The organism is Hominiventricola aquisgranensis, assembly GCF_040096225.1.
Classification (GTDB): Bacteria; Bacillota; Clostridia; order Lachnospirales; family Lachnospiraceae; genus Hominiventricola; species Hominiventricola aquisgranensis.
In genome coordinates this window covers 1-44,426 of the sequence record NZ_JBBMFC010000025.1, presented here as the reverse complement: position 1 = coordinate 44,426, position 44,426 = coordinate 1, and the positions used below count along the sequence as shown (strand labels likewise).

The 44,426-nt window shown below is 46.9% G+C and carries 42 protein-coding genes, 2 riboswitches and 1 other annotated feature; of the genes, 4 read left to right on the top strand and 38 right to left on the bottom strand.

Annotated elements, in window-relative coordinates:
* Positions 1–101 precede the first annotated feature (101 nt).
* The 8 genes from WMO62_RS12910 to WMO62_RS12875 form a co-directional block, all read right to left on the bottom strand.
* The gene (locus WMO62_RS12910; protein WP_349144890.1) at positions 102–1,829 is read right to left on the bottom strand and encodes a carbon starvation CstA family protein; all 1,728 of its coding nucleotides are present in this window, start codon (positions 1,827–1,829) and stop codon (positions 102–104) included.
* Between the two features lies 1 nt (position 1,830).
* Entirely contained in the window at positions 1,831–2,358 is a 528-nt protein-coding gene (locus tag WMO62_RS12905) for a DUF8052 family protein (RefSeq protein WP_117499622.1), read from the bottom strand.
* 90 nt (positions 2,359–2,448) lie between these two features.
* Positions 2,449–3,567, bottom strand: a complete 1,119-nt coding sequence (locus WMO62_RS12900) for an ABC transporter ATP-binding protein (RefSeq protein WP_349144889.1) — start codon at positions 3,565–3,567, stop codon at positions 2,449–2,451.
* A 3-nt stretch (positions 3,568–3,570) separates the two neighbouring features.
* A complete protein-coding gene (locus tag WMO62_RS12895; RefSeq protein WP_117499624.1) occupies positions 3,571–4,620 on the bottom strand; it encodes a FecCD family ABC transporter permease in 1,050 nt (349 codons plus the stop codon).
* 65 nt (positions 4,621–4,685) lie between these two features.
* Positions 4,686–5,828 carry an ABC transporter substrate-binding protein gene (locus WMO62_RS12890; protein ID WP_349144888.1) on the bottom strand — a complete coding sequence of 381 codons (1,143 nt, stop codon included), beginning with the start codon at positions 5,826–5,828 and terminating at the stop codon, positions 4,686–4,688.
* Positions 5,825–6,421, bottom strand: coding sequence for a hypothetical protein (locus WMO62_RS12885; RefSeq protein WP_349144887.1), 597 nt, complete (start codon positions 6,419–6,421; stop codon positions 5,825–5,827). Before WMO62_RS12885 ends, WMO62_RS12890 begins: the two co-directional genes overlap by 4 nt.
* Before the next feature lie 79 nt (positions 6,422–6,500).
* Positions 6,501–7,091: a hypothetical protein gene (locus tag WMO62_RS12880; RefSeq protein ID WP_349144885.1), complete on the bottom strand. Its 591-nt coding sequence runs from the start codon at positions 7,089–7,091 to the stop codon at positions 6,501–6,503.
* A 15-nt stretch (positions 7,092–7,106) separates the two neighbouring features.
* Complete coding sequence (locus WMO62_RS12875) at positions 7,107–8,345, bottom strand: sirohydrochlorin cobaltochelatase (protein WP_349144884.1); 1,239 nt, start codon at positions 8,343–8,345, stop codon at positions 7,107–7,109.
* A 152-nt stretch (positions 8,346–8,497) separates the two neighbouring features.
* Positions 8,498–8,679, bottom strand: a riboswitch (cobalamin riboswitch).
* A gap of 168 nt (positions 8,680–8,847) precedes the next feature.
* Between WMO62_RS12875 and WMO62_RS12870 the strand changes: the two genes are divergently transcribed.
* The gene (locus WMO62_RS12870; protein ID WP_349144883.1) at positions 8,848–10,722 is read left to right on the top strand and encodes an ABC-F family ATP-binding cassette domain-containing protein; all 1,875 of its coding nucleotides are present in this window, start codon (positions 8,848–8,850) and stop codon (positions 10,720–10,722) included.
* On the opposite strand, the gene WMO62_RS12865 is transcribed toward WMO62_RS12870, so the two are convergent.
* The 13 genes from WMO62_RS12865 to WMO62_RS12805 form a co-directional block, all read right to left on the bottom strand.
* Entirely contained in the window at positions 10,723–11,145 is a 423-nt protein-coding gene (locus WMO62_RS12865; RefSeq protein ID WP_118510765.1) for a stage V sporulation protein AB, read from the bottom strand.
* A complete protein-coding gene (locus WMO62_RS12860) occupies positions 11,135–11,761 on the bottom strand; it encodes a stage V sporulation protein AA (protein ID WP_349144882.1) in 627 nt (208 codons plus the stop codon). Before WMO62_RS12860 ends, WMO62_RS12865 begins: the two co-directional genes overlap by 11 nt.
* Positions 11,762–11,881: 120 nt before the next feature.
* Positions 11,882–12,631 carry a SigB/SigF/SigG family RNA polymerase sigma factor gene (locus tag WMO62_RS12855; RefSeq protein WP_117499631.1) on the bottom strand — a complete coding sequence of 250 codons (750 nt, stop codon included), beginning with the start codon at positions 12,629–12,631 and terminating at the stop codon, positions 11,882–11,884.
* 9 nt (positions 12,632–12,640) lie between these two features.
* Positions 12,641–13,069, bottom strand: a complete 429-nt coding sequence (gene spoIIAB, locus WMO62_RS12850) for an anti-sigma F factor (RefSeq protein WP_117499632.1) — start codon at positions 13,067–13,069, stop codon at positions 12,641–12,643.
* Positions 13,066–13,383 (bottom strand): anti-sigma factor antagonist, encoded by a 318-nt coding sequence (locus WMO62_RS12845; RefSeq protein ID WP_178757248.1) that lies wholly within the window; start codon positions 13,381–13,383, stop codon positions 13,066–13,068. Before WMO62_RS12845 ends, spoIIAB begins: the two co-directional genes overlap by 4 nt.
* A gap of 118 nt (positions 13,384–13,501) precedes the next feature.
* The gene (locus tag WMO62_RS12840; RefSeq protein WP_117499634.1) at positions 13,502–14,866 is read right to left on the bottom strand and encodes a tetratricopeptide repeat protein; all 1,365 of its coding nucleotides are present in this window, start codon (positions 14,864–14,866) and stop codon (positions 13,502–13,504) included.
* A gap of 13 nt (positions 14,867–14,879) precedes the next feature.
* The gene (locus tag WMO62_RS12835; RefSeq protein WP_178757251.1) at positions 14,880–15,023 is read right to left on the bottom strand and encodes a hypothetical protein; all 144 of its coding nucleotides are present in this window, start codon (positions 15,021–15,023) and stop codon (positions 14,880–14,882) included.
* On the bottom strand, positions 15,016–16,317 hold the full coding sequence (locus WMO62_RS12830) for a bifunctional folylpolyglutamate synthase/dihydrofolate synthase (RefSeq protein WP_349144881.1): 1,302 nt from the start codon (positions 16,315–16,317) through the stop codon (positions 15,016–15,018). Before WMO62_RS12830 ends, WMO62_RS12835 begins: the two co-directional genes overlap by 8 nt.
* 12 nt (positions 16,318–16,329) lie before the next feature.
* A complete protein-coding gene (locus tag WMO62_RS12825; protein WP_349144880.1) occupies positions 16,330–18,969 on the bottom strand; it encodes a valine--tRNA ligase in 2,640 nt (879 codons plus the stop codon).
* Positions 18,970–18,991: 22 nt separating this feature from the next.
* Positions 18,992–20,755, bottom strand: coding sequence for a CotH kinase family protein (locus WMO62_RS12820; RefSeq protein ID WP_349144879.1), 1,764 nt, complete (start codon positions 20,753–20,755; stop codon positions 18,992–18,994).
* Between the two features lie 53 nt (positions 20,756–20,808).
* Positions 20,809–21,039 (bottom strand) — a binding site (T-box leader).
* Between the two features lie 114 nt (positions 21,040–21,153).
* Positions 21,154–22,488, bottom strand: a complete 1,335-nt coding sequence (gene gdhA, locus WMO62_RS12815) for an NADP-specific glutamate dehydrogenase (RefSeq protein ID WP_349144878.1) — start codon at positions 22,486–22,488, stop codon at positions 21,154–21,156.
* A 125-nt stretch (positions 22,489–22,613) separates the two neighbouring features.
* The gene (locus WMO62_RS12810) at positions 22,614–24,038 is read right to left on the bottom strand and encodes a GH25 family lysozyme (RefSeq protein ID WP_349144877.1); all 1,425 of its coding nucleotides are present in this window, start codon (positions 24,036–24,038) and stop codon (positions 22,614–22,616) included.
* Between the two features lie 7 nt (positions 24,039–24,045).
* Positions 24,046–25,128, bottom strand: coding sequence for a PucR family transcriptional regulator (locus tag WMO62_RS12805; RefSeq protein WP_117499645.1), 1,083 nt, complete (start codon positions 25,126–25,128; stop codon positions 24,046–24,048).
* A gap of 150 nt (positions 25,129–25,278) precedes the next feature.
* Between WMO62_RS12805 and WMO62_RS12800 the strand changes: the two genes are divergently transcribed.
* Together WMO62_RS12800 and WMO62_RS12795 are read left to right on the top strand one after the other, a co-directional pair.
* Complete coding sequence (locus tag WMO62_RS12800) at positions 25,279–26,436, top strand: DUF4317 domain-containing protein (RefSeq protein ID WP_349144876.1); 1,158 nt, start codon at positions 25,279–25,281, stop codon at positions 26,434–26,436.
* Between the two features lie 163 nt (positions 26,437–26,599).
* Positions 26,600–27,589: a 2-hydroxyacid dehydrogenase gene (locus WMO62_RS12795; protein WP_118438535.1), complete on the top strand. Its 990-nt coding sequence runs from the start codon at positions 26,600–26,602 to the stop codon at positions 27,587–27,589.
* Positions 27,590–27,695: 106 nt separating this feature from the next.
* Here the strand turns inward: WMO62_RS12795 and WMO62_RS12790 are convergent, their stop codons facing one another.
* On the bottom strand, positions 27,696–28,565 hold the full coding sequence (locus tag WMO62_RS12790) for an EamA family transporter (protein ID WP_349144875.1): 870 nt from the start codon (positions 28,563–28,565) through the stop codon (positions 27,696–27,698).
* A gap of 1 nt (position 28,566) precedes the next feature.
* Positions 28,567–28,935 carry a RidA family protein gene (locus tag WMO62_RS12785; protein ID WP_117499648.1) on the bottom strand — a complete coding sequence of 123 codons (369 nt, stop codon included), beginning with the start codon at positions 28,933–28,935 and terminating at the stop codon, positions 28,567–28,569.
* A gap of 141 nt (positions 28,936–29,076) precedes the next feature.
* Between WMO62_RS12785 and WMO62_RS12780 the strand changes: the two genes are divergently transcribed.
* Positions 29,077–29,991, top strand: coding sequence for a ketopantoate reductase family protein (locus WMO62_RS12780; RefSeq protein ID WP_349144874.1), 915 nt, complete (start codon positions 29,077–29,079; stop codon positions 29,989–29,991).
* 4 nt (positions 29,992–29,995) lie between these two features.
* On the opposite strand, the gene WMO62_RS12775 is transcribed toward WMO62_RS12780, so the two are convergent.
* From WMO62_RS12775 to WMO62_RS12705, 15 genes are all read right to left on the bottom strand, one after another.
* Positions 29,996–30,271: an acylphosphatase gene (locus WMO62_RS12775; protein WP_117499650.1), complete on the bottom strand. Its 276-nt coding sequence runs from the start codon at positions 30,269–30,271 to the stop codon at positions 29,996–29,998.
* The gene (locus WMO62_RS12770) at positions 30,268–32,229 is read right to left on the bottom strand and encodes an SUV3 family DEAD/DEAH box RNA helicase (RefSeq protein WP_349144873.1); all 1,962 of its coding nucleotides are present in this window, start codon (positions 32,227–32,229) and stop codon (positions 30,268–30,270) included. Before WMO62_RS12770 ends, WMO62_RS12775 begins: the two co-directional genes overlap by 4 nt.
* Positions 32,230–32,244: 15 nt before the next feature.
* Positions 32,245–33,069, bottom strand: coding sequence for a TrmH family RNA methyltransferase (locus WMO62_RS12765; RefSeq protein WP_118510799.1), 825 nt, complete (start codon positions 33,067–33,069; stop codon positions 32,245–32,247).
* Between the two features lie 115 nt (positions 33,070–33,184).
* Positions 33,185–34,093 carry a cation diffusion facilitator family transporter gene (locus WMO62_RS12760; protein ID WP_117499652.1) on the bottom strand — a complete coding sequence of 303 codons (909 nt, stop codon included), beginning with the start codon at positions 34,091–34,093 and terminating at the stop codon, positions 33,185–33,187.
* Between the two features lie 155 nt (positions 34,094–34,248).
* A riboswitch (NiCo riboswitch) is annotated at positions 34,249–34,377 on the bottom strand.
* 109 nt (positions 34,378–34,486) lie between these two features.
* Positions 34,487–36,166, bottom strand: a complete 1,680-nt coding sequence (locus tag WMO62_RS12755) for an ABC transporter ATP-binding protein (protein WP_349144872.1) — start codon at positions 36,164–36,166, stop codon at positions 34,487–34,489.
* Between the two features lie 19 nt (positions 36,167–36,185).
* The gene (locus WMO62_RS12750; protein ID WP_349144871.1) at positions 36,186–36,953 is read right to left on the bottom strand and encodes an energy-coupling factor transporter transmembrane component T family protein; all 768 of its coding nucleotides are present in this window, start codon (positions 36,951–36,953) and stop codon (positions 36,186–36,188) included.
* A 26-nt stretch (positions 36,954–36,979) separates the two neighbouring features.
* Positions 36,980–37,582 (bottom strand): ECF transporter S component, encoded by a 603-nt coding sequence (locus tag WMO62_RS12745; protein ID WP_118438550.1) that lies wholly within the window; start codon positions 37,580–37,582, stop codon positions 36,980–36,982.
* Positions 37,583–37,611: 29 nt separating this feature from the next.
* Positions 37,612–38,355, bottom strand: coding sequence for a nucleoside phosphorylase (locus WMO62_RS12740; protein ID WP_435390499.1), 744 nt, complete (start codon positions 38,353–38,355; stop codon positions 37,612–37,614).
* 74 nt (positions 38,356–38,429) lie between these two features.
* Complete coding sequence (locus tag WMO62_RS12735; protein ID WP_118717181.1) at positions 38,430–38,945, bottom strand: GNAT family N-acetyltransferase; 516 nt, start codon at positions 38,943–38,945, stop codon at positions 38,430–38,432.
* Between the two features lie 19 nt (positions 38,946–38,964).
* Positions 38,965–39,498 (bottom strand): histidine phosphatase family protein, encoded by a 534-nt coding sequence (locus WMO62_RS12730; protein ID WP_349144869.1) that lies wholly within the window; start codon positions 39,496–39,498, stop codon positions 38,965–38,967.
* A gap of 177 nt (positions 39,499–39,675) precedes the next feature.
* The gene (gene hpf / locus WMO62_RS12725; protein WP_117499659.1) at positions 39,676–40,200 is read right to left on the bottom strand and encodes a ribosome hibernation-promoting factor, HPF/YfiA family; all 525 of its coding nucleotides are present in this window, start codon (positions 40,198–40,200) and stop codon (positions 39,676–39,678) included.
* A gap of 49 nt (positions 40,201–40,249) precedes the next feature.
* Complete coding sequence (gene hisA / locus WMO62_RS12720) at positions 40,250–41,026, bottom strand: phosphoribosylformimino-5-aminoimidazole carboxamide ribotide isomerase (protein ID WP_349144868.1); 777 nt, start codon at positions 41,024–41,026, stop codon at positions 40,250–40,252.
* A gap of 17 nt (positions 41,027–41,043) precedes the next feature.
* Positions 41,044–41,778: a FadR/GntR family transcriptional regulator gene (locus WMO62_RS12715; protein WP_349144867.1), complete on the bottom strand. Its 735-nt coding sequence runs from the start codon at positions 41,776–41,778 to the stop codon at positions 41,044–41,046.
* A gap of 78 nt (positions 41,779–41,856) precedes the next feature.
* Positions 41,857–43,407 carry an L-serine ammonia-lyase, iron-sulfur-dependent, subunit alpha gene (gene sdaAA / locus WMO62_RS12710; RefSeq protein WP_349144866.1) on the bottom strand — a complete coding sequence of 517 codons (1,551 nt, stop codon included), beginning with the start codon at positions 43,405–43,407 and terminating at the stop codon, positions 41,857–41,859.
* Positions 43,404–44,294 carry a DMT family transporter gene (locus WMO62_RS12705; protein ID WP_349144865.1) on the bottom strand — a complete coding sequence of 297 codons (891 nt, stop codon included), beginning with the start codon at positions 44,292–44,294 and terminating at the stop codon, positions 43,404–43,406. The genes sdaAA and WMO62_RS12705 overlap by 4 nt, the downstream gene beginning before the upstream one ends.
* Between the last annotated feature and the right edge of the window lie 132 nt (positions 44,295–44,426).

Below are 44,426 nucleotides of genomic sequence, written 5' to 3'. Positions count from 1 at the left end.
GTTAATACAAAGAAACGCCAAAACCGACATTTGCCGGAATTGGCGTTTCTTATATTAGGGACTTATTTTACAGCCCCTTTTTATTATCTTTTATGTAGTACTTATGCAGTTGCTTTTTTCGGGTTCTTCAAAGTCTGAACACCTTCAATAACAAGCACGATAGCAAGAACGATCAGCAGAACTCCAAGGATCGTCTGTGCCCACGGACCCCAGTCTGCACCGCCAGCCATGATCATACCAACCTGATTCTTAACGGTCAGTGCCAAAGAGCAGATAGTTACAACGATCATGAATCCCATAGGGAGCAGGAACATCTTGTTGTTCTTTCCGAGGTTACCAAGCCAGGTAGCTACAGCCAGAAGACCGATACCTGCCAGCAGCTGGTTTGCTGCTCCGAACAGACCCCAGATCTTGCCGTATCCGTTCATACCAAGGAGAATACCAAGTACAACTGTCAGGATGGTTGCAAAGTACGGATTAACCATAACTTTCTTCCAGCCCTCTTTTACATCTGCTGCAGTTTCACCAGGCTCCAGCCAGAACTCCTGGAACATGAAACGTGCAAGACGAGTTGCAGTGTCCAGTGATGTCAGACAGAATGCAGAGTAGGTCAATACCAGCAGAGAGTTCAGGATGGTGTAGCTTCCCGGAATGATATCGTCGATCATATGAGCAATACCACCACCGAAGATAGCGGTTGCTCCAACCAGAGCGCTGTCCGGGTTAGCTGCGTTCCATTTGTAAGCATATCCAATTGCGCACAGAGTCAGCACTGCAAGTACACACTCCAGAAGCATTCCGCCGTAAGCGATCGGTCTTGCATCCTTTTCTTTGTCAAGCTGTTTGGACGTGGTACCAGAGGAAACCAGTGAATGGAATCCGGAGATCGCACCACAGGCAACTGTTGTAAACAGTACCGGGAACAGATACTGCATTCCGTTTCCGTTGTCAACCGCAAATCCAGCGAATGCCGGGAAGCTGCTGTCAAAGGTCGGATGAGCTACGATAACACCAAAAGCTGCTACTGCCAGCATCGCGTACAGCAGGAAGGAGCTTAAATAGTCACGCGGCTGAAGAAGGATCCATACCGGTGTCACAGATGCAACTGCAATATAGATACCTACGATCCACATCCAAGTCTTGGTGGACAAATAAATCGGATGGAAATTCATACCAACTGCCATAATAAGAATGATGGCAAGTACTCCAACAACAGAAGCAATGCCCATTGGCATATTACGACGATATACGCAGAAACCAAATACGATAGCGATCAGAATAAACAGCAAGGAAATCATTGCCACCGTAGCTGGAGTTGCGGATTTAGCCATATCAAGTGCGCCGCTTTCATCATATACTGCTCCAAATGTAGAAGCTACGATAGAAGCAAATGCTGCTACTACCAGGATCAGAGTCAGGTAAGAGAAGATGATAAACAGCTGTTTTGCACGTTTGCTCATGTTAGCGGAGATGATCTCTCCGATAGACTGTCCTTTGTTACGAACAGAAGCGAACAGTGCACCAAAATCGTGAACGCCGCCGAAGAAGATTCCTCCGACCAGGATCCACAGAGTTACAGGCAGCCAGCCGAACATAGCTGCGCCGATCGGTCCGGTAATCGGGCCTGCGCCTGCGATAGATGAGAAATGATGTCCCATCAGAACCGGTGCTTTTGCCGGTACATAGTCCACGCCATCTTCCATGGTGTGAGCCGGTGTCTCAGTTTTGCTTTCACCTACGCCCCACTGCTTGCAGAGCCATCCGCCGTAGCAGATATATCCAGCTGCAAGAATAGCAACACAGATGATGAGAAGTACTAATGAATTCATGTTAACTTTCTCCCTTCAATGTTTGCGAATATAGTACCTTTTTCAAAATTTTCGCGGTATGGCGTCCCCCAAGGTTTCCGTCGATCTGTCCTGTCGACAGTTCCACCAGTGCGGTATGGTGATCCATCCAGCCATGCAGTGAAAAATGAAAACTTTTGTAAATGCGGCATTTTTTTAATGCCTTTCTTGCCGCTTCATCACAGGTATCGCAGATGAAGATCGGTGTAATATAAGAAGCCATATGTCCTGGTCCCACATGGATGCGCTCCATGGCTTCCGCCTGCACATGATCTCTCCACTGCTCGTAAAGCTCCAGTGTCAGATGCGGAATACTTAAAACATATAGAAATTCTTCATTGTCTGCCGACCACAGTTCTGCTTTTTTCGATATGACATACTGCCCCGAATGTTCAAAAAAATCACAGCGGGCTGTGATTGGGGTCTGGTCATCCTCGACCAATTGAATATTATAGCAGGAACTGAAGCTTCGCAGCAGCCGCTCGATAGCTGCTTCTCTTGTATAATGCATTTCCAGTATCCATTCCAAAAATTAAATTTTTATAAAGTTTCTAAAAACTTTTTTCATTATAATACTCAATTGGTATTTTCGCAATACTTTTTAGGTTGTTTGCAATACTTTTTTGATATTAATTTTCATCTTTGCATATTCATACAGTATTCTCAATGATTCTGCCTGCGCTCCCACTTCTGTCAAATCTACCGTACACAGCACCTCTTCACACTGATCGACCAGTGCTTTTGCCCGGTTCAGGGATGCTTCATCCATCTCGCAGAACGCTTTCACACTGACTACTTCGGATGCCAATGCTTTCGCTGCCGGATAATCCAGGTCATTTTCCCATAGAATACCTGCAGCAAAGGGAATTCCATCTCTCTGAAGCTTCCGAAATACGGCTGTGCCGGTTCCGTTTCCAGCCAGCACAAATACTTTCGGATCACCTTCTACCTTCGGCAGTTCCAGATCACCCGTGCGTTCTTCATAAGACCCAACTGTCATACCATAGAGCTTCGGTATGTAGCCGTCTGTAAAAATCTCCTCCGGTGTGCCAAAACGATCCACCCGGTCTCCATGAACACATGCGATCTTGTCAGAAATCCTTCCTGCCAGATCCAGCTCATGCAGAGACATGATAACAGACAGATGTCTAGTACGGGACATGTTCTGGATGATCGATAAAAATTCCAGCTTATAGCGAATATCCAGAAAAGACGTAGGCTCATCCAGCACAATGATATCCGGCTGCTGACATAGAGCTCTCGCCAGCATGACCCGCTGCTTCTGTCCGTCACTGGTCTTGGAGAAATCCCGCTCCGCCAGTTCTTCGATATGCACCAGTTCCATGGATTCCTGTACGATAGCCCAGTCTTTTTCAGACAGGATGCCAAATTTTCCCGTATAAGGATAACGTCCTGTTGCCACTACATCCTTGCAGGTCATCATCTCCGGGCGCACCCGTTCCGTCAGCACCACTGACAGCTTCTGTGACAGTTCCTTGCCAGTCAGCTTTTCCATGGAGGATCCATCCAGGCAGGCCACGCCGCCCAGTGGTTTTAACTGGCGGATAATGCTTTTTAAAATCGTCGTCTTTCCTGCCCCATTAGGTCCGATCAAGGTCATGATCTCACCTTTTTTCAGACAGAGCTCAATATCTTTGATCAGCGGAACGCCATGGTATCCAACTGTCAGTCCCTTGGTATAAAAATAAAACTCTTCCATGATTTATTCCGCCTTTTCTTTCTTCCGATGGATCATAATATAGATAACAACCGGAGCGCCAAATACTGCAGTTACAGTACTGATGGATAATTCCGTCGGTGCAAACAAGGTTCTTGCCAACAGGTCGCAGAACAGACAGAAGGATGCTCCTCCCAGAAAACAGGCTGGAATCATCAGGATCGGCTTTGCTGTCTGGAACAGGCTCTTTACCAGATGCGGCACTGCAATTCCCACGAAGGAAACCGGTCCTGCAAATGCGGTAACACATGCGGACAGCACACTGGAAAGCATAACAAGAACTACACGGAACATCTGCACATTAAGTCCCATATTTTTCGCATAGGATTCTCCCATCTGATAAGCACTGATGGGCTTGGACAGAAGAAAGATTCCTACGGTGGTGATACCAGTTACAATGGTCATCAACACCACATTTTCCCATGTGATACCGGAAAAGCTTCCCTTTGACCAGTTATGTAAATTCACGATATTGGCATCATCTGCAAAAGTCACTACAAAATCAGTAATTGCTGAACAGATATATCCGATCATAACACCACTGACGATCAGCATGGACATATTATCCATAACTCTGGACATAAGAATCACGAATCCCATACAGATCATAGCTCCCACAAATGCCGCCAGAATCATAACCCAGGAGCTTACACTCCAGGTGTAACCTAAGGATGCTACCATAATCAGCGCTACCACCAGCTTGGCTCCGGAAGAAATTCCAAGAGTAAATGGACTGGCAATCGGGTTGTGGAAAAAGGTCTGAAGCAGATAGCCAGACAGAGCCAGTGCTCCTCCCAGAATTGCTGCTGCCAGCGCACGTGGAAAACGGATTCCCATAACAATGTCTGAAAATGTCTCATCTGCTCCATGGCCGCTTAAGATCTTCGGAATCTCTGCCACCGGAATATTCACCGTTCCGATACATACATTCATGGCCAGAAAGATCACCAGCAGGATCAGCAGGATCAAAAATGCCACTCCATATCTGATATTTTCTCTTCCAGCATGTGCTGTTTTCTTTTGCCCGTTTGGCATCTTTATCTCCTGCCTTTCCTGTTTTATGCTCTAAGATGATCCAAAAATATTCGCATGTTACTGAATCAGTTCAACTTGTATAAATAGGTCAGTCCGCTCTCATCACCGGTCAGCATACCATGAATATCTGATGTGATCGTTCCCAGTTCCATGGTAGACTGATAGAGGTTTTTCGTGGTGCAATACACATTTCCATCCTGTACAGCCTTGAATTTTTCCAACAGCGGACTCTTGGCGATCAGGTCATCCACAGATGCCAGTTCACCATCAATGGTGCTGTTGTAGATGATGTAATCCGCATCTTTGGCTCCTGCATAGAACTCTTCCATCTGCATACTCAGAGTGGAAGCCGCATCATCCTCGTCGCCCAGATCCTTGAAAATGTAAGTACCTCCCGCCAGTTCGATCATCTTAGGCAGATAATCGGCACTCTTACGAACATTGGCTTCCCCGGTACTGGTAATATAGAAAAATGCCACTGTCTTTCCCGTCGGTTCTTCCTGGCTCACCGCCTCGAAGGCACCTGCCTCCGCTTCAAATGCCTGCTCTGCCTCTTCTTCATGACCGGTCAGCAGTCCATACAGCTTGACCCACTCGGTTCTTCCCAGCGGATTCTTCTCATAGCTGGAATAATCCACCATCACCGGAATGTTGAATTTCTCCAATTGCTCCTTGACTTCCGGTGTGTGATAGATCATGGTATTTTCAATAGCAAGTCCACAACCTTCTGACAGGATCTGCTCATAGTCCGGTGCAGAATATTTACCAGCATAGATGATATTTCCTGCTTCCATCTCCTGTTTTGCTGCTTCTATATACCATCCGTCTTCCTTCTGAGAGCTGAAACGAATGGAGTCCAATGCATCAATAGATACAAACATATCCATCACTGCCGATGCCACCAGATAAATGTTGGTCAGCGGCTGCTTGAGCACTGTAATATCCTTTGCCAGATCATCCGGTGCTTCTTTTCCTTCCGGAACGATCAGGTAACGACCATCATCTGCAACGGTGGCCAATGCATATCCATCATTATAATAGTCCACAGAAAACTCTTCTGCATATGTTAATTCCATACTGTGATCGTAGGTCAGCTCCGAACTGATATTGGTATCTTTCTCTTTTCCTGCACCTGATCCGCTTCCGCAGGCTGTCAGGGAAACTGCCATTACGACACTCAGCAGCATAGCTGTTATTTTCTTCTTCATACTTCTTTACTCTTTTTCTTCTTTGTAAGGATCACGACTACCACACCTGCTGCAACTACCACTGCAAGATATATGATCTGCTGTCCTGGTGCTGCCTGTCTTCCACTGGTAATGGAGTCGGATGCAAATGTCAGGGTATATTCAATCTCATGAGGAACACTCATGGCGGTAGTGTCTGCGATCACATCCATCGGCTTATCCATAACAGTGACCGGAAGTTCAAATACAGAATTTCCATCTGTATTAATGGGGTCATAAGTAGTCTCTCCCACTTTCATATAGTCATAATGAGAACTACTCCATTCGATCTGTGCATATGCACATCCCTCTTTTACGACCAGAGTTGCCGGAGATGTGATGGTTGCACGACCACTTCCTCCTCCAAGAACTACATCAATCTTGTAAGTTCCATCGCTCATGTCCACTTTCATGGGCTGAGCTTCTGCAGCTCCTGCCAGATCCACGCTGACCAGGTCAGTCTGTTCTTCTGTACTCTCTGCCGCATAGCTTGTCATGGAAATACCTGTCACTCCTGTTACAAGCAGTGCTGCTGTCAGAATTCCTGTCAATTTCATCCAGATTTTTCTTTTCATCTTTGTCCTCTCTTTCCATAGCACAACGACCCGGGCAAATTGCCCGGGCCGTCCATGCGACAGATCTTTCATCACTGGCTTATTCTGCCTTCACCGGATTGGTCACGCTGACTTTGTGATCATACCAGGTTCCTTTTTCACCGATCAGTGCCACATCAAACTCTTTGTCCAGAGCCGGTACCGGAATATCAAATCCGTATACTTCCTCAGATTCTCCGTCACTATAGGTAACGGTATCTGTAGTCGGCTCCAGAAGTTCTGCTCCATCCTTCTGTGCATCTTCTGCAAGACCCGGATAGAGGTTCACGATCTTCTTGGAGGCAAGTGACACATGAATGGTCATCTTGCCGTTCTCTACTGTCAGGACACCTTTTCCATCGTTTGCTTCATTTACATGAAACATTCCGCTGTCAGTGTCAAACTCTGCAGTGTAGACACCATCTTCCAGCGGTGCTGCAGTCTCTTCTGCTTCCTCAGTTGTCGCTTCTGCTTCTTCTGTGTCAGCTTCCTTAGTCTCCTCTGCAACATCAGCCTTCGTAGTATCTGCTTCAGCAGTCTCTTCTGTCTCCTGTGCAGGCGCCTCGGTCTGTGCGTCTTTGCTTCCACATCCTGTCATGATGGCACAGCTCAATGCTGCCACCCCCAGCAATGTAACGATCTTTCTTTTCATGTTCTGTCTCTTCCTTTACTTTCCGATGACAGCTGCGGTGTGTGCTACATAGAGATCCTGAACAGCCGGGATCTCACCAAGACCAGCGATCTGAGTATCTACGCTGTCAAAGCTTCCAGAAGCCTTGAACTGGCTTAACCAGGAATCAGCATCCTCACCTGCCATGTCGTTATTTGCATGATCTCCAGCCACTACCATCAGCGGACGAAGAACAACTTTCTTGTAACCTGCATCAGCAACTGCTTTGATCACGTTCTCACATGCAGTCTCTTCCGGCTCGCCCTCTACGGTTCCGATGAATACGTTCTTGTATCCAAGCTCGTCCATCTGTGCCTGCATCTGGCTGTAGGAAACTTTTGCGGTATGGGAAGTACCATGTCCCATGAATACAAATGCGGTTCCGTCCTCTGCTGCAGCATCTGTACTGTCATATCCAGCAGTCTTAACTGCCTCAGCGGTGATTGCTTCTGCAACTGCCTTCTTATCCTCATTTACAGCAGAAGCGTCTGCTCCAACCTCACCAAGCAGCGGCTCAGCGATCTTAACAGACTCAAATTTATCCTCGTAGTTTGCAACTGCCTCACAAAGCTCATCGTACTCAGCACCATGCATCAGATGGGTCGGCTGTACAACCAGGTTCTTAACACCATTATCTACAGCTCTCTCAAGTGCCTGATCCATGTTGTCAATGTGCTCATCATCACGAGCCTGGATATGGTTGATAATGATCTGTGCGGTAAATGCACGTCTTACAGACCAGTCCGGATTAGCCTCTGCAAGAGCATCCTCGATGCCTTTGATATCAGCTACACGGCTGTCGTTGAAAGAAGTACCAAAGCTTACTACCAGAAGCTCGTTCTCTCCGATCTCATCCTGGTTACGCGGATCATCCTTGGAAGCATCTCCGGTGTCGCGTCCGAAGTAATCCGGATCAGCTTCTTCACCTTCAACCAGCTCTTTCTGAGCATCAGTCAGAGCATCCCATGCCTCTTTTGCTGCTTTACAATCCTCATCGGTAGTCTCAGTTCTTTCCTGAACGTAGATCTTATCGATCAGAGCTGCAACCTCGTCTGCTGCTGCCTGGTCAGCATCTGCATCTTCTGCTGCATCCTCAGCCGGAGCTTCTGTTGTCTCCTCAGTGGTCTCTTCGGTAGTCTCTGCCGGAGCTTCTGTTGTTGTCTTACTTCCGCAGCCTGCAACTAATGTTGCGGTCATAGCTGCTGCACAAAGAACTGCTACAACTTTCTTCTTCATGTTTTTTCTCTCCCTTAAAGAAATATTTTGCAATGATACTGAAGCCGCTAAATAAAAGGGATGCGAAAAAGACAAAAACCAACATGCGTGCGCAGTCGGTTTATCGAAATCTATCTTTCGGTACAACCAAACCTCGTGATCTGGAATATGTATTTCCCGTACCACAGCTGGCAGGTCTCCTGACTCGCAGTTCCACATAGTCTGTCTGCCTTCCCAAGTCTCCTCAGTGGCATCATCGACAACTACTCGCTGCATACAGTGACGAGATCGCACAGGCCTCTCACCTGTTTCCCTATTCTCCGCAAAATGCGGCACCAACTGTTTCTTATTTAGTTTTCAGAACTCATTACGTGTGTAAGTATAACACTGTCTGCTCCATAGGGCAAGTGTTAAAAGAAATATTATGAAACTTTCCAGGGAGCATTTACCCTTTTCTGCTGCCTTGCAATGTGCTTTGATCTTTGATATAGTTAGGAATCATATTTTACCGTGAGGAGCACCCATGTTATTACAGATTCAGGACGGCACGCTCAGCATTGGAGCACAGACTGTCCTTGCACATTTTGATTTTGAGATCCGTGGAAATGAGAAGATTGCCATCGTGGGCAGAAATGGCTGTGGAAAGACAACACTCCTTCGACTTCTGGCGGGAGAACTCTCCCTTGACCGTGATGATCATTCCAAGGCACAGGGAATCCTTACTTCTCGATCCCTGACCACCGGCCTGCTCTGTCAGCAGGCTTTTTCTGACACCACCATTACCGTGGAGGAAGAACTTCTCAAATCCTGTCCATGTCCTGACAAATGGGATCGGGAACGTTTCACCTGGGAACAGGAATATGACCGTCTCTTCACTGGTTTCGGATTTTCCAAAGAAGATAAAAGGAAAAGGCTGTCGCAGTTCTCTGGCGGCGAGCAGACGAAGATTGCCCTGATCCGTCTTCTTCTTGCCCATCCTGATATTCTGCTGCTGGATGAACCTACCAACCATCTGGACATGGAAACAACCGAATGGTTAGAAGAGTATCTGCGTCAATATGCCGGTGCCGTGGTCATGGTCTCTCATGACCGGTTCTTTCTGGACCGGACGGCTGATACGGTCTGTGAATTCCGGCAGCAGAAACTGATCCGCTATGCCGGCAACTATACTTCTTATAAAGAACAAAAATCCAGAGACCTGGCAATTCAGGAACGGTCTTACCGTCACCAGCAGGAAGAGATCGAACGGCTGGAGGAACTGATCGAACGATTCAAGAACAAGCCTAAAAAAGCGGCATTTGCCAGATCCAGAAAAAAGATCCTGGAGCGAATGCCAAAGATAGAAAAACCTCCAGTGGAAGATTATCACATATTCACCGGCGCACTGGAACCATCCGTGCGCAGTGCCAAGTGGGTATTGGAGGCAGAACATTTACAGATTGGTTATGACAAGACACTGCTGGAACTGTCTCTTCGGATCCGCCGAGGTCAGAAGCTCGGTATCATCGGTCCCAACGGAGCCGGAAAATCCACGTTTCTGAAGACCGCAGCAGGACTGATCCCACCTGTCAAGGGAACTCTGACCCTTGGCCAACAGGTGCTGATGGGCTATTTTGACCAGCAGACCGCAGCTCTGCAGTCAGATCTGACCGTGGTGGAACATTTTCATGAACAGTTCCCGTCCCTGACAGACAAGGAAGTACGCCAGACTCTTGGCGCCTTCTTATTCACAGGGAAGGATACAGCGAAGAAGGTCTCTTCCTTGTCCGGCGGTGAAAAATCCCGTCTGGTCCTGGCAGAGCTCTTCAAAAGCTGTCCCAACTTCTTTGTGCTGGATGAGCCCACCAACCACATGGACATTCCTGCCAAAGAGACGCTGGAGTCTGCATTTCGTGCTTACACAGGCACCTTATTGTTCGTCTCCCATGACCGGTATTTTATCCGTCAGGTGGCAGAATCCCTGCTGATCTTTGATGACCAGTCCGTATTCTATTATCCGTTTGGATATGAACATTATCTGGCTCATCGAAACCAGGGTTCAGGCGAAGAGCTGGCAGCCAGTCTCCGGGCAGAAGAACAGGCATTGTTAAGCGGACTTCAAAGTGTCCCCATGCCGGAGCGCCATCGCCTCAGAGAGTACAGTACTGAGCAGTCATACGAAGACTGGCAGCTCAGACTTCTGACAGAACCCATGGAGCAGACCCGTATGGAACTGGAGCAGTTCTGGAATGCCAGAGATGAGATCCAAGAATGGACAGATCCCGCTTATGCTGAAGATTGCCTCCTCAAAGAGACAACCCTTACCGATGCTTATACAAAGTGCTGTCTTGCCTGGTACGACAAGTGGGCAGAATTTCATCCCGAGCCGGACAAAGAGACCTGGCTGCTCCCATCTTAACTACCATCCATAACCGAAATACGCATGCATCCATGCCCCGGCTGCTCTTCCAAGTGCCATGCTCAAGATCAGCCAGGGCATACCTGTCTTCAGGCGGATCCTTCTGCTGAACACCGGCACTGCATCCACGATCTCCGTCAGTGCCATGGCCCAGGTTCCTGTAAACACACCCGAAAACAGACCAAACGCGATCACTCCCGGAAGTCCGATGGGTAACCTAAACTGATAGACACTGAACAGATTTCCGAGGATACCGCCTAAAGCCGCCGCATTTTCATAATGGATCACATAGGCGGCTGTGTGGGTCTTGCCTGCAAATCTGGAGATCACTCCCAGAGCGATCAGCAGGGCAAACATTCCTCCTGCCACCGCCAGTCCGCTGGCAAAACCCAGAAGGCCTGCAAATAATTCTCTAATCCACATCAATACTCGTCTCCTTCCGGTTGCAGCCCTCCACCAGCGTGGTGTTGACGTCATCCTCATAGAGACGCATCTGTACTTCGATGGGTGTCGGATCTTTTGTGATCCGTTTTCCACCGAAATGATTATAAAAGACGATGATACCCACAGCGATCCCCACAGAATACATGATCTCCATCACCGTAAATCCATTGCTCTCTTGCCCTGTGACCAGTTCATAGGTTCGGGCAAATACCTCATGCACCCCCACATCATTATTAAATACCATTATTGAAAATGCGGAACCAAAGAAGATCAGCACACAGAGAATACTGACCTTTAGCCATGCCAGCCGGTCATGCGAATACTCCGACGATTCATATTCAATAATAAAATCGGTCTCTCCCAGGTTCTGGATCTCTAGATCCGGATAGATCTGATGGATCAGCTCCACCACTTTCATGATAGAAAAAATGTACCGGTCACTTTTCTCTGCCTGTATTTTCAACAGCTTCAGGGTTTTCAGCCGGTTTTTCTTGTTAAGATCCGTGCATTCCAGTTTTGCAACATCTCCCAGTCTCACATCCACATGATCTACCTGATGATTCCGGTCAATCTTCAAATACAGGATCTCACTCATGGTTTTCACACCTCCACTTTCCGACTTTCTGTGTCATCTCCATGTATCTCCTTCTCTGTGATCCATGTTTCCCACAGTATGCCCGGAATTATACGGGATTATCCACAGGAGCCAGCTGGATTACCCACCTTCCAGCCGCTCCCTCATTGTTTTCAGGATCCGTTTCTCCATGCGGCTCACCTGTACCTGAGAGATTCCCATACGTTCAGCCACTTTCGTCTGTGTCTGTTCCTGCAGATACCTCCAGATGATCAGCTTTCGTTCTGACTCCGGCAATTCCTCCAACAGCTGTTCCAATACTACCCTGTTAAGAAGAGCCTCTTTTTCCCGATCTCCGGCAGATACACGCTCCCCGGCATTTCGACTGTCGATCCGATCCAGCAATGAGATCTCGCTTCCGTCTTCCTGACTGTAAGTCCGGTCAATAGACTCCACCTCCAGCCCTGCATCCAGCGATTCCACGATCTCTTCTCTGGACAGTGCAGTAGCTTCTGCCAGTTCCTCCAAGGTAGGCTCCCTCCCCCACCGATTCCTATAGTTCTCGGTCTCCCGCCGGATCTTCCATCCATTTTCCTTTAATGTACGACTGACCTTCACCAGACCATCGTCCCTCAGAAAACGCTTGATCTCCCCCATGATCATAGGCACGGCATAGGTAGAGAATCGCACCTCAAAGGAACAGTCAAATTTATCGATTGCTTTCATAAGCCCGATGGCTCCGATCTGGAACAGATCCTCGTTCTCTGTACCTCTGCCGGAGAAGCGGCGGACGATGCTCCACACCAGTCCCATATTCTGCTCAACAAGCTGTGCTCTCGCTCTCTCATCCCCATGGTGTGCTCTGTCGATCAGACCCATCACATCATCCATAGAGACTACCTACTCTTCTGCATTTCCAAGAGTTTTCCGCATGGTCACTGTAGTTCCCAGCCCCGGCTCTGACTCCACCTGTACTTCATCCATGAAGGCTTCCATAAACATAAATCCCATACCAGAACGCTCCTGCTTGGGACGGCTGGTATAGAGAGGTTCCATAGCCTGATGAATATCGGCGATCCCCACGCCTTCATCAATGACCTGCACCTGTACGGTCTGATCTTCTGTCCGGCAGCGGACGATCACGGTATGTATCCCATCGGGATAACCATGGATAATGGCATTGGTCACCGCCTCTGATACTGCGGTCTTAATATCCGCCACCTCCTCCAGTGTAGGGTTCAACTGCGTCACAAAGGCCGCCACCGCCACCCTTGCAAATGCTTCATTCTCTGAAATACTGTCAAATGCCAGCGTCATTTCATTTTTCATCTGTCTTCCTCCTTGTCCAGCGAAATATACTGTTCAATGCCGGACAGTTCCAGCACCCTCTGGATCCGGCGGCTCATATGACTTATGATCACTTTTCCGCCCAGTGCCTCCATCATCTGACTTCTGCCGATCAGAAGCCCGATCCCTGCACTGTCCATAAACATCGTTCTTGAAAAATCAAACTCCACTTCCGTGACTGGTTCTTTCCGGATCATCTGGTCCACCTGGATCCGTATCGACTCTGTCTTATGGTGATCCACCTCCTGGGGAAGCCGCACCACCAGACGCGCACCCTCTCTTATTAAAAATCCCATAACCGTTCTCCTTTCTTGCCCACCAGCATCCCATGCAAATATTCCCCGGCTTTTTTCACATAAAAAGGGACGTTGTATTTCTACAACGTCCCTCACTTCAGGGTTCTTCTTTTGTATATTACAGATTATCCAAGAGACCTTGAGCATCTGTTGCTTTTCTCGTATTCGGGAATTCATCCACAACTTTCTGATAGTAGATCTTTGCATTCTCTGTATCGCCGGATTTCTGATAAGATCTGGCAAGGAAATACAGAGCATCTCCCTGGCTGTTATCCAGTTCATAGCATTTCTTCAGATCCGTGATCGCTGTGGCATAGTCACCACTCTCATAAGCTGCATATCCGGTTCTGTAAAGAGACTGTACCGCACTGGTTCCCACCTCTTTGAATACAGCATCATAGAGAACTCTTGCATCAGCGGACAGGCTTTCCTGATCTACTGACTGGAGCTGCTCCAGCGCTCCGGCTGCATCTCCATCTGCATGGGCTTTATATGCTGCCAGCAGTGCTTCCTGACTCTTCAGCTTATTTTCTGCATCTTTTGCAGTCTCCTCAGCCGCCTGCGTCTTCTCCTGGAGAGTTGTCATCTCTGCCTGGAGACTTTCCAGCGCTGCAGTCTTGGACTCTACCTGATCGCTGTACTCAGCCACTGCCTTGTTGAGCCCGTCATTATTTAACCGGTGCTGTGCAGGCAGGATCAGAAACCACATAACCGCAACACCGATCACCAGTCCGATCACCATATTAAGCACTGCATGGAAATTGCTGTTGTCCTTCACACCTACTGGCTGAATGATGGTCTCATTCCCGCTGGTGTACGCAATAGAATCTTTTTTATGGGCAATGACCGCTTCCTTTTCTGCCTGTTTTCCACCAGCCGCATCCACTTCCTTCATATACCGGAGGGCACGGGTATTGGTCCGGTCAATGGCCAGCACTCTGCGCAGCTCATTTCTGGCACGTCCATAATTATCCGCATGTATATAGAGCAATGCCAGCAGCAGATGACCTTTCAGAAGATTCATATTCGTTGAAAGGATCTTCTTCAGCTGAATGATTGCCAGATCATAGCTCTGCTGTTCACAGTATACCAGTGACTGGTTGTATTTCCGGATCGTCGTATTGATCATCTCCAGCTTGGCCGGATTGCTCTGAATAGACTCAATATAATCATCCGCCAGGTTCTTCTCCGGCTGGAAGCTGCGGCTGATGATCCACTGTGACAGGGCATCCACCACTTCTCCCATCTCAAAATATACCAGTCCCAGAAGGTTTCTCGCATCCGTGTTCTTCTTGTTGAACTTCAGGCTCTGACGCAGAGACATGACCGCACCGGTCAGGTCACGCACCTTCGCCTTTGCAAGACCTTCATTGTAATAAGCATTGGACAACTGGAGCATTCTTCTGTAAAGCTTCACATCTGCCCCACAGTGGCTGCAGTAGTCTGTTGTTTTCAGAACTGCTCCGCAGTTAAAACACTTCATATATCCACCTTTTCTACTGACGGTTCTTAATCTCTTTGAGCATCTCGTCCAGCAGATCCGTCACATCTGCCAGATTATTTTTGTACACGTTATCCTCCACCTGATCGATCTCAGGGCTTGGACGGAATTTTTTCAGTTCCTCTTCAAAATCAAGCATTCTTTCTGCTCCTTATCAGACTTTTCAGGCTTCCTACCAGATACAGGGATCCCACGCAGAAGAGCACACCGTCTCCCTTTCTCTTCATCGCCTCATCAAATGCATCATCAATGAAAGATATCTCTTCCACCGGACGAGTCGTATATTTGCGGAAGATCTGAGCCAGCTCCTCTGACGGAACCTGCCGGTAAGAATCAATCTGTGTCACCACGACACTTTCAAAATCCAGACTCTCACAGATGGTTCGGATCATCCCATCATAATCCTTTTCCTTTACGCAGGAAAATAACAGCGTCAGCTTCGTGTCCTTCTGGAATTTGCGGGCAGTCTTTACAAACTCTTCCACACCGGAGTCATTGTGGGCTCCATCCAGGATCACACCGGGAAGGACCGTTTCCATTCTTCCCTGCCAGTGCATGCGCTCCATGCCCCGATGAATGTCTTCCTCGGTCAGCCCGATATCCATCACCTCTGCAGCAGTCACAGCTTCCATAGCATTCATGATCTGATATTCTGCCACGCTGTCGATTGACACGTCCATAGGTCCATAATACCCAGTATCCATGGAAAAATCAATCGTTTTATGGGTGTTCATCAAAATTTTATACATCTCCGGGCGTATCGCATAAGCCCTGGAATGCATCTGGGCGGCATAGGCCTCGATCACCTCAGAGACATCCTCTCTGGTGCCATCATAGACCACCGGACAGCCCTCTTTGATGATACCCGCTTTTTCTCCTGCAATCTTGGCACAGGTGTCACCCAGATACTCGGTGTGCTCCAGACTGATGGAAGTGATCACCGAGATCAACGGATGCTCGATTACATTGGTGGCATCAAACCGTCCGCCAAGCCCGGTCTCCAGTACCACATATTCCATATTCGCTTTGTCGAAAATGTAGATACCCATAAGGAACAAAAGTTCAAAAAAGGTCGGGTGTGCAAAGGTATCCGGCTGTTCCTTCAGAAGAGTATGGACCATATCCATCACTGCCTCAAAGGCTTCCAGGAACAGTTCATTGGATACATTTTCCTGATTAATCTGGAACCGCTCATTGATATCCACCAGATGCGGGGATGTAAACAGCCCCGTCTGCTTTCCTGCCGTTGTCAGAATGGATGACAGATAGGCGCAGACAGAGCCTTTGCCGTTGGAGCCGGCCACATGGATCAGCTTCATGCGGCGCTCCGGATGTCCCATTTTCTCCAGTACGGCTTTTGTATTTTCCAATGTATTTTTTGTTGTGAATCTGGGCGTATCATTGATATACGCCTCTGCTTCTTGGTAAGTCATCTTACGCTCCACTTATTCTCCCAGCTGTGCCAGACGCTCTTTTACCTGGTTCATCATCTGGGTGTATTTTTCCCTCTTGTCACGTTCTTCCTGAATCTTTGCTTCCGGTGCACGGCTGACGAATTTCTCATTGTTCAACATACCATTTACACGGGCAAGCTCGCCTTCCAGACGTTTAACCTCTTTCTGAAGACGCTCTCTCTCCTTCTCGATATCTACCAGTTCTGCCAGCGGCATGTAGATAGCTGCTTCTGGAAGAAGGGCAGATACAGCATCCTCTGCAATACCGGTCTTGTCTGCCTGCACGAGCACTTCACTTGCAAATCCAAGGGCTGCAAAGAATACCTTTCCATGCTCAAAGATATTGCGGATCTCTGCATTATCAGATACCACATAAACCGTTGCTTTCTTACTGTTCGGTACGTTCATGCTGGTACGAACAGTACGGATACCACGGACAGCCTCTTTAATAGTTTCGATGGCCTTCTCCTCTGCTGCGAAGTTCCACTCTTCTTTATACTCTGGCCAGGAGGAGATCATGATAGATTCCTCATCAGACAGGTTACAGAAGATCTCCTCTGTGATAAATGGCATATACGGATGCAGCATCTTCAGTGCATTGATCAGTACATGCTTCAGAGTCCACAGGGCAGCTCCCTTGGTTGCATCGTCATCATTCCACAGACGTGGTTTTACCATCTCAATATACCAGTCACAGAATTCTTCCCAGATAAAGTCATAGATCTTCTGAACTGCAATACCAAGATCGAAGTTATCCATGTTGGCAGTGACTTCTTTTGCAAGGCTGTTAACCTTGGACAGGATCCAGCGGTCAGCATCCGTCAGAGTATTCAGATCGATCTGCTCCGGAATCTCAGCCTTCTCCATATTCATCATAATGAAACGGGAAGCGTTCCATACTTTATTTGCAAAGTTTCTGCTGGCTTCTACACGCTCCATATAGAAACGCATATCATTTCCCGGTGCATTGCCTGTTACCAGAGTCAGGCGCAGAGCGTCAGCACCATATTTATCAATGATCTCCAGCGGATCAATACCATTTCCAAGAGATTTACTCATCTTACGTCCCAGAGAGTCACGTACCAGACCGTGGATCAGTACATGATGGAACGGGCATTTTCCAGTCTGCTCATAGCCGGAGAATACCATACGGATTACCCAGAAGAAGATAATATCATATCCGGTTACCAGTACATCAGTCGGATAGAAATACTCCAGATCCTCTGTGTTCTTCGGCCAGCCCAGGGTCGAGAACGGCCACAGTGCAGAGGAGAACCAGGTGTCCAGCGTATCCGGATCCTGCGTCAGATGCTTGCATCCGCATTTCGGGCAAACCTCCGGTGCTGTCTTGGATACAACGATCTCACCGCAGTCATCACAGTAGTAAGCCGGTATCCGATGTCCCCACCAGAGCTGTCTGGAAATACACCAGTCACGGATATTCTCCAGCCAGTGCAGGTAAATCTTGTCAAAACGCTCCGGAACAAAGGTCAGATCACCATTTTTGATCGCTTCGATCGCCGGCTTTGCCATCTCTTCCATCTTCACGAACCACTGCTGTTTGATCATCGGCTCTACGGTAGTGCCGCAGCGGTCATGGGTTCCTACATTATGAACATGGTCTACCACTTTTACCAGCAATCCTTGTGCATCAAGATCAGCTACCATAGCTTTTCTTGCCTCATAACGATCCATGCCGTCATATTTGCTGCCCGGGCAGTTGATGGTGGCATCATCATGCATGATATTGATCTCAGCCAGATTATGACGTCTTCCTACCTCGAAATCGTTCGGGTCATGAGCCGGCGTGATCTTTACGCAGCCGGTTCCGAACTCTTTGTCCACATACGGATCAGCGATCACCGGGATTTCTCTGTCTGTCAATGGAAGCTTCAGAGTCTTTCCAATGAGGTGTTTGTATCTGTCATCATCCGGATTGACTGCCACTGCCGTATCACCAAGCAGAGTCTCCGGACGGGTGGTTGCGATCTCCACATAACCACTTCCGTCAGCGATCGGATAATTGATGTGCCAGAAATGTCCAGCCTGCTCCTCATGCTCTACCTCTGCATCAGAGATGGACGTATGACATACCGGACACCAGTTAATGATTCTGGAACCTTTGTAGATGTATCCTTTCTCATAGAGACGGGTAAATACTTCCAGAACTGCCTCAGAGCATCCTTCATCCATGGTGAAACGCTCTCTGTCCCAGTCACAGGAGGAACCAATCTTCTTTAACTGCTCTACGATGGTGCGGCCATACTCTTCACGCCACTCCCAGGTTCTCTTCAGGAACCCTTCACGGCCCAGTTCATTCTTGTCGATACCTTCTTCTTTCAGCTTGTTGATCACCTTTACCTCAGTGGAAATGCTGGCATGGTCAGTTCCCGGAACCCACAGTGCTGCATAACCCTGCATTCTCTTGTAACGGATCAGAATATCCTGAAGAGTATTGTCCAGTGCATGTCCCATGTGCAGCTTACCGGTAATATTTGGCGGCGGCATCACGATAGTAAACGGTTTTTTGCTTCTGTCTACTTCTGTGTGAAAATATTTTCTTCCCATCCATTTGGCATAGGTCCGATCCTCAATGCTGGACGGATCATAAGTCTTTGCAAGTTCTTTCATAATCTTTCTCCTTGTTTCCTTTCTATTCTATAACCAGCTGTATATCCAGCGTATCCTCTGTATAGCTGTCATTCAGCAAAAGTTCTTCTGTGTCTACCCGGGTGCCATTCACCAACCAGTAGTACTGTTCCGGCACTTTTCCATCGTCCCCCGGCTGTACCGTAAGAGTCAGCGGATAATTGTGATAGTACATGCCACTGTAGCTCTGACCAACATCCAGTCGGATCCGGCTGAATGCGATCTGCCCCTGTTCCGGTGCTTCCACCGTCAGCTCGTAAGGATCGGCTGCCCCCAGATGCTGCTGCAGACCTGCATGGACTTCCACACAGCTCTCCGCTGCGGCTTCCTTCATCTCTTCCACAGCTGCCTGTTGTCTGGTACGATTCGCATCACTATAATAGATCTCCATGGAATGAGCAATCTTCGCATTTTCCTCATCGATCACTTCCAGTACATTGTCAGCTGCAAAAACCGTACCGGTCAGATCGCAGACCATGTTGACAAATTCTGTCCGATATTTATCTGACTGCATCAAGAGCGTCAGTGTATCCGTCATATCTTCAATAGGCTCATCCATGAGGTAATCAAATATGTTCTTTGTCTCCAGATCTGTTGTGTCCTGATAGACTGCATCCAGATCATAGAGGAAAAACCGCACTCTTCCATCCCCATAAGCACTGCTGCTGGTCTCTGCACATTTCCATGACAGAAAATTATGGAATGGCCAGTCTACATTATTCATAATAATATTAACTGCATAATGCCGCAGCATATCCGGCATATCCACCGATTCTTCCAGCTTCGCCTGCCGTTCGGGATCATTAAGATCCGCATGTAGTCGATTGTAATATTCTCCAAACCGGGAACTATTCACTTCGTTAGGCTCATATTTTTCAATGTCACTCTTCTGTGCTCCAATGGCAGATGCCACGTTGTACCGGGTGTATTTTTCCTGAAGCTGAATAATTCCGTAATACTCTCCGTTCAGGAACAGAATCCCTGGTCTTGCTCCTGCACAGATGATGCCTGCTTCCTTCGCCAGTCGGCTGACCACATTCCACTTTATCATGGTTCCTTCATGATCGGAGCCACCATTTCTGAGAACCAGACGATTGTAAGTCTGCCCTGTGGCATTTCCAGCCATATCAGTTTCAAAGAAATCATAATCAAATGTCGGATGCTCACTGTCATACTGTGAAGAAGAGGTCAGTTTAATACTCTTCTGATCATAGCTTCTGGAACCATGCCCGGATACTGTGATCCCGGTTCCCTGTTTCAGCATCAGTGCCCCGTCTGAATCATAAAATTCAATATAGGCCGGTCTGGTCCATTCTCCGTTCTCTCCAACCTCTTCATAATTAGAAAGAATTCCAGTCTCCGGATCGTAGAGTGCCGACTGATCCGTACTTAAGGATACCAGCATCACATCAAACAGATTTTCCACATCAGCACCTACAAAATAGGTCTGTGTGTAAGTCTTCCCAAGCCCGCCGCCTTCCAGCACAGCCGCCCTCACAACCGTCACCTTTTCCGGCAGTCCCTCTTCCACATGGATCGGTTCAGTATAGACATCCGAATCCAGCGTGGGCTCATCGCCATTCAATGTGTAATAGATCTTCGTCCCCGGAATTCTGGTGGACAGCTTCAGATCAAAGGCTTCTGTCTGAAATGCGTCCTTTTCTGAAAACCGCACTTCCGGCTGCTCTACCCACAATCGAAGGACACCTATTGACACCGTGATCAGCAACAACAAAATCAGGATTGCGCCTGCATATTTTTTTTTCATATTTTGTTCCTTTTCCTGTGGTAAGAATAAAAAAGCCCTCTGCACAGATCTGTGCAAAGGGCGAATCATCGCGGTACCACCTTTGTTCGTATGTGTTCACATACCTCATTTCCCATAACGCAGGGCCAGGCGGAAATGACTACATTCTGGAATCTCTTCCGGCTTTCTCATCATCTCAGCTCCGAAGCTACCTTCTGCCTGTCCGTTACCAAGCCATCTTCCAGCCTGTGGATGACTCTCTCTGAGGTCGGTGTCAGCATACTCCTCTTCTTCCTCGCTTTTCCCATATACGGTACTAAGTTTAGATGGAAACAAAGGCTTTGTCAAGGGGATATTTTCTGTTCATTTCTCATAAAGAAAGCCCGGAAGCACAGTACTTCCGGGCTAATATCTGCTTTTTAGCAAACTCCCTGAGCAAGCATAGCATTTGCAACTTTCTCAAATCCTGCAATATTCGCTCCGGCAACATAGTTTCCTTCCATGCCATAACGTTTTGCAGCATCATCGATGTTGTGATAAATGTTGATCATGATCTGCTCAAGTTTCTCATTTACCTCATCGAAGGTCCAGCTCAGACGCTCGCTGTTCTGGGTCATCTCCAGTGCAGAAGTAGCTACACCACCTGCATTGGATGCTTTACCGCATACAAACAGTACACCGTTATCCTGCAGATATTTGGTAGCTTCCAGGGTAGTAGGCATATTAGCGCCCTCACAAACAGCGGTAACACCGTTAGCAACCAGTGCTTTTGCATCATCGATCAGTAGCTCGTTCTGTGTTGCACACGGAAGAGCGATATCACATTTGATCTGCCATACGCCACGACCCTCATGATACTGAGCACTCGGTCTTGCAGCTGCATACTCGGTCAGACGAGCACGTTTTACTTCTTTTACTTCTTTTAGGAGTGCTACATCAATTCCTTCCGGATCATAGATCCAGCCAGTGGAATCAGATACGGTAACAACTTTTGCACCCATCTGCTGTGCTTTCTCTACTGCATAAATTGCTACGTTACCAGATCCGGATACGCAGCAGATCTTATCTTTCATATCCATGCCGTGGCATTTCATCAGCTCACGGGTCAGATACAGAAGTCCGTAACCAGTTGCCTCAGTTCTTGCAAGAGATCCGCCGTAGGTCAGGCCCTTTCCAGTCAGAACACCTTCATACAGTCCGGTGAGTCTCTTGTACTGTCCGTACATATAACCGATCTCACGTGCGCCGGTTCCGATATCTCCAGCCGGAACATCAACGTCTGCTCCAATATATTTGTAAAGCTCTGTCATAAAGCTCTGGCAGAATGCCATGATCTCTCTGTCAGATTTGCCCTTCGGATCAAAGTCAGAACCACCTTTACCACCACCGATCGGAAGTCCGGTCAGAGAGTTTTTGAATACCTGCTCAAATCCAAGGAATTTAATAATTCCGATATTTACTGACGGATGAAGTCTCAGTCCTCCCTTGTACGGTCCAATTGCATTGTTGAACTGTACACGGTAACCGGTATTCACCTGTACCTGTCCCTTATCGTCTACCCACGGTACACGGAATTTGATCTGACGATCCGGCTCAGTCAGTCTCTCAAGCAGAGCTTCTTTTTTATACTGCTCCTCATGTGCCTCGATCACTGGTCTTAAAGACTCCAGTACCTCTTCAACAGCCTGCAGAAATTCCGGTTCAGATGCATTCTTAGCTTTTACTCTTGCGAGCACTTCATCAACATAACTCATTTTCTTCGATCTCCTCTGTCATATTTTGTGTTTGCATTTCAACGGTAATAATTTTATTACGATTTTTCAGGTTTTGCAATATTTTTTAGACAGATAACGAAAAAATGAAAAATTTTTAGTCCGGATTATTCTGTAAGTTGCAAATAACTGCTGACGCAATACAGGATCTGACCATTATATTCCACTCTCGACCAGCCCACATCAGAAACACCAGTCCGTACCACAACCTCACCATTGTGAAGCTGTGCGATTACTTCTGAAGGTTCTTCCACGCTTGGACGATTTCTCAGATTAGTCACATCCTTGGCAGTTACATTTTCACTGACTCTGGTAAATTGCGTTTTAAATCCATCATCCGGTTCTTTCACTGGTGTCTGATAAGCCAGATCTGCAGTCAGATAGCTGGATACTGCATACAATTTTTCTCCGTTGTATTCTACACGGGACCAGCCATTATTACCAATTCCAGTACGCAATGCGGTCTCCCCATTCTTCAAGGTCGCCACCACATTGCTGTCATCTCCCTGATCCATGGTACTGCGAAGATTCGTAGTGTCTTTGGAAGTCACCTGCTCACTGACCTCATCGAACTTCACTCCTACTTCCGGATCAGCCTCCACATGCTGAGCACTTCCTTCCTCCTGTGCCTCTGCGGTCTCACTATAGCCAAAATAAGCTACATCCAGATCCACATAGGTGGAAATGCCTGGTACGCTTCCCTGATTGGTATACTGCCACATGGCGAAGTTCCCCGGATATTCCGGCACATCCGTCTGCGCACTGCCATACTGTGCTACCCAGATACGGTATGCCGGCTCCAATGCATCTGTATTCCAAAGAGTATTGTTCACCAGCTCATTTCTGGCTGCATAGAACATTCCTGTGTAACCATTTGCCTCTGCTTTCTTCAGAAATGCATCTGCGATAGCCGAGCGTTCGTCAACAGAGAGCCCGTACTGCCGACTGGAGCTGTTCTGAAAGCCTTCACAGTTATATGCCACCGGATAGGTAATCGGATATCCTGCCAGCAAATCACTCATCCACAGTGCTTCTTCCTCCGCTTCTGCTGTGGTTACGGCTGTAGAGAAAAAGTATGCGCCCAGTTGAATTCCATTGGCATTCGCTTCCTGCAGGTTATACCGTGCGCAGGCATCTTCCCGGATCTCTCCACTGCCAAGCGACCGATAACCACAACGGATCATAGCGAATTCCACACCCGAATCCGCCACCTGTTTCCAGTCAATCGTTCCCTGAAATTCTGACACATCAATACCAACGGTTCTCTTATCAGTCTCACTGGCAATCTTCTTTACTGTACTGACAGCTACTTTTTCTCCGTTCTCCTCCGGTTCATATAAGCTCTCCGGATCTTCCTCATTCACATCTGTTTCCTGATCAGCCTGCTCACTCTCCGTTCCTGACGATACTGCTTTGCCGCCAATCAGAAGATACGCTGCCAATGCCAGGATCAGCAATGCCAGTACGGTAATGCCCATCGCAGACAACATAATCTTAAGATTTCTGCTCCCTCGTTTCTTTCTGCCCGGCATCTGTATATCACTCCCGTTTTTCTCTCAGGTACTTCATATAATCAAATACCATCATGGCTATCTTAAAGGTCATGGCATCCTCAAACTGACGGATATCAAGGCCTATGGTCTTCTGAAGTTTTTCCAGACGATAAACCAGTGTATTTCGATGCACAAAGAGCTGACGACTGGTCTCAGACAGATTCAGATCATTTTCCATGAACTGATATACTGTTGTCAGGATCTCCTCATCCAGCGTAGACGGGTCATAATCGCCAAACACTTCCTTAATAAACATCTCACACAATGGAATCGGAAGCTGATAGATCAGACGTCCAATTCCCAGTTCCTCGTAAGCAATGACATTTTCATCTGCATAGAAGATCTCTGCCACGTCCAGAGCCATTCTCGCTTCCTTATAAGAACGGGATACCTCTCTCAAAGAAGTAGCCAGCGTTCCGTAGGATGTACGAATCCTTTTTTTCAGTTCTCTCTGTACAGCATTGGTCAGCACTTCTGCAAATACATGGCTGTACTGTTCTCCATCCTTATCCTCCAGACGGCGGATCACTGCTACACAATCTTCTTCCATCGATGCGATAAAGTCAGTGTTTCTGATCTCCGGCACAGACTTCAGAATATTCTGGATATCAAATGCTTCGCACTCTTTTCCTTCTACTAAAAATACGCCCCAGCGACATTCTGGACCAATGTGCATCTGTCTTGCATAATTGGCAATATCCACCGGCATCAGATTATCCAGCAAAAGATTATGAATGAACTGATTCCGGTCTTCTCTGCTGTAACCGATCTCCAGGATTCTCTCCAGCTGACGAACCGCCAGTCTTCCCATCGGATATGTGTCCTTCTCATCTCCACTTACCGATAAAATGTATCCACTCTCACCATCTCCAACGCGGAACAAATACCGGTTGCCCAGTGCCTGCATATCTGCAGACGAATTACAAAATGTCTGAAACACTTCCTTTTCAGGAGCCATGTTCTCAGCTCCTGCTACACAAGTACAATTCCGGTCGTACAATGCCATAGGCAGACGCACAATCTCTTTAAAATCTTCCAGGCTCTCCTGGAGTAAACGGTTGGAAATCATCTTTTTCCTCCTAACATTTTATCACTTTGCACAAACTTTGTGCTAACAATCCAACTTTATTATAGTAATATTTGAAAACCAAGTCAATTGACAAAATGAAATCTCTCTTCCATAATAAAATGAAACATTTTAAGAAAAGCAGGTATTTATATGAATAAAAAAGAAACCCTTGAGATCAGAAAACAGTTCACCAATGAGAACTGTGCCATCACCCGTATCTGTGGATGCTACGTGGATGCCGAAAAGCAGATCCGCACGGAATTAAAAGAAGCATTTCTGTCTCTTCCCGAAGAAGAAATCTTCAAATATTATGAGATTTTCAAAAAAACTCTGTCTGGAACGGTGGGCAAAAATCTTCTGAATATGGAATTTCCCATTGCTCAGGAAATGCCTGACGGAACACAGGCCTGGCTTCTGAAACTTCGTGACAGCAAGCTCCAGGACGAGATCCTTCTGGAAGAATTTTATGAAAAGATCATTAAAAATTATGCTTACGGGGAAAACTACTATATCATCCTGATCCACGCGTCCTATGACATTCCGAAAAAAGCAGAGGACGGCATGGAGATGTTCGATGCTTCCGATGATGTATATGAATATCTCATGTGCAGTATCTGCCCGGTCAAGCTGGACAAGGCAAGTCTCTGCTACAATGCTGAGAAAAATAATATTGAAGACCGGGAACGCAGCTGGATCGTACAGGCACCGGATGCCGGCTTTCTGTTTCCCGCATTCAATGACCGCAACACCGATCTTCACAGCATGCTTTACTATACCCGCAACCCGGAGGTACTGCAGCCTGCTCTGATGGAAGAAGTCTTCGGTTGTCAGACACCGTTGTCTGCCAAAGGACAGAAAGAGACCTTTCAGGAACTGGTCACGGAAACTCTCGGAAATGCCTGTGATTATGAAACCGTTGTGAGCATCCACGAAAATCTGAACGAGATCATTGAAGAGAAAAAAGATCAGCCTGAACCGCCGACACTGACCAAACCCGAGGTAAAAAATCTGCTGGCCATCAGCGGTGCTCCGGAAGAAGTACTGGATCATTTTGAAGAGCAGTTTGATGCAACTGCAGGAAATAAAACGGAATTTCTGGCCACCAACCTGACCAGCACCAAAGCACTGGAAGTAAAGACCCCTGATGTGATCATCAAAGTCAGCCCGGAAAAGGCAGCTTTACTGGAGACCCGCGTCATCAACGGCCGCTCTTACCTGCTGATCCAGATTGATGACCAGGTGGAAGTCAATGGTGTTCCAATCCGGCCTGTCACATTTTCCGAATCAGATTCCGAATCAGAAGAATGATGTACAATCTGCCAACTGATGCCTCCTGCTGTCGTCAAATTGTCAAATATTGTTTCTGACTTTGATAAATATTTGTCACATAAATGCTTGATACTTTTTTAACAATAGTATATACTAACCAACAGATAAAAGCTGAGCATCACATTTCAAGGAGGTATCTGTAATGAAAATTATTTTCTTTGATTCCAAAAGTTATGATAAAGAGTCTTTTACCAAAGAGCTGGTAAATTACCCTGACATCGAAGTAAAGTTTCTGAAAACTGAGCTGACACCGTTTACTGCTGAGCTTGCTCATGGCTATGATGCTGTATGTGCATTCGTAAGTGCAGATATCAGCAACGATACCATTGAAGTTCTGAACATGTGCGGTGTTAAACTGATCCTTCTCCGCTGTGCAGGATTCAACAATGTAGAGATGGAGACCGCAAAACGTTTCGGCATCCGTGTATTCCGTGTTCCGGGCTATTCTCCGGAAGCAGTTGCTGAGCACGCAATGGCTCTGGCACTGGCAGTTAACCGTCATCTTCACAAAGCTTATGTAAAGGTTCGTGAGAATGACTTCAGCCTTGGCGGACTGATGGGTATGAACTTCCACGGCAAAACTGCAGGCATCATCGGTACTGGTAAGATCGGTGCTGCCATGGCAAGAATCTGCCACGGCTTTGGTATGAACATCATCGCCTATGATGTGTTTGAGAATCCGTCCATCAAAGATTTCGTTACTTACGTAACTCTGGACGAACTGCTGGCACAGAGTGATCTCATCTCCCTGCACTGCCCGCTGATGGACAACACCTATCACCTGATCAACCGCGAGACCATCCAGAAGATGAAAGACGGCGTGATCCTGGTCAACACCTCCAGAGGTGCTCTGGTTAAGACTGACGATCTGATCGAAGGTATCCGTGCTCACAAATTCTTCGGCGTAGGTCTTGACGTATACGAGGAGGAGACACCGAACGTATTCGAGGATCGTTCCGATGAGATCCTGGAGCATTCTGTTACCGCAAGACTCCTGTCCTTCCCGAACGTGATGATCACCTCTCACCAGGGATTCTTCACCCACGAGGCACTGAGCGCTATCGCACAGACCACTCTGGAAAATGTTCGTGTATTTGAGAAAAACGGAGAGTCTCCGAACGAAGTGAAATAAAGATTCTTATTAAAAAAGAAGTTCACATTGCTACACGGGTGTGAACTTCTTTTTTGTATTAAATCTTCTTCTGTACAATTTTATATTTCTAAAACCATCCCTCAGCTTACAGCATTGCCAACAACAGTGTTCCCACTGTCATACACAGTAATCCAGCCGCCGCCTTTTTAGTAAGCTTCTCATGAAATACGATTCTTGAAAATGCGATGGTTACCAGAATACTGAGTTTATCGATCGGTACAACCACACTGGCCGGTCCTTCCTGCAATGCCTTGTAGTAGCACATCCAGGACACTCCTGTTGCAAGTCCGGACAGTAGGATAAAAAATAGTTCTTTTTTATCAATGGCTGCCACCTGATTCTGCTTTTGTTTCAGGAAGACAATAAGCCATGCCATTGCAAGCACAACGCTTGTACGAATTGCAGTCCCCAGGTTAGAATCCACACCGGAAATTCCTATTTTCCCAAGGATTGCAGTCAAACTGGCAAACACTGCAGACAGTACTGCATATAGAAGCCAATGCGTTTCCGTCTGGCCTGTATCTGCCCTTTGGCTGTTCTTGCGGGTGATCATCAGCATCGTGCCCAGACCTATGAGCACAACTGAAAATAGTTTTCCTGCTGTGACTCCTTCATGAAGGAAAATCAATGCCAGTAATATGGTCAATACCGTACTGGACTTATCAATGGGAACAACTTTGTTGATGTCTCCCTTTTGAAGTGCTCGAAAGTAGCACATCCAGGACGCTCCTGTTGCAAGTCCGGACAGTACCAAAAACAACACTGTCTTTCCATCAATATTCACGATTCCCCATATGGTTCCAGTACCCAGCACCATCAGCCAGGAAAATAAAAGCACCACGATCGTACGAATCGCGGTGGCCACATCTGAATCTGTTCTCCGGATTCCACATTTTGCGAGAATCGCTGTGATTCCCGCAAAAAATGAAGATCCAATAGCATATACTATCCACATATTATTTTACTGCAATCGCCTCTACTTCACAAAGAACTCCTTTCGGAAGATCTTTTACTGCCACGCAGCTTCTTGCTGGTTTGGATGTGAAATATTTTGCATATACTTCGTTGAATGCAGCAAAATCTGCAATCTCAGCCAGGAAACAGGTCGTCTTTACAACTTTGTCATAACCACTTCCTGCTGCTTCCAGAATAGCTCCTACATTTTTGCAGCTCTGCTCAGCCTGTGCTGCAATTCCTTCTGCAATATTACCTGTTGCCGGATCCACCGGAATCTGACCAGAGGTGTAGATTACTCCGTTTACTTCATAGGCCTGAGAATACGGTCCGATTGCGCCTGGTGCTTTTTCTGTTGCGATAATGTTCATTGGAAAATTCCTCCTTCTGTCCTATGGATGTAGGTTTATTTTACTCCCTCACTGTCTTTTCTGCAAGAACCGTCTTGCATCCATTCTTGACTTTTACTATACTGAATCTATATTGAGTTGAATCAAAAGGAGATTTTACATATGAAAGAGATCAAAAATGTTTCCATTATTGGCATGGGTGCCTTAGGTGTCATGTACGGAAGTCACCTGGCACACCACATGGGCTTTGATCATGTGACCTATATAATGGATGAAAAGCGTTATGAAAAATATAAGGGAAGTACCGTCACCTGCAACGGCGAAGAACTATCCTTCACCTGTGTGCCTGCCTCCCAGGCTGTCCCTGCTGATCTGGTCATTGTGGCAGTCAAATCCACAGGACTCACCGAAGCACTGGACACCATGAAAAATTGTATCGGTCCGGATACCGTGATCCTGTCCGTTATGAACGGCATTTCCAGTGAAGAAATCATTGGCGAGCGCTACGGAGCAGAGCATATGATCTATGCTGTAGCCCAGGGCATGGATGCCATGAAATTCGGTGCAGAACTTACCTATTCCAAGATGGGTGTTCTCTGTATCGGTGCCCGCCTGGAAAGTCAGCAGGAAGGTCTTGACCGCGTCTGCTGCCTTTTTGACAGAACAGAGCTTCCTTATGTACGAGAAAAGGATATCCTTCACCGACTCTGGAGCAAATTCATGTTAAATGTCGGTGTGAACCAGACCTGTATGGTATATTCCTGCACTTATGGAGATGTATGGCGTCCCGGCAAGGAACGTGATACCATGATTGGCGCTATGCGCGAGGTAATCGCTGTCGCCAATGCAGAGGGCATTGATTTGTCCGAATCCGACCTGGAAGAATACGACCGGATTATCCGCACGCTCCGTGCAGACGGAACACCATCCATGGGACAGGACCGCATTGCCAGACGACACTCTGAAGTAGAAATGTTTGCAGGCACAGTCATCCGCCGGGGCCAGAAAGCAGGAATTCCCACACCGGTCAATCAATGGCTCTATGACCAGGTGCAGGAAATCGAGAAATCATATTAATTATTTACCATCTCTCCCGGAATTCTCTCTCATCTTTCAACGGGATCTTCTGTTCCTGCATCTCATCAATTCGGATAAACCTCTGGTGATACAGATGCAGGATCAATTCATTGATCTGGTCCGGGCTTCCCTGTACTTCCATTTCCACACTACCATCCTCCAGATTTCTGACCCAGCCGGTGAGTCCCAGCAGACTGGCTTTATAGGTGGCATGGTACCGGAATCCTACCCCCTGTACACGTCCATAGAACAAAATATGTTTTCGGATCATTTCACTCATCTGTGAGACCTCCTTCTACCGCTGCTATCTCTTCCATAACAATTATCACATACCTGGAATGGCGAACCGAGCGGAAGCAGCTTTCCACAATATCTGCATCTGGCAATATAGGTCTGCTTTCCCCTTGTCAGATACTTCATGATCTGCATCTCAGTCTTTGCCCTCTGATCCCCCAGCCAGTCTTCATCAATGACCTTCTGCATCCGATGAGAAAACTGATAATACAGATCCAGCTGCTTATAATAAGTCTCATACTGTTGGATCCCTCCCTTTTTCTCACGGTGAAGAACGGGTTTTTCCAGTGAAACATCTGCTGTGTAGGTGCAGCAGTACTGAAGCCACAGCTCTACCACCTTCTTATCCTTAACATCAATGGGACAGGTGACCATCTTATATAAGATGTGCTTGTCCTGGAATCCATCGATCATCTGCTTACAGCTTTTTGCCTGATCATACAGATACAATGCTTCATCAATATTTTCCTTGATAAATGGCTCCGTCGGTGTCACTTCGTGCCAGATACGTAAGAGTTCATCCAATGGCGCATCAATATCCAGCAGAATCTGCGGAAAGCCAAGGTTTACCTGCGTCAGCGGATCTTCCTCGGCTGCATAATGATTCCTGACATGAGCAAGCTCTGCTTCCCCCATGGCGGTTACATAGCCTGTATCATAGATGCCAAAACGCCCTGCTCTTCCGGCAATCTGTTTAACCTCCTGGGTCTTCAGAGGTCTGCGGCTAATACCGTCAAATTTTTCTGCCTGCAGAAATACGATCCGTCTCACCGGCAGGTTAAGTCCCATACCGATGGCATCCGTGGCAACCACTACTTTGGTCTTTCCCTTATGGAACAGATGCATCTGCCGACGGCGGATCTCCGGCGGCAGACTTCCATAGATCACACTGGCATTGATTCCTGCCTCCTCCAGTCGTCCAGCTACATCCAACACGGATTTTTTAGAAAATGCAATCAGCGCATCGCCTTTCTGTACATCATCCGGAAATACAAAGGGATGCTCCTCGCAGACCAGATCCGTCTTGCGTTCATACCGTTCTGCCTCATAATCATCCCCACACAGCTCAATCAGATGACAGATAGCCTGTTCTGCTGCCGGGCTCATACAGATATGGATCTCCGGTGCCCGAAGTCCAAGGATTGCTTTGGTCCATGAATGGCCTCTGTCATGATCTGCCACCAACTGTGCCTCGTCGATCACCGCGATATCATAATTTTCATCAAAATCCGCCATTTCTATGGTAGATGCCATAACACGGCTTCCTTCTTCCTCCAGACATTCCTGTCCGGTACGCATCGTACAAGGAACTTTATATTTTTTCATCTGCTCATACACTTCCAGTGCGAGCAGACGAAGCGGTCCCAGATAAACACCATTTCTGGCCAGCTTCAAACGTTCCAGGGAACGATAGGTTTTTCCGCTGTTGGTCGGTCCTATGTGCAGAATAAAATGCCGGTGCATCTGACGTACCTCCGGGAATTCCATCTCCGGTCTGGTGGGCACCAGCTCAAAGATCTGCCCCTGTACCATATGTTGTCTATATTCTGGATACAGTGTGAACAACGTCTCCTGGCAGATGGCTCCCGGATGATTCTCCTGCAGCCAGGAAAGAAATATCTCATCCATCCCTTCCTTCTGTTCTTCCAGAAGAATTCCAAGATCCAGGGATACCAGCTTCGGAAGCACTTCCTCCTGAAGTTTTTTCAAAATATCCGCACGGTTTTTCCTGTGCGCATAAACAGAAATATTTTTCAACTGCCTGTGATAGTCCTCCAGCAGACGCACATTCACTCTGCCAGGCTTTGCACTTCGAAGTGTCCGAAATAACGTCTGTACTCTCTTTTGCATCTCAGCTGTACTGATGGAACGCTTTGGCCTTTTCTTTCCTGCCTGCTCATACTGCTCCAGATAAAACTGTACCAGCTTTTTCTTCTGTATCATTCAATTTACTCCCTTTTAAATTTTCCCAAGTTCCCAGAAGGCTACTGCACTGGCTGCTGCCACATTCAAAGAATCCACCCCATGGCTCATGGGGATCTTTACCGTATAATCGCAGCTGGCAATGGTCTGTGACGTCAGCCCTTCTCCCTCAGTTCCCAGCACGATCGCCAATTTTTCTTCCTTGTGAAGTCCCGGGTCATCAATGTTGACCGTGTCATCCCGAAGTGCCATGGCAACCGTCTGAAAGCCCTGCTCTTTTAAAAATGCCTGTCCTTCCATCGGCCATGTGATCTGCTTATCAAAATAAGTCCATGGAATCTGAAATGCCGTCCCCATGCTGACCCGCAAAGACCTTCGATACAGCGGATCACTGCAGTCTGATGTCAACAGAATGCCATCCATATTAAGTGCTGCAGCTGAGCGGAAGATAGCCCCCACGTTGGTAGGATTGACCACGCTCTCCAGCACCGCAATTCTGCGTGCTCCCTGACACACTTCCTCCGGTGTCCGAAGCCTTGGACGATACATGGCACAGAGCATGCCTCTGGTCAGCTTATATCCAGTTAGCTGCGTCAGAACATCAAAGGATGCCACATAAGCCGGAATCTCCCCACACCTCTCCAGGATCTCTTTTGCTTCTTTTTCAATATGACGGTCCTCCGACAGGAATGATACCGGTACACAACCTGCATCCAGTGCCCGTTCAATAACCCTCGGACTTTCTGCAATGAACATTCCCTTCTCCGGCTCCGCCCGATTCAAAAGCTGCCCCTCTGATAATCTGGCATATACATCCAGCTCCGGTGCAGTAAAATCTGTAATCTCTATCACATTTGCCATTCTGACTACTCCTTGCCTGAACTGTTCAGAACCACATTCGCATGATTCTGAACAGATACAGTATAACAAAAAAACAGGTCTGGCGGATAGTTTTTTCCGTCAAACCTGTCATCATCTATTCTGCCGGATTCACATGTACCATACAATGCTTAACATCCGGAAAAGTATGCTCAATCGCATGATGTACATGCTCTGCAATCTGATGAGCTTCATCCAATGTCTGTGTTCCGTCTGCTGCAATCTCCAGATCCACATAGATTTTTGAGCCAAACAACCTGGTCTGTAAAAGATCAACCCTTTTCACGCCTTCTACTGACAACACCGTTCTCCGAATAGATTCCTCTGTCTGTCTGTCGCAGGAACGATCCACCATTTTGTCCACTGCATCTCTGAATATATCAATCGATGCTTTCCCGATCAAAAGACAGATCACCACACTGGCAATTGGATCCAGAATGGGATATCCCATCCTTGCTCCAAAGATACCGACAAACGCTCCTACTGAAGACATAGCGTCCGAACGATGATGCCACGCATCTGCCATCAGAGCACCGGAATTGATCTTCTTAGCTGCTCCTCTTGTATACCAGAACATCCACTCCTTCACAACAATGGAAACAACTGCTGCGATCAGTGCCAGCATTCCCGGTATCTCGATCGCTTTTCCTGATGTACTTTTTACGATATTCTCCAGACCGCTGATTCCAATACCAATTCCTGTGGCCAGCAAAAGACCAGATAGAATGATAGACGAGACACATTCCATCCGCTCATGTCCATATGGGTGCTCCTGATCTGACTGTTTTCCTGAAAGACGTACTCCCACGATCACGATCAGTGTGCTTCCTACATCCGATGCAGAATGAATCGCATCGGACACCATGGCTCCGGAATGCGCAACGATTCCGGCAATCAGCTTCAAGACCGACAAAATCAGATTTATTGCAATGCTTACAGCTGATACTTTCATTGCAATCTGATTATTGTCCATGGATTCTTGTTTTTTGTTTTCTGTGTGTTCCATAACCAGGACCTCCTTAAACTTTCATCTCAGGTTCTTCTTATGTCACATACATTGTTCGCGTAGTGCGATCTTATCCGCTGTTCTTTTCGTAATGGAATGCCAAACCCGTTCATATGGCTTTGCATTATAACAAAAAAACATACCTGCGGAACATACACTGTCCCGCAGATATGTTTGTGTGATCCATATCCGCTGCCGCTTATGCAGCCCGGCCTATGCTAAATACGGAAATCTGCCTGTTACCTGATAATCTCCGCTGCCATCGCCTGCTCAGTTTGTACTGTTGATCTCGCATCCTGTTTGAATGTAATGCAGTGCAAAGAGAATGATTTCTTAGTTGTATGGGTATCTTACTTCATACTATGCAGGTTAGTCAAGCGTAATGCTAAAATATTATTCCTTCAACGTAAAATACAGTTTTTCATAGCCCAGCATACTACACAGCCTGGTCAGATAAGGCTGGTCGATCCGCGCTTCCTTAAGCACTTCGCTCTGTGCAAAGATCATCTCCTTTGTGCCGTCAGCCAGCACTTTTCCATGGGCCATGACGATCACACGCTCAAAATTCTCTGCCACAAAATCCATATCATGAAGAATAGAAAGCACCATCTTGCCCTGTTTCCGAAGATTGCGGATAATCTGCTGAAGGATCTTCCGACCATTCCAGTCCTGCGCGATCGTTGGCTCGTCAAGGATCAGCACTTTGGTATCCATGGCCAGCACCGATGCAATCGCAACCAGTTTGCGTTCGGACAGTTCCAGGTCATAAGGATTTTCATTTACCAGCTTTTCCAGTCCCACTTCTGTAAGTGCGGCAATCGCATGGTTCTTCGCTTCTTCCGCACTCATACCAATATTTAATGGTCCAAACATTACTTCATCGATCACGTGATATTTGAAAATCTGATCATCAGGATTCTGGAACACATATCCTACTTCACCAGCCAGCATGGCAACTGTCTTACCGGCAATATCTTCCCCACCATAATACACATTACCGCTCACCGGCTTCAAGAGTCCTTTCAACAGTTTGACCAGCGTCGTCTTACCAGCTCCATTCTGTCCGATAATAGCAGTGGAACGCCCGTCCAGCAGCAGATTCAAATCTTTCAGCACCGGCGTATTTTCCAGATACTCAAAGTTCAGATGTTCCATGCGGAAGACTTCTTTGCCACTGACTCTCTGATCCAGCTCTTCGATCTCCTCTGTGCAGGCTTTTCCAAATATCTCTTCCTGCGGAAACTGATCTTTTTGCGCCAATGTATCCTTCAGAGACGCAGGATAACAGCCATTGGCTTTTCTGATCCCGAATGTCTGACATATTCTTGTGTAAGCCGGTGGGTTCACTCCACAGGATTTCAGGTCATCTCTTGAAAATATCTTATCCGGTGTATCAAATGCGATCTGATGTCCTTCATGAAGCAACAGGATCTTATCACAGTACTCTGCCAGCTTCTCCAGCTTCTGCTCCACCATAATGATCGTGATACCGGATTTTGCCAGCTTGTCAACCGCTGCAAACACCTCTTCACTTCCAGCTGGATCCAGCTGCGAAGTAGGCTCGTCCAATACGATCACATCTGGTTTCATGGCAAGAATACCTGCCAGTGCTACTCTCTGCATCTGTCCTCCTGACAGATCAAAAGGATTTCTCCGCTTATATTCTGCAATATCAAGAAGCTCCATTACTTCATTGACTCTTTTGATCATCTCATCTGCCGGAACTCCGAAGTTCTGAAGACCAAAAGCAATCTCTTCAAACACGGTCTCCTTGGCACCAGACAGCTGATTAAACGGGTTCTGAAATACCAGCCCGACTTTCTGGCAAAGTCTGGATACAGGTACTTTTGCAGTTTCTTCCCCGTCAATAATCACGCGTCCGCCATATGCTCCTTTGAAGAAACCTGGCACCAGTCCGTTAAATGCCTGACAGAGCGTACTCTTTCCAGCTCCGTTCGCTCCCGCAATTCCGATGAAGGAGCCCTTTTCAATTTCAAAATTCAGATCATCCAGTGCCAGTTTCTTGGTATTTGGATAACGGTATTTGAGATTTTCTACTTTGATATACGCCATCTTATCACCCCAGCACTTTCTATAACAAGATCCGGATCGCAATCGACGCAATGATCAGAAGCAGCAGGATCACGCACCAGATCCGGTCCGAATTCTTCATCTTATCTTCCCGCAGATAGGTCTTCTTCTGTCCGGCCTCAAAACCACGGATCTCCAGTGCAATTGCACGCTCTCTGGTATTGATCAGAGAACTCATAACCACCGGTGAGATCAGTGGCAGAAAGGATTTTGCCCGGGTCAGCAGAGAGCCTTCTGTCTCAAGACCACGGCTTCTCTGTGCATCCATAATAGTGTTCATGGTTCCGCTCATCTGAGGGACAATCTGGAATACAGAGCTGACCACATATCCAATCTTCGGCGAGAATCCGATCCTCTCCAGATCTTCCACCAGCTCAACTGGACGAGTGGTCAGGACAAATACCGCAAATGCCAGCAGCATGTTCAGCACATTCAAGCTGATACGCAGAGCATACAACATTCCTTCCTGATAAAATTTTAATGGACCGGCTGCAAAGAGCAGCGTGGCATTTTCATGATTAAATAATCCGTGGATCAAAAATATGGTGATCAGAATTGTAAATGAAAACGCAATCAGTGGAAAAACCTTGCGAATGATTTTTCCACTGATCAGCATTACAAGACTGATTCCGATGAAAGCTGCGAATGCCCACAGTTTACCCGCCACAAGAGATGCCACAATCGCTGTAAATATGTAGCACAGTTTGGTAAAGGGATGCATTCTGGTCAGATAGGTATCTTTGTCCACATACAGGCTGATACTTTTCATGGAATCGCTCCTATTATTATTCGTTTTTAGTCAAGACTCTCGACACTGTCATTCACATCATAAAGAGCCGTCAGCTTCTTCGGAAGTCCTTTGAGGATTGCATATACCACCAGGATCGTAATGATCTTATCCGGCACATCCACAACGACTTCATCCAGGAAGGAACCTAAGAGAACCGGCATATTGGAAGCCTGAGTTGCTGCGAATACTGCATCGCCCCATACATTTCCGGTAGTACCACCCCAGAAGATCACATTCAGAGGTGTGGAAATACATACAGCTACCAGACCTGCGATCACAGAAGTGATCAGGGCACCGCTGATCTTCTCCATATTTCCAAGACGGGCCATGATACCAACTGCAAGACCAATACCAAGGCTGGTCAGCGCATATACCAGAGTGATGGAATCACCAGTAGTAAATCCATAGATCAGATTGTTGGCCGCACCACAGATCGCACCGATGATCGGTCCTCCAAGAGCGCCTCCGATACAGGTTCCGATGGAGTCAAGCCACAGCGGCAGCTTCAGTACGGAAGCAAAGAGTTTACCAAGGTAGTTGATGCCGATACATGCCGGAATCAATACCAGACTTGCGGTACTTAATTTGGTTTTGAATACGTTTTTCATAACAAAGTCCCCTTTCTCTTGTGCAGCGGTTATTCCGCTGAAGATACAATGTAACAGGCCTCCAGTGCAGTATGGATCTCATCCCACTCTCCCTGCATGGTTCTGGATGCACCGTCTGCGTAGTTGTTGATGTTCTGTTCCAGATCATCTTTGTACTCCACAACGGTATTTAAAATGGAAGCTGTATGAACACCGCGGAGCCGGCCCACAACGAACAGGGCTGCCGTCTCCATGTCTGAGACCATTATACCACTTTTTGTCCATTTTGTCCGCATCTCTTCTTCCTGATCCGTATAAAAACTGTCATGACTTCTGCACAGTCCTACGTGATACGGCAGCTGCTCCTGACGAGCAGCTGTTACGCAGGCGGTCAGCAGATCAAAGTCTGGCACCGCCGGATAAACAGGGTCTATATACATCTTCGATGCACCGTCACTTCTGACTGCTCCCTGCACCATCACCAGATCTCCCAGATGTATGCCGGGCTGCAGTGCGCCGCCGCTTCCGATCCGGATCATATGCGTCACTCCGACTCTTGCCAGCTCTTCCACCGCTATACAGGCAGACGGTCCGCCAATTCCCGTGGACACTGCCAGCACAGGAACTCCTTTATAAAGTCCGCGGATACTCTTGAACTCTCTGTTGTACGCCAGTTCCTCCACATCCGTCAACTGTTCTGCGATTCGGTCTACCCGCGCCGGATCTCCCGGCAGTATCGCATAATGAACTCCCAGATCATCTCTGATCTGCAGATGAGGCATAATCTCCATAATAACTTCCTTCTTTCGTCTGTTATCTAATAAAATAACACTCACAGTCTGTCTTGTCAACCGACATGACAACTATATCACAGTAAATACTCCATATCGTGCCACTTTTCCCCGCCCCATACAGAACCGGAGATTCCAAGATCTTTGTAGCCCATTTTCTCATACATCTTTACCTTCTCATCCAGACAGGTAAGTACCACACGCCTGCGTCCGCACTCCTTCTCCCGTTTCAGATACCGCTCCATGATCTCCCGGGCCAGTCCCTGTCCGCGATACTCTGGCAGAACATCCAGTCCAAGTATCATAATATTTTTCCCTTTTATATTGTGAAGCCTGATATCTGTAAAGAATTCATCCCGGAATACTTCCTCATCGGTGGCGATTCCATTCAGAAATCCTGCGATCTTACCAGTCTCCTTATCGACTGCCACCAGAAATGTCTCCTGTGCCTGTGAAGCTCGCTCTGTCATAGATTTTGGTGAACAGGCTTCATTCGGCGGAAAACAAATATTCTCGATTACAATGGTCTGATCCGCTTCTTCCGCCCTCACATTGCGGAACTCAAACCGTTCCTGTAACTCTGCCCTTGTCATACTGTCACTTCCTCCTTTATCAAAACTCATATTTTGTGATCGAACAGTTTTTTACACCAAATGCTGCAAATTCTTCATTGGTCATCTCGTAAAAATACGAATGCACCACCCGGGAGATTCCATTGTGTGCCACCAGAATGTATGTCTTCTCTGAGGCTGTCACTTCATCCAGGAGATTATAGATCCGCTGTGCCAGATGAAGCATAGATTCTCCACCATGATATCGGATCACAAACTGCGCTTTGTCCCGCAGGAAATCTTTTCCATCTCTTGGTGTGGATTCGTAGCTTCCAAAATTCTGCTCCGTCAGCCGTGGTTCTTCTCTTGCCGGAATCCCTGTGATCTCCGAAATATGAAGTGCTGTATCCCTCGCCCTGATCAATGGTGAATACAGGATCTCATCTGCCCGTATGCCTTCTTCCAGTATTTTCTTTCCTGTCTCGATAGCTTGCTCATGACCAGTCTTCGTCAACGCAATATCTGTCGCTCCGCAGATCTTATTTTCTACATTCCAGATGGTCTGCCCATGTCTTACAAAATATACACATCCCATGTCTCTCATTCCTCTGTCACTTCTTCTGTATTCTTCACTGAATAGAACCTCTGATTTCCATTATACCTTATATAAGTGTTTTTCTCAATTCATGTTTGGAATCCGATATTATTTTGAAACGCAAAAAATCCCCGGAGAACGGGGATATTGTTATCGCTCTCCGGGGATCCATATCATCTACTTGTCCGGCTCCATAATACCGTAGGTTCCGCCTTTTCTCTTATAAACCACACAGATATCATCGGTCTCTGCGTTGACAAATGCGAAAAAGTTATGTCCCAGAAGTTCCATCTGGATACATGCATCTTCAGGATACATGGGCTTGATATCAAACTTCTTGGTACGGATGATATTAACTTCCTGATCATCTGCCTCTTTCTCAAGGAACTCTTTCTGGAAGTTGCCGCCACCCTGCTGTCTTGCCACAAGTTTGTTCTTATACTTGCGGAGCTGACGCTCGATGACTTCTTCAACCAGGTCAATAGATACATACATGTCTGTGCTGGACTGTTCAGAACGGATAATATTTCCTTTGACTGGAATCGTAACCTCAATCTTCTGACGTTCCTTTTCCACACTCAAAGTCACATGAACTTCGGTATCAGGAGTAAAATACCTCTCCAGCTTTCCAAGCTTGTCAGTTACCGCCGAACGAAGGCCCTCGGTAATGTCCAGATTTTTGCCGCTAATGATGTAACGCATAAAATCACTCCTTTACTAAGTTGTTACCTAGATTATACCATTCTTCACATTATTTCGCAATGAATTTCACAGTCTCTTCATAATTCATAGGACCGCCGAATAAGTCCAGTGCACTGCCGATCGTCACATTCAGTCTGTTCTGTCCAAGCTCCTTGAGCTTCCGCAGATCATCAAAGCTTCCTACACCGCCTGCATAAGTCACAGGGATTCCATCCCAGCTTCCAAGCATACGAACCAGCGGTTCCTCAATGCCTCTTGCCTTTCCTTCCACATCCACCGCATGAACCAGAAATTCTGCACAATGATCCGCAAGCTCGTCCAGTACAGAAGGTGTCAGCACCACATCCGTAAACTTCTGCCAGCGGTCTGTGACAATATAATAATCGTCCCCTTTTCTTCTGCAGCTTACATCGAGAACCAGATGATCTGCCCCCACTGCCGCTTCCAGTTTCTTCAGATTTTCCCAGTTCATCTGCCCATCCCTGAACACATAAGAAGTCACGATTACAGCGCTGGCTCCTGCATTCAGATAGTCGGCTGCATTATCATCCCGGATTCCTCCGCCGATCTGTAAACCACCCGGATAAGCCCGAAGTGCTGACAGCGCCTGCTGTCTGGTAGTCTCAAAGTATTCTGTTCCTTCTTTGTTCAACAGGATCACATGACCACCGTGGATGCCCTGCCTCTGGTAAAGTTCCGCATAAAATGCTGCATCCTGTTCAGACACAAAATTTTCTCTTGCCTGACTGCCTTCATCCCGCAGACTTCCACCTACGATCTGCTTCACCTTACCATTGTGTATATCAATACAGGGTCTGAATTCCATTGCTTTTCCTCTTGTTCCTATTTTTTCTTCGGCTGCTTATAGATAAATTTTGTAGCATTATCTTCTGCAACCATCTCTGTAAGACCGATCAGTGTTCTCTGCATATGGCGATCCATCTCTGCTGCTGCAGCAAGCACATCTCTACGCTTAAAAGCTTCTATAATGATCATATGGCTTTCCACATAATATCCAACTTCCCGGTCTTCATCTGCCATATTTTTTCTGTAGGTATCTGTCATATGTGCAAGACTCTGTAATACCGTATTGAGCATGGCATTGCCACTCATCTCAGCGATCTGTCTGTGAAATTTTTTTCCCCACTTTGCCTGATCCTGATTGTTTTCAACTGCAGCCCGATAATTCTTGCAGATTTCTTCCAGTACCTGGATATCTTCTTCACTGCAGCGTTCCACTGCAAGCTCTGTAGCTTTCACCTCCAGCGGTGCTCTTACTTCCATGAGTTCCGTGATGCTTGTCTTCGCTTCCATCTGAAGTAATCCATTATCCTCCAGATGTAACGTTGCTGCCTGTGGCTGCAGGAATGTTCCCCTTCCTGGAACTGATTTTAACATTCCGTTGATTCCAAGCGCTTTGATCGCCTCTCGTACACTTGTCCGACTGACACCAAAGCTCTCTGCAAATTCATTTTCTGTAGGAAGCTGATCTCCCGGCTGCAGATTATTTTCCTGAACATACTGCACGATTGAACGCACAACCTGTTCTGACAAGGAAAGTCTTTTTATTGTCTTCAAATGAGATGTCCTCCAAATTATAATTTCTTCTGTCTACCTCCATTATACATGCCTTTTTGGTTACTGCAAAGTTTCTGTTTATTTTTTATTGCTCTTTTTTTCCAGCTTTTCTCTGAGTCTGCAAGCCGTCGCTGTACATGCCAGACCGCCTGTTGTCGCACATCTCAATTCAGAAGGAAGTCTCTTCTCCACGTCTACCAGTGCATCGATCACTTCATCAGGCGGAATATAACTGCGGATTCCCGCCAATGCCATATCTGCTGACGTGAACGCATTGGCTACACCGACCGCATTTCTCTTGATACAGGGGACTTCGATCGGCCCTGCAATCGGATCGCATACCAGGCCAAGAAGATTTTTCAGACAGATTGCCATCGCATGAGTGATCGCCTCTGGATCATCTGTGAAAAGACTGGCAATTGCCGCTGCTGTGATCGCACTGGACACTCCCACTTCTCCCTGACATCCACCCACGGATCCTGAAAAAGATACATCTCTGTTTTCCATCACAACTCCCATGAGACTTGCAACAAAAAGAGCATCCTCAATCTTTTCATCAGAAAAACCATATTCCTGCTGTACCGTGACCATCGAACCAGGCACGATACCTGAAGAGCCTGCAGTCGGTGCTGCAACAATGCATCCCATCGCACCATTATATTCCATAACTCCCAGAGCTCTTGCAACCGCCTTTGGAACAATTCCTCCAGACACGGTCTTCCCATCTTCGATCGCCTTGAGCATCCTCGGACCATCATGACCAGATGTCAGACCGTATAACATTTGATTTCCTTTTTCTCCTTCGACCACAGATTTCTTTATCTGTTCAAGATGCTTTTTCATCTGCTCACGAATCTGCTCTCTGGTATGTCCAGATCGCTTCATCTCATATTCAATCGCAATCTCTGTAAGTGAGCATGCTTTTTCAGCCGCTTTTTTGCAGACCTCCTCACAGGAGCTGCAGAGCTTCTCGGAGATTCGTGTCATACCATACGGCAGTACCGGAGCCACAGTTTTCATTCTTCTGACCTGCAAAAGCCCTGCGATTTTTTCAGTGAGCTCCGTATCCGGCTGATCTGCAAAAGAAATACAAGAAATATATTCCCTCTCATTCTTTCCCACCTGTACAGATACGGATCCTTCCCACATATCAGACGGGATTTCAGAGGAACTCCATATTACAAGATGCCATGCATCTGCATTGACATTCATTTTCACACCATCTACTTCGGATATGGCAATACTTCCACCGCCAACCGACGTACCTAATACCTTTACAGTCTCTCCATTTTCACACTTCACAGTCAGGAGAGCCGTATTTTCCGGATATTTTCCACTTTCCAGAAAACCAACCGATGTCTTTACCCCTCTCTCATGCGCCAGGTCAATGGCCCGCCGGATATCCGGATCACTTTCGGTCAACCCGATCACTCCACCAAATAATGCCGCATCTGTCCGATGTCCTGAATAAGTTGTCCTCATCTTTGGACTGAGATCCAGATGAATATCCACTGGGTTCTCTCCAACGATCCGATGTGTCATCATTCCTATTCTTGCCATTCCTGCTGTATGTGAACTTGATGGACCGATCATGATCGGTCCGACGATTTCGAAAACACTTACACTCATCTTATCTCTCTCCCATCCTGTTCTATTTTCTGATTTCTTTTTTCACTGTACATGGCCATTCCAATCGCAGCTGCACATACAATGATATATCCCACTACGCTATACAGATCCGGGATCTGTGCAAAAAATAAATATCCAAACAGTGCTGCAAAAATAATCTGTGAATAATCATAGATAGATATTTCTGCTGCTGCCACATAACAATAGGCTGCTGTCACACCAAACTGTCCTCCTGTTGCTGTCAGACCAGCTAAGATCAAAAATAGTAGCTGACTGGCTGTCATAGGAGCATAATCAAAAACAAGAAATGGCAATGCACAAATACAGGAAAATGCAGAGAAAAATAAAATGATCCAGTTCTTATCAACGCCTCCGGTTCCAAGCTTTCTCACTTCTGTATATGCGATTCCTGCACATAATCCCCCCATCAAGGCAACGATTGCAGCCGACGACAACAAACCTTCTACTCCTGGTTTTAAGATAAATGCGCAGCCAGCAAGAGCCACTCCCAGGAAAGATACATGCACCCATGTAATCTTTTCTTTTAATATCCAGACTGCAAATAATGCGGAGAAAAAAGGCGACATTTTGTTAAGCATTGTGGCATCTGAAAGAAGCATATGGTCAACTGAATAGTAATTGCAGACAACTCCTATGGTTCCAAAAAAACTTCTGGAAAACAAGTGTCTGAACTGTCCTTTCGGAATCCGAAGAGGGGTTCTTTTCCATAAGATCAGCGATAGTGAAACTCCAAGTGCAATAAGGTTCCGAAAAAAACTTTTCTGCATAGCCGGAAGATCTCCTGCCATGTGAACGCATACATTCATAAGCGAAAAACTGGCTGCTGAAAACAGCATACAGGCAATTCCTCTTGTGTGTTGCCGCATAATCTCCACCTCTGTTTATTTTTTTGAAAAAGAGAACCGCACAATACAGTGCGGTTCTCAGACTGTAGACAAAGTGGTGTTTGACCGTTAGGCCAGGCACCACTTTTCTCTTGCGTTTATTTTATTCAGTAA

Excerpts from the sequence above, each read along its gene's own strand:
- WMO62_RS12910 (WP_349144890.1), bottom strand. The coding sequence starts at position 1,829 with ATGAATTCATTAGTACTTCTCATCATCTGTGTTGCTATTCTTGCAGCT.
- WMO62_RS12905 (WP_117499622.1), bottom strand. The coding sequence starts at position 2,358 with ATGCATTATACAAGAGAAGCAGCTATCGAGCGGCTGCTGCGAAGCTTC.
- WMO62_RS12900 (WP_349144889.1), bottom strand. The coding sequence starts at position 3,567 with ATGGAAGAGTTTTATTTTTATACCAAGGGACTGACAGTTGGATACCAT.
- WMO62_RS12895 (WP_117499624.1), bottom strand. The coding sequence starts at position 4,620 with ATGCCAAACGGGCAAAAGAAAACAGCACATGCTGGAAGAGAAAATATC.
- WMO62_RS12890 (WP_349144888.1), bottom strand. The coding sequence starts at position 5,828 with ATGAAGAAGAAAATAACAGCTATGCTGCTGAGTGTCGTAATGGCAGTT.
- WMO62_RS12885 (WP_349144887.1), bottom strand. The coding sequence starts at position 6,421 with ATGAAAAGAAAAATCTGGATGAAATTGACAGGAATTCTGACAGCAGCA.
- WMO62_RS12880 (WP_349144885.1), bottom strand. The coding sequence starts at position 7,091 with ATGAAAAGAAAGATCGTTACATTGCTGGGGGTGGCAGCATTGAGCTGT.
- WMO62_RS12875 (WP_349144884.1), bottom strand. The coding sequence starts at position 8,345 with ATGAAGAAGAAAGTTGTAGCAGTTCTTTGTGCAGCAGCTATGACCGCA.
- WMO62_RS12870 (WP_349144883.1), top strand. The coding sequence starts at position 8,848 with ATGTTATTACAGATTCAGGACGGCACGCTCAGCATTGGAGCACAGACT.
- WMO62_RS12865 (WP_118510765.1), bottom strand. The coding sequence starts at position 11,145 with ATGTGGATTAGAGAATTATTTGCAGGCCTTCTGGGTTTTGCCAGCGGA.
- WMO62_RS12860 (WP_349144882.1), bottom strand. The coding sequence starts at position 11,761 with ATGAGTGAGATCCTGTATTTGAAGATTGACCGGAATCATCAGGTAGAT.
- WMO62_RS12855 (WP_117499631.1), bottom strand. The coding sequence starts at position 12,631 with ATGGATGATGTGATGGGTCTGATCGACAGAGCACACCATGGGGATGAG.
- spoIIAB (WP_117499632.1), bottom strand. The coding sequence starts at position 13,069 with ATGAAAAATGAAATGACGCTGGCATTTGACAGTATTTCAGAGAATGAA.
- WMO62_RS12845 (WP_178757248.1), bottom strand. The coding sequence starts at position 13,383 with ATGGGATTTTTAATAAGAGAGGGTGCGCGTCTGGTGGTGCGGCTTCCC.
- WMO62_RS12840 (WP_117499634.1), bottom strand. The coding sequence starts at position 14,866 with ATGAAGTGTTTTAACTGCGGAGCAGTTCTGAAAACAACAGACTACTGC.
- WMO62_RS12835 (WP_178757251.1), bottom strand. The coding sequence starts at position 15,023 with ATGCTTGATTTTGAAGAGGAACTGAAAAAATTCCGTCCAAGCCCTGAG.
- WMO62_RS12830 (WP_349144881.1), bottom strand. The coding sequence starts at position 16,317 with ATGACTTACCAAGAAGCAGAGGCGTATATCAATGATACGCCCAGATTC.
- WMO62_RS12825 (WP_349144880.1), bottom strand. The coding sequence starts at position 18,969 with ATGAAAGAACTTGCAAAGACTTATGATCCGTCCAGCATTGAGGATCGG.
- WMO62_RS12820 (WP_349144879.1), bottom strand. The coding sequence starts at position 20,755 with ATGAAAAAAAAATATGCAGGCGCAATCCTGATTTTGTTGTTGCTGATC.
- gdhA (WP_349144878.1), bottom strand. The coding sequence starts at position 22,488 with ATGAGTTATGTTGATGAAGTGCTCGCAAGAGTAAAAGCTAAGAATGCA.
- WMO62_RS12810 (WP_349144877.1), bottom strand. The coding sequence starts at position 24,038 with ATGCCGGGCAGAAAGAAACGAGGGAGCAGAAATCTTAAGATTATGTTG.
- WMO62_RS12805 (WP_117499645.1), bottom strand. The coding sequence starts at position 25,128 with ATGATTTCCAACCGTTTACTCCAGGAGAGCCTGGAAGATTTTAAAGAG.
- WMO62_RS12800 (WP_349144876.1), top strand. The coding sequence starts at position 25,279 with ATGAATAAAAAAGAAACCCTTGAGATCAGAAAACAGTTCACCAATGAG.
- WMO62_RS12795 (WP_118438535.1), top strand. The coding sequence starts at position 26,600 with ATGAAAATTATTTTCTTTGATTCCAAAAGTTATGATAAAGAGTCTTTT.
- WMO62_RS12790 (WP_349144875.1), bottom strand. The coding sequence starts at position 28,565 with ATGTGGATAGTATATGCTATTGGATCTTCATTTTTTGCGGGAATCACA.
- WMO62_RS12785 (WP_117499648.1), bottom strand. The coding sequence starts at position 28,935 with ATGAACATTATCGCAACAGAAAAAGCACCAGGCGCAATCGGACCGTAT.
- WMO62_RS12780 (WP_349144874.1), top strand. The coding sequence starts at position 29,077 with ATGAAAGAGATCAAAAATGTTTCCATTATTGGCATGGGTGCCTTAGGT.
- WMO62_RS12775 (WP_117499650.1), bottom strand. The coding sequence starts at position 30,271 with ATGAGTGAAATGATCCGAAAACATATTTTGTTCTATGGACGTGTACAG.
- WMO62_RS12770 (WP_349144873.1), bottom strand. The coding sequence starts at position 32,229 with ATGATACAGAAGAAAAAGCTGGTACAGTTTTATCTGGAGCAGTATGAG.
- WMO62_RS12765 (WP_118510799.1), bottom strand. The coding sequence starts at position 33,069 with ATGGCAAATGTGATAGAGATTACAGATTTTACTGCACCGGAGCTGGAT.
- WMO62_RS12760 (WP_117499652.1), bottom strand. The coding sequence starts at position 34,093 with ATGGAACACACAGAAAACAAAAAACAAGAATCCATGGACAATAATCAG.
- WMO62_RS12755 (WP_349144872.1), bottom strand. The coding sequence starts at position 36,166 with ATGGCGTATATCAAAGTAGAAAATCTCAAATACCGTTATCCAAATACC.
- WMO62_RS12750 (WP_349144871.1), bottom strand. The coding sequence starts at position 36,953 with ATGAAAAGTATCAGCCTGTATGTGGACAAAGATACCTATCTGACCAGA.
- WMO62_RS12745 (WP_118438550.1), bottom strand. The coding sequence starts at position 37,582 with ATGAAAAACGTATTCAAAACCAAATTAAGTACCGCAAGTCTGGTATTG.
- WMO62_RS12735 (WP_118717181.1), bottom strand. The coding sequence starts at position 38,945 with ATGACAAGGGCAGAGTTACAGGAACGGTTTGAGTTCCGCAATGTGAGG.
- WMO62_RS12730 (WP_349144869.1), bottom strand. The coding sequence starts at position 39,498 with ATGGGATGTGTATATTTTGTAAGACATGGGCAGACCATCTGGAATGTA.
- hpf (WP_117499659.1), bottom strand. The coding sequence starts at position 40,200 with ATGCGTTACATCATTAGCGGCAAAAATCTGGACATTACCGAGGGCCTT.
- hisA (WP_349144868.1), bottom strand. The coding sequence starts at position 41,026 with ATGGAATTCAGACCCTGTATTGATATACACAATGGTAAGGTGAAGCAG.
- sdaAA (WP_349144866.1), bottom strand. The coding sequence starts at position 43,407 with ATGAGTGTAAGTGTTTTCGAAATCGTCGGACCGATCATGATCGGTCCA.
- WMO62_RS12705 (WP_349144865.1), bottom strand. The coding sequence starts at position 44,294 with ATGCGGCAACACACAAGAGGAATTGCCTGTATGCTGTTTTCAGCAGCC.